We start from the raw sequence: 46,791 nt of genomic DNA on the forward strand, positions 1-46,791 counted from the left end.
CATCGACCGCCGCCCAGGTCGCGAGATAAGCCGGCAGGGCGACCATCAATCCTCCGGCGACCGTCGTCAGTGCCGGGAGCTTGGCGTTCAGCCGCTTGATGCCGACTGCGCTGAGGCACTGCAGGAAGGCTGACAACAGCACGCCGGCAATGCCATAGACCCCTTGCGGCCCCAGCTCTAGGGCTGAACCGAAGATGGCCCCAAGTCCGCCCAATCCCAGCACGTAGCCGGACAGTTTTCCGGCGGTAAGGCTGCGCTCGCCCAGCAGGGCCGCCGCCATCAGCGCCGTGAGCAGGGGCGACAGCCCGAACACCACCGAAATCCAGCCGGAAGGAATGAACTGGGAGGCCCAGTACACCGCCAGCATGGCACCATAAACCTGGATCGATGCGAGCAGGTAGGTGTGGACCGCTTTCCGGTGCCAGGGCATGCGGCGCCGCAGCATGAGCATGACCAGCAGTACGCACAGGGTGCCGATGGCCATGCGGCTGGTGACGCCGAACAGATAGCCCGGCCCTTCTCCGCTCCATTTGATGGCCAGCGGAGTCGTGGCCCAGAGCAGGATGACGCTCAGGTAAGCGACGGTAACGCTCATCTCACAGCTCCCGACGGAAAAAGAAAGAGGCCGCAGATTCGTGGGAACCTGCGGCCTCCGTTGCGAAAACGCCCGTGATCGGACGACTCTCTAGGGAACCCCGCAGGCAAGCGCCTCCCATCGCATCGGCTTGTGCCAAAGATGCGTAAGGTTCACGAAGTCGAAGGGTTTCAGCGAAAGTATCATGGGTCCGATTCTCGCCGTTGCTTACCGGTCAAGTCAAACGCACTGGCCAATGGGCTCAGGTCAGAACCTCCAGGATGAGGAACAGGACTGCGGTGAGGCCGAATCCGCAACCGATCACGCCGGGCACACTGGCCATCGGGCCGAGAATGCCGGCGGGCGGCAGCTTGAACCTGTTGCATTGCGGGCAGCGGGCCAGTGCCTTGTAGACGGCGTTGTATTCCAGCACCATGACTACGGCGAAAACCGCCAGGAACGCGACCAGCCCGAAGCCGCCGTGCGGATAATGGCCGGATGCCCCCATGAAAAACAGCATCGGCACCGAGAACATCGCGTTGCTGCGCGAGGCCACGCCCGCCGCCGCCAGCGCATCGGCCGCTTCCGGCAGCGGCTCGCCGCCCGCCGCCACGCCTTCCGCGGAGGCGATGACGATCTTCTGGTTGGGCCAGATCACCAGCCACACGTTCAGGAACATCAGCGTGCCGAGCAGGGCGCCGACGTAGATGTCGATCGACATGCCGCCGCCCCGCACCCCCATGATGGCAATGCCGGTCAGGAAGGTCGCCATCGCCCCCCAGCGGAACCACCACAGCGCCCTGGGTGCCAGCTTGCGCAGCACGTCCGATTTGGCGCCGGCGTCCGCTTCCTTCATGTATTCGGTCTGGACGAAATTGAAATAATAGAGCAGCCCGATCCAGGTGATACCGCCCAGAAAATGCCCCCAACGCAACAGCATTTCGATGCCGGCTTTGGTCGTGATGATTTCCATGTTTTCCTCCTCAAAGGTCGTTATTGGCGTTGTAGTATGTTGCGGCAGACGGTGGCCGCCGGGTATCCGGCGGAGCGGTCTACAGGATTTGTCAAGACCTGTATTCCCGTCACGCTCAAGGTACTGCAGGCGCCGCAAGCTGTGAAGCGTTTCTTGGAAGGCATGTCAGCCGGCGCGTATCCGTTCCTGGTCGAATCCCCCACGAGGAGAGAATCGTGAAAACCCTGTTCTTTTGTGCGGCAGCCGTGGCAACGACCGCTGCGGTTCATGCCGATCCGCGTCCCAGCTTCGACTGCACCAAAGCCCAAGGATCGATAGAACGAGCCATCTGTTCCGACGAGAATCTCGCAGCCCGTGACCGGAGCCTCGCCGAACGGTTCGCGCGGCTTGAAAAAGACCTGTCGCCGGAAAGTTTCGCGACGGTGCGAAACGCACAGCGTGACTGGGTGAGCTGGGTTCGAGCTTGGTGCGGCGGGAAAAAGTCCGCGGAGGACGCCTCCCTTCCGTCGGGCGTCGCCGACTGCCTGAACACCGAGTACGGGGAGCGGGAAGGCGTGCTCGCACTTCCCAGCCGAACCAGCGGGACTCTGAAACTGGAAGGACGGCTGATCTTCAGGAACAGGAAAGTGGCATCAACCGCGGAAGTCGAGGATGACGGCTATCCCTGGCTTACCGGAACGCCGGCCGACAAGGCGCAGGCCTTCAATCGCCACATCGAAAAGACTCTGGCCATCGCATCCCGCCTGTCCCGCTTCACTCCCGGTGACCTCAAGGCGATGGGCGAAGGAGTCGAGCACCTCGCGCGCACTTTCGAAGTTCACCATTTCGACGGCCATTTGATCAGTCTGGAGGTCATCCACACCAACGCGGGCCCGACCGGACATACCTGGATGTCCGAATATGCCCTCAACTGGGATCTCGATCGCGGCAGACCGCTCAAGCTCGACGACGTATTCCGGGTCGACCGGAAATTCTGGGAAACCGTCGTCGCGCAGGCGCGGAAATACCTCAAGGAAAATTCCGACACGGCCGACGTCGATGGCTGGCTCGATTCCGTATCGACCGAGGTGAAGGACGAGGCGAACTGGCTGTTCGATGATCGGGGTGTCGTCGTGTTGTTGGGACACGGGTCGCGTTCAGCTGCCGGTACCGCCGCCGAAGTGCCGGTAGGCTACGCCGAACTCAGGCCTTTTCTCAAAACCGACCGTCCATCGTGGGCCGGAACTACCGGCGAGTGACGGCCCGCGGGGCGGAGTCGGTCTCCCCTCCCTGCGGCCCGTTCGACGGCATCGAGGAGAGCGGAATCTTCTTCGGTCGGATTGCGCTATTGTCCAAGAACATTCGGCGTTTTACCCTTAAACTTCGACAGCCGGATGTCGGCCGTCGCCGCTCGCGGCATATGAATCCCGACCGGCAATCGGTCCGACCAACAAGTATTCAAGGTAACCACGGAGATTCCATGCTCAACGTAAAACAAATCTGCGCGGCCGTGACCGGTCTGCTTCTTTCCTCGGGTACTGTCTGGTCGGCGACTTGCGCCGACCTGGAAAAACAGGGGCTGACGTACGAAAACATGAAGTCGACGCTCAGCAGCGTGGTGTCGCTGGATAACGGCGGGCTGGGGTTCCCGATGTGGCTGACCCTGGTGGACGGCAGCGGCATCATCTGCAACGTGACCAATTCCTTGAGCGCGTCGCAGGACGTGACGGCCGACATCTGGCTGGGCAGCCGCAACATTTCCGCCCAGAAGGCCAATGCGGCCAATGCTTTCAGCACCGGTGACCTCGCCCTGTCGACCGCCAACCTCTACACCGCGACCCAGCCCAGCGGCAGCCTCTACGGCCTGCAGGCCAGCAATCCGATCGACCCGACCTTGTCCTACGGCGGCAGCGCCGTCAGGTTCGGCGCCAAGAACGATCCGCTGAAGGGCAAGCGCATCGGCGGCATCAACGTGTTTGGTGGGGGGCTTGCACTCTACAACTCCGCCAAGCAGAAGGTCGGTGCGATCGGCGTTTCGGGCGACACCTCCTGCACAGACCACGTCGTGGCCTGGAAAGTGCGCGAATTGCTGGCGGGCGGTGCCTTCGCCGTCAAGAACGTCCCGGCCGGCGTTTCCCCCGGCAACAATGACGCGATGATCCAGGACATCGTCAAGGACAACGGTGTCGGCAATCAGGCCAGTCTGAGCGGATTTGGCCATCCCACCTGCCTGCACAATCCAGGGCCGGGAGTCAACGCCGGATCGATCTACGGAGCGGTTCAATAATTCGGCGTCGAGAGCCGGTTGCTCCGTCCCCGAAAGACGCCGACGAACGTCGGCGTCTTTCGTTGTCGTCGATTATCCGGGAAACGCCCGAGTCCAAGGGGGGGAGATTGCGACGGTCAGTCGTGCCCGATTTCCATGGCGTCGGGCGAATGGAAAGCATCGCGGTCCCGGTGTGCTTCGGCCTTGAAAGTCCCCGGAGTTTCGCCGAACCGGCGCCGGAACAGTCGGTTGAAATAGGACAAATCGTTGAAGCCCGAAGTGAAAGCGACCTCGCCAATGCGAAGGTGCCGGTGCTTTGGGTCGCACAGAAGCCGCCGCGCCCGTTCCAGCCGCAGGCGGTTGACCATCTCAGTGAAGCTCTCGCCGGTTTCTGCAATCAGGTCATGCAGATACCGTTCGGAAATGTTCAAAGCCCGCGCCGCCGTGGTCACCGACAGTTTGGGGTGGTGATGATGGTCGTGCAGGTATCGTTTCAATGCCGCCAACCGGGCTGCGCGCAGCCCGTGAAGTTTTGCCTCGTGTTCGGCGTCGAGGGTTGGCCCCAACAGTAAGGCGAGCAGGTCCAGGACATGGTTTCCAGCCAGTTGGTTAAGCTGGGAATCTTCCGCCGGGGTGTTGCCCAGCATGATCAGGTACTGTGACAGCAATCGCAGGGGAGGCTGGTCCGCGTGGAGTGTGCCAATACATCGCTCCGCGTGGGGCGCCTTATGCAGCATTTCCTCCCGGGGGATGACCAGGTTCAGACTCTCGCAGTACCGGCCGGGCGCCGGAACGAGCGCGGCTTCGAAGGGTTGGCCGTATGAATGGCCGGTTGCGCTGAAACCATCCAGAACCGTTCTGCTCCTGTGGCGCGAGGTTTCGCTGCGTCCGTTCAGATTGATGTGGAAACAGAAGCCGTCGAAGCCATCCCATTCGATCCAGCGGCGTGACCGGGTAAAGGTCGCCGCGCTGAATGATACCCTGTAGGCGTCGATTTTCCCCAAAGGAAGCCATTCCACCCGCCCAAAAAAAGGACGTCGATCGACATGGGCGACATCGACCGCTCCCGGTCCGACGGAGGCCGTTTCACGCCAAAGATCGAAGCGATCGCGCTCCGGCAGTTGGTGGCTGGAAAAAACGAGTAGGCTGCCCACGTTGACTCCTGGATTTGCCGGCCCGGACCCGAAGAAGGATTATCCCGTCTGGATCAGTCAATTGTCCATTATAAATGTGCCAGTACCGCATGGTCTTCGCGCCGGAGATGCTGGTGAGGATTCTCGTTGCCGATCGTGTCCCGATGGTTGGTACAGGTGTGAGAGATGGGCGGGAAGTCATCGCTCCGGAGGGTGGTAACGATGGTCAGCCTGCGACTGCGGGGAGGTTGACGTTGGGACCGTCGCCGAGGGTTTCCGGGGGTCGTGTAGCCTCGTTGCATGTCCCATTCGTGGTTCTGTTCCAGCTGCCCGGGCCTGCTCGGCGGCGCGGCGCGGTCGTGCGCACCCCAGTTGCCGGCCACGCAGCCCCGTGCCCGTCGGATCGGGTGAACCGGTAATTCAAGGCGGATCGTCCGAATCAGCCGTGGGTGCCGGACTTCGACTCCATCTCGGCTGAAACCATCAGCGACCTGTACAAGGCCGAGTCGAGGCTGAGGCAAACTACGACCGTCGGCTCGCAGGCAACACCACGGAAGCCACTTGACTCAAACCCAACGGCCTCTCCAGAGGCTCGGGGCGGTTCAAGGGGCCTTTCCATAAGGCTCTGATTTCATGGAGCTGGTGACAGGATTCGAACCCGCGACCGGCTGATTACAAATCAGCTGCTCTACCGACTGAGCTACACCAGCATGGGAAGGGGGGCAATGCCCTGCAGGTGTCTCCGGGAGGGGACCTGCTATGGAAATTATAACGTCCGGTCGTGCGCCGGGAAACCGCGTGGTCATTTTCACCCGGGCGCGGCTGTCTTGTCCGGGTATTCGCACAGGTCGGCAATGGGGCACTGCGAACATTTGGGCTTGCGGGCGATGCAGGTGTAGCGGCCGTGCAGGATGAGGAGGTGGTGGGCGTCCTGCCGGAATTCGCGAGGGGTGTGTTTTTCCAGCGCTTTTTCCACCGCAAGCACGGTCTTGCCCGGCGCCAGCCCGGTGCGGTTGGCGACGCGGAAGATGTGGGTGTCGACCGCGATGGCGGGCTGGCCGAAGGCGGTGTTGAGTATCACGTTGGCGGTCTTGCGGCCCACGCCGGGCAGGGCTTCCAGCGCGTCGCGGTCGCGCGGCACTTCGCCGCGGTGGCGCTCGATCAGCAGTTCGCAGAGGCGGATGATGTTCTTGGCCTTGCTGTTGAACAGCCCGATGGTCTTGATGTATTCGCGCAGGCCTTCTTCCCGTAGGGCGAGGATGGCCTCCGGCGTATTGGCGACGGGGAAGAGCTTCGCGGTGGCCTTGTTGACGCTCTTGTCGGTGGCCTGGGCCGAGAGGACGACGGCGATCAGGAGTTCGAAGGGGGTGCCGTAGCGCAGTTCGGTGGTCGGCTCGGGGATGGCGGCGGCGAGGCGTTCGAAGATCCGCCGCCGCTTGTTCGCGTTCATGCTTTCCGGACGGCGGGCGTGAACGCCACGGGTTGGCCTGCCGCGGCCTGGGCCCGAACTTTTGCGCGGGCGTCGATCACGTTCTTCAAGGCGATGATGAGTCCAAGTCCGATGAAGGCGCCGGGCGGCAGAATGGCCAGCAGGAAGCCGTCGTAGTTCTCGATGATCCGCACGCTCCAATTCCGGGCGGTTTCGCCGAACATCAGTTCGGCCCGGTTCAGCAGGGCCCCGGTGCCGACGATTTCGCGGAAGGCGCCGAGCGCGACCAGTGCCGCGGTGAATCCCAATCCCATGAACAAGCCGTCCAGGACGGCGCGGTCGACCGCGTTCTTGGAGGCGAAGGCTTCGGCGCGGCCGATGATGGCGCAGTTGGTGACGATCAGCGGGATGAATATGCCGAGGATCTTGTACAGGTCGTGGAAGAACGCGTTCATCAGCAACTCGATGACGGTGACGTTGGCGGCGATGACCAGCACGAAGACCGGCAGGCGCACGTCCGGGGTTATGCGGTTGCGGATCAGTGAAACCACCCCGTTGGAGAACACCAGCGCGACGGTGGTGGCCAGCCCCAGCCCGAGACTGTTGACCACGGTGCTGCTGACGGCGAGCAGCGGGCACAGGCCGAGCAGGGCGACCAGCGCCTGATTGTTGTGCCAGAGGCCATCCAGGGCGATCTTGCGGTAGGGGCCGAGTTTCATGGGATCTCCTTCGGGGGTAGCGGGGCGAACACGAGGTCGCGGTTGTCGCGGAAGAATTGCAGCGTCTTGCGCACGGCTTGGACGACGGCGCGGGGCGTGATGGTGGCGCCGGTGAACTGGTCGAAGTCGCCGCCGTCCTTCTTCACGCCCCAGCGTGGTTCGGGCGGGTTCTGCAGCGACAGGCCGGCGAACCGTTGGATCCAGTCCGACTTGTGCTCGTCGATGGGATCGCCGAGGCCGGGGGTTTCCTTGTGGCTTAGCACCCGCACACCGGCCAGGCTGCCGTCGTAGTGGACTGCAACCAGCAGGCGGATGGCACCGTTGTAGCCGTCCGGAGCGATGGGCGAGAGCACGGCGGTGACGGGTTTGCCGGCTTTGCGGGCGCGGTAGACCGGCACCGGCTGGCGTGTGCCGAGCAGGGGGGCGGTGACTTCGATGGTGTCGGTCAGCGGATCATTGTCGAAGGAGTCCGGTGGTACCAGGACTTCGATGGAATGGAGCAGGGTAGCACGCTCGTTGGCCTCGATCAGTGGTTCGGTGTGGTGAAAGACCGTGGACACCAGGCCGGTGCCGGCGATCGAAAACACGCCGAGGAGGAAAGCGGCGGCGATGACGGGATTGCTCGTTAGGGACATGACGGAACCGGATCAATCGTTGGGGCAGAGCCGTTGCCGCCGAGGTACCCCCTCACCCCGGCCCTCTCCCAGGGGGAGAGGGAGAAAATGTACTGCGAGATTCTTATGGGCCTGGTTCATCCGGGATGCCCGTAAACCCGGGGGCGGGTGTAATGGTCAATGGTGGGGGCGGCGAGGTTGAGCAGCAGCACTCCGAAGGCCACCCCGTCCGGATAACCGCCCCAGGCACGGATCACGAAGACCAGGCTGCCGATCAGTGCACCGTAGATCAGCCGGCCTTTCGGGGTCGTGGAGGCGGTCACGGGGTCTGTCGCGATGAAGAAGGCGCCGAGCATGGTGGCACCACCGAGCAGATGGAACAGGGGGGTTGGATAGGTCTGGGGCTCGAGCAGGAAGAAGACCAGGCTCCAAGTGCCCAGCGCGGCCAGAAAGCCCGTTGGGATCTGCCAGGCGATCAGCCCGCGGCGCAGCAACCAGAGCCCGCCGGCGAGGTAGCCCAGGTTCACCCACTGCCAGCCTTTGCCGGCCAGCGCGCCGAACAGCGGACCCGACTGGATCTCGTCCGCCATTCGGCCCAGGCCGAGCTGGGTCTTGAGTGTATCCAGGGGCGTCGCCATCGTCACGGCGTCGAAGCTCGATCCGTCCGGCCCCGTGTGATGGACGATGGCATTCCAGGCATCGCTCAGACCCCAATGGGTACCGGTGATATCCACTGGGGGCAGCCAAGCCGTCATGGCCTTGGGGAAGGAGATGAGCAGCACGGCATAGCCGACCATGGCCGGATTGAACGGGTTGTAACCCAAGCCGCCGTAAAGCTGCTTGCCGATCACGATGGCGAACAGGGTGCCGAAAACGGTGACCCACCAAGGGGCGATGGGCGGTAACGATACCGCCAGGAGGGCTCCGGTGAGCGTCGCGCTCCAGTCGGACAGCCCGGCGCGGCTGTGCCGGGCACGCAGGCGCAGCATGGCGTATTCGGCGGTCAGGGCAGTGGTGACCGCCAGCGCGAGGTTAACCAGCACGCCCGGCCCGAACTGCCAGAGCTGGGCGGCGGTGCCGGGGATCATCGCCAAAAGCACCCATTGCATGATGCGGTGGGTACTGGCGGGGGGGGCGAGATGGGGCGCGGGAGCGGTAGGGAAGCGCATGGTTCAGTTCCGGGGCGGTTCCTGATGCGGGGCCGATTCATGGGATGTCCCATCCGTCACGGGCGTGGCATCGGGCAGGCGCTTGCGGGCCTTGGCGCGGGCGATGGCATCCTGGATTTCGGATGCGTCCGGTTTGGCCAGGGCCGCTTTCTTGCGCTGGGCGGCCTCTGCGCGTTCCTGTTTCTCGCGTTCCTTGCGGATCTGTCGTGCCTCGAAGCGTTCCCGGGCACGATCGGCCTTGACGCGGTCGCGCTGCTTGGCGACGAGTTCGCTCTTGGCGGCGCGGAAATACTGCACCAGTGGAATGTGGCTGGGACAGACGTAGTCGCAGCAGCCACACTCGATGCAATCGGTCACGTGGTATTCTTCGACCCGCCGCAGATTGTCCGCGCGGCTGTACCAGTAGAGCTGCTGAGGGAGCAGGTTGACCGGGCAGACCTCGGCGCAGGCGCCGCAGCGGATGCAGGGCAGTGCCTGTTTGGGGCCGGTGGTCTCGCCGCGGCCGGTCACCAGCACGCAGTTGGCGGCCTTGACCAGGGGCAGCGCATCGGAGGAAAGCGAGATTCCCATCATCGGCCCCCCCAGGATCAAACGTTCGGCCGCGCCGGAATAGCCGCCGCTGTAGCGGACCAGGTCGGCGATGGGGGTGCCGATGCGGGTCAGCCAGTTGCCAGGATTCCTGATGCCTTTGCCGGTGACGGTGACGATGCGCTCGATCAGCGGTTCGCCCCGGACCACCGCCCGATATACCGCTGCCGCCGTGCCCACGTTCTGGCATACGACGCCGGCATCGGCCGGGATGCCGCGGGTCGGCACTTCGCGTCCGGTGAGGATGCGGATGAGTTGCTTCTCGCCGCCGCTGGGATAGAGGGCCGGCACGGTGATGACGTCGATGTCCTGATATTCGCCGGTTTCCTGGATTTCCCGCAGCGCCCGGATCGCCTCCGGCATATCGTCCTCGATGCCGAGCAGGCAGCGTTCGACCCCCAATACCCGCATCAGGATGCGCGCGCCTTCCAGCACCTCGCGCGGGAAATGCCGGAGCAGGCTGTCGTCGCAGGTGATATAGGGTTCACATTCGGCGCCGTTGAGGATCAGGGTGTCGATCGCGCGGTGGCCGGGGTCGGTTTTCACTGCCGTCGGGAACGCCGCACCGCCCAGACCCACGATGCCGGCTTCGAAGATGATCCGGCGCAGCTCGTCCGGGGCGAGTCGCTGGTAATCGGGATGCGCCTCGGTTTCGAATGCCAGATCCTCGCCATCGGTATCGATCACGATGGCCAGGTCGGCGAGGCCGGAAGGGTGCGGGAGCGGGCGCGGCTCGATGGCGCTGACGACGCCCGAGCTGGAGGCGTGGATCGGCGGATTCATCGGTCCGTCGCCGCGGGCGATGACCTGCCCCTTGTGGACGTGGTCGCCGATTCTCACCACGCTTTGCGCGTTCTGCCCGCCGCGCTGCTGCAAGGGGAAGATCAGCCGCGGCGGAACCGGGGCCGTCGCCAGTGGAGCGAAGCTCGAATCCTCTTTGTGGGCGTCCAGGTGCAGACCGCCGTGGAATCGGTGCAGCGTGAACATCAGCGGGTTCCGTCGGGTTTGGGCCAGCGCCAGGTGCCGAGATTCTCCCGGACCGGCTCCATCGCTATGCAATCGACCGGGCAGGGCGCTATACACAATTCGCAGCCGGTGCATTCGGAGGCGATGACCGTGTGCATCAGCTTGGCCGCGCCGAGGATGGCATCCACCGGGCAGGCCTGGATGCAAAGGGTGCAGCCGATGCACTTGGTTTCGTCGATGACGGCGACGCTTTCCGGCTTCTCGGCGCCGTGTTCGTCGTTCAGCGGCTTGGGTTCGACCCCGAGCAGATCGGCCAGCGCCTGGACGCCGTCCTCGCCGCCGGGCGGGCACTGGTTGATGTCCGCCTCGCCCCGTGCGATGGCCTCGGCATAAGGGCGGCAGCCGGGGAAGCCGCATTGGCCGCACTGGGTCTGCGGTAGCAGGGCGTCGATCTTGTCGGCCAGCGGATCACCCTCCACCTTGAAGCGCCGCGAGGAATAGCCCAGCAGGGCGCCGAACAGGGTGAACAATACGCAGACCGCGAGAAACGCCAGCATCCTCATCCGCTCCCTTCAGCCTCTGACCAGGCCGGAGAAGCCCATGAAGGCGACGGAAATCAGGCCCGCGGTGACCAGTGCGATGGCACTGCCGCGGAACGGCGCCGGCACGTCCGCGGCATCGATCCGCTCGCGCAGGCCGGCGAACAGCACCAGCACCAGGGTGAAGCCGGCGGCGGCGCCGAAGCCGTAGAGGAAGGATTCGATGAAATCATGGCCCGCCTGGACATTGAGCAAGGCTACGCCGAGCACTGCACAGTTGGTGGTGATCAGCGGCAGAAAAATCCCCAGCACCTGGTATAGCAGCGGGCTGGTCTTTTTTACGACCATTTCGGTGAACTGGACCACCACCGCGATCACCACGATGAAGGCCAGGGTGCGCAGGTATTGCAGCCCCATCGGCTCCAGTAGGAAACGGTCGACCAGGTAACTGCTGACCGAAGACAGGGTCAGCACGAAGGTCGTCGCCAGTCCCATACCGATCGCCGTCTCCGATTTGCGGGACACGCCCATGAAGGGGCAAAGTCCCAGGAACTTCACCAGGACGAAGTTGTTCACCAGGGTCGTGCTGACGAGGATCAACAGATAGTCTTTCATCGGGAGGGATGAGGATACGACGGCAAGGGAACGCGAAATTATAAAGCCGACTGTAATACTCGGGAAATGGCCGTCAGCGCTTCTTCACGTGACGGATCATCCGCCGGCGCTTCCTGATTTGGCGCTCGGTCAGTTCGTTGCGGCGGCCCTGGAACGGGTTCTCGGCGCTCTTGAACACCAGCTTCAGCGGCACGCCTTGCAGCTTGAAGGCGTTGCGGAACTCGTTGCCGAGATAACGCCTGTAGGCGGCCGGCAAGTCCTCGGTCTGGTTGCCGTGGATCACGACGACCGGCGGGTTGTGGCCGCCCTGGTGAGCGTACTTGAGTTTGATGCGGCGTCCCCGGACCAGCGGAGGTGGGTGGGCGGTCAAACAGTCCTGCAGCACCTGGGTCAAGCGCGAGGCCGACAAGTCCAGCATGGCAGACTGGTAGATCGGCTTGACCGCATCCATCAGGACGCCCACGCCGGTGCCGTGCAGGGCCGAGATGAAATATTTCTTGGCGAATTCGAGAAACGGCAGCTTGACGTCGATCTGCCGCTTGACCTTTTCGCGCTGCTCCGGGTCCAGCCCATCCCATTTGTTGAAGCCGATCAGGAGCCCTCGGCCGATTTCCAGCACCATGCCGAGCAGGTTGGCGTCCTGGTCGGTGAGGCCCTCGCTGGCATCCACCAGGTAGATCACCACATGGGCCTTCTCGATGGCCTGGAAGCTCTTGATGACGCTGAATTTCTCCACCCCCTCGTTGACCCGGGCCCGGCGCCGGATGCCGGCGGTGTCGATCAGGGTGTAGCGCTCGCCGCGCCGCTCGAACGGGATGTAGATGCTGTCTCGGGTGGTGCCGGGCTGGTCGTAGACGACCACGCGCTCCTCGCCGAGGATGCGGTTGACCAGGGTGGATTTGCCGACGTTGGGTCGGCCCACCACGGCGATGCGGATGCCGCCTTCGGCTTCCGTCTCCCCGGTTTCCCCGGATTCCGGCAGCAGCGCTTCGACCCGCTCCAGCAGCGCATGCACACCGGTGCCGTGCGCGGCTGAAATGAGCAGAGGCTCGCCCAGTCCGAAGGCGTGGAACTCCGCACCGGCGATCAGCGCCTGGGTGCCGTCGATCTTGTTGGCGACCAGCAGCACCGGCTTGTTGATACGGCGGAGGCGATCGGCAATGAGTTCATCGCCGGCGGTCATGCCGGCATGGACGTCGACCAGGAACAGGATGACGTCGGCCTCGTCGAGAACGTGGTCCACCTGTTTCATGGCCTGGTCGTCGATGCCCTCGGCCGCTTCGATGATGCCGCCGGTGTCGACCACGAAATAATCGCGCTCGCCGCGCTGCACCCGGCCGTACTGGCGATCGCGAGTCAGGCCGGGGAAGTCGGCCACCAGGGCGTCACGGGTCCGGGTCAGATAATTGAAGAGGGTGGATTTGCCGACATTGGTGCGGCCGATCAGGGCAACGACGGGCAGCATGCTCAATCCACCGTAATCGCGGCCAGGGTGCCGTCGGTGGCGTAGACATAGACGATGTCGCCGTACACCACCGGAGGATACTCGATGGGGGCATCGGTGACCTGGACGCGTCCGACGATGCGTCCGTCCTCCTTGTTCAGCACGTGCAGATAGCCTTCGAAATCGCCGACCACCAGGTAGTCCTTCACCAGCGCCGGGGCGGTCAGCCGGCGTTGGTGCAGTTCGGTCTGCTTCCATTGGTCTTCGCCGTTGCGGATGGCGAGCTGCCAGAGATCGGCGTTGGCGTCGGTGACATACAGTTCCCTACGGTCGGCCGTCATGCCGGCGGGCGAGGAAATGCTCTCGCGCTTCCATTGCACTTCCCCGGTATTGAGTCCCAGCGAGGCAGTGCCGCCCTGGTAGCCGGATACGAACACCACGTCGTTTCGCACCACCGGCGTAGCGCTGAGATCGACCAGTCGTTCGATTTCGGAGCGGCCGTGTGGCAGGGACACGTTGGCCTCCCAGTCCAGCCGGCCCTCCTTGAGCTGGATGGCGCTCACCTTGCCGCCCCCGAAACCATCGATCACCAGGTCGCCGGCGATGATCGGAGCCCCCCGGCTGCGTATGGCCAGCGGCGGAGCATGGCGCTCGAAATACCAGAGGGTGGCGCCGGATTTCCGGTCCAGCCCGGTCAGATGGCCGTTCGTGCCGCGGACCACCACCACGTCGTCCGCGACGGCGGGAACGGAAAGGATTTCGCTGGCGAGGGTCGATTTCCAGACCAGGGCGCCGTCGGCCGCGTTCAGCACGATGACCGCTCCTTCCGCGGTGGCCAGGAACAATTCACCGTCGTCGAAGACGGGTCCAGCGGACAGATCCATTTCATGGTCGACCGACCACAGTTTCTCGCCCGTCAGGCGGTTGAACGCCTGGACCGTGCCATGCCGTTCCGCGGCGAACACGCGGCTGTCGTCCACGGCGGGGCCGAGATTGATGCCTTGGTCGTCGTAGCCATCACCGATCTCCGCCATCCAGAGCTTGTCCGCCTTCACCTGCGGCGTGATTTCGGCCAGCGGCGCGGGCGGCTCGGCGTTGTCCTTGCCGGTAAAGTAATCCTGGATGCCCTGGTAGGCATTCTGGATGGCATCCAGGCCGGCGCAGCCGGCAAGGGCGGCGAGCGAGGCGATGAGCAGGGCGCGGCGGATCATCGGGTGGCGGGGGTACCGAGATCGGTCAGCTTGAGTTCCAGCAGGGGTGAGGGCTGGCCGTCCCGACGCGCCTTCAGATAGGCGGCGCGGGCTTCTTCGGGGCGATTCATGGCGAGGTAAACGTCGCCTTTCAACTCCTCACGGAGTGCAGCGGATTCCGGGGTGCTGCCCGTCAGGCTTTCCGCCAGTCTCAGCGCCTCCTCGGTTTCGCCGAGGCCGAGCTGGATTTCGGCCAGCCGCAGTCGCGCGATCTGCAGGATTTTCTCGTCCTTGGTGGTCGCGATCAACTGTTGCAGCAGAGTCTTGGCGCCGGCCAGATCGCCCGCCTCCACTTTGAGCCGTACCAGGAACAGCTTGCCGTAAGTGGCATAAGCGGAGCCCGGGAACTGCTGGCCGATCCGTTCGCCCAGTTGGGCGGCGGCCTCGGTCTGCTTGTTCGCCACGGCATCGAGGAGCTGCTGGTACAGGGTTCCGCCAAGCAGAGCCTTTTCCTCCTGGGAACGTTTCCACGCGCCCCAGCCGACGATCACGGCGATGCCCAGCGCCACGCCCCAGACGATGGAATTGGCGTTGGCTTTCCACCAGCGCTTGAGCGCTTCGAGGCGCTCTTCTTCGGTCAGATAAACTTCCATGGCAACCTCTCGTTCAGATTGGGACACAGGATTGGATGAGCCGGACCAGGTCGGCCTGGGCGACGGTCTGCTGGGCATCGTCCGAGCGTAAGGGTTTCAGACTGATGCTGTCGTCGCGCATTTCGTCCTCGCCCAGGACGAGGGCGAAGGCCGCCGCGCTCTTGTCGGCGCGTTTGAACTGGTTCTTGAAGCTGCCGCCGCCGCAGTTGACCACCAGCCGCAGGCTGGGAAACGCATCCCTGAGCATTTCTGCCAGCACGGCGCCGCGCCGTTCCGCGGCCGTGCCCACCGTGATGAAATAGATGTGCGGGGCGTTTTCGGCGAAGGTCTCGCCGGTCAGCTCGATCAGGCGCTCCATCCCCAGGGCGAAGCCGATGGCACTGGAGTCACGGCCGCCGAGCTGGGCCACCAGGCCGTCATAGCGGCCGCCGGCGCAGACGGTGCCCTGGGTGCCCAGTTCGTCGGTCACCCATTCGAACACGGTGTTGCAGTAATAATCCAGGCCGCGCACCAGGCGGGGGTTGATCACATAAGGGATTTCGGCGGCATCGAGCAGCTCGGTCAGTCCCTCGAAGTGGGCCCGCGAGGCGCCGCCCAGATGGTCAGCGAGCACCGGCGCGCCGGCCAGCAGATCCTTCATCGCCGGATTCTTGCTGTCGAGGATGCGCAGCGGGTTGGTTTCCAGGCGCCGAGCGCTGTCTGCGTCCAGCGCGTCGTAATTCTCGCGCAGATAATCCACCAGGATCTGGCGGTAGGCCAGCCGTTCGTCGGGCGTGCCCAGGGAGTTCAGCTCCAGCCGCAGTTTGTGGGCCACCCCTAAGCGCTGCCAGAGCCGGCGGCTCAGGAAGATCAGCTCCGCGTCGATATCCGGTCCGGGCATGCCGAAGACCTCGACACCGACCTGGTGGAACTGCCGGTAACGCCCTTTCTGGGGGCGCTCGTGGCGGAACATGGGGCCGGCATACCACAGCCGATGAGTCTGATTGTGGAGCAGGCCATGTTCGAGGCAGGCGCGCAGACACCCTGCGGTGCCTTCGGGGCGCAGGGTCAGCGAGTCGCCGTTGCGGTCCTCGAAAACGTACATCTCCTTTTCGACGATGTCGGTGACTTCGCCGATGGAGCGCTTGAACAGCTCGGTCTTTTCGACGATGGGCAGACGGATCTCGCGGTAGCCGTAATTGGCCATGACGCTGCGGATCTGGTGTTCGACCTGTTGCCAGCGTGGTGTCATATCCGGCAGGATGTCGTGCATGCCGCGGATGGCTTGGATTTTTTCGCTCATGGAGTCGATCGGTCTAACGGTGGGCAAGCGCGGTCACGGTTGTGCGAACAGGCGCCGCGCCTGCACGGCTTCGCCCGAATCCGGGAAATCCAACCCGATCCGGTCGGCCAGCCGCCGGGCCTCGGCGGCATCGCCCAGGGCCAGTTCGGTCTGGACGCCGAGCCACAGGGTTTCCGGCGTATCTCCGGCGACGGCCTGGTAGCGCTGCAGGAAGGCGCGGGTGGACAGGTATTGTCGCGTTTCCAGGCTGACATGGGCCATTTCCAGTAGCGCTGGGGGGTAGCCGGGGTTCTTCTCCAGCGCCCGGCGCAGATACGGCTCGGCTTCCGCGGTCCGGCCCGCACGGCGCAGGCAGGTCCCGGCATTGGAGAGAGGAATCCAGGGCTGGGGGTACAGCGGCGTCGAATAGGCGACTTCGAATCGCGCCAGGGCATCCTCCGTGTGGCCGGTATGGCAGAGAAAACGGCCGTAGTTGTTGTAGGCGCTGTAATTCTCCGGGTTCAGCGTCAGGGCTTCGCGGAAGTGCAGGTCGGCCTCCCCGGTCCGGCCCAGCTTCTCGTACAGGATGGCCAGCGCATCGTGCGCGTCGCTGTTGGCGGGATCCAGCTCCACCGCATGCTTCAAGTCTTCCAGCGCCACCTCCAGTGCTCCCTGCGCCATGTAGCGGACGCCCTTCTGGACGTAGACGTCCGCGGTGCTGAGTTCGCCGTAGGGGTCGTTGGTCGCGTAGGGCCGCTGCTCCGGCGTGGCGCAGGCGGCAATGGCTCCCAGCAATGCTGTCAAGGCCAACCATCCTCTCATCGTCAATGCGCAAGATGCAGCCGGAACTGGCGCCGGCTGCGGTCGTTGACCTTGCCCACCAGTTGGCCGCAGGCGGCGTCGATGTCCCGCCCCCGGGTCTTGCGGGTGGTGGTGATGAGCCCCGCATCCTGCAGCGTCTGGGCGAAGCGGGCGATGGTCTCCGGGTGCGAGCAGCGATAGGCCGAGTTCGGGAAGGGGTTGAACGGGATCAGGTTGACCTTGGACGGTACGTGGCTCAGTAGCCGGACCAGGGCGCGGGCATGTTCGGGACGGTCGTTCACGCCGTCCAGCATCACGTATTCGAAAGTGACTTTGCGCCGGTTTTCCGTGCCGACATAACGTTTGCAGGCGGCCAGCAGCTCCCTGATCGGGTACTTGCGGTTGATCGGGACCAGTTCGTTGCGCAGCGTGTCGTCGGGAGCGTGCAGCGACACCGCCAGGCTGATGTCGCTGACCTCGGCCAGCCGGTCCAGTGCCGGCACGATGCCGGAAGTGCTGAGCGTGACCCGTCTTTTCGACAGGCCGTAGGCGAAGTCGTCCATCATCAGCCGGGTCGCGGCGACCACATTGCCGAAGTTGAGCAGCGGCTCACCCATGCCCATCAGCACCACGTTGCTGATGCGCTGTTCTTCGTCGAGCCGGTGCTGCGCCACCCAGAGTTGACCGATGATCTCGGCCGTGGTGAGGTTGCGGTTGAAGCCCTGGCGGGCGGTGGAGCAGAACGAGCATTCGAGCGAGCAGCCGACCTGCGAGGACACGCACAGGGTATTGCGACCCTCCTCGGGGATCAGCACGGTCTCGACCCGGTTGACGGCGTCCACCTGCAGCACCCATTTGCGGGTGCCATCGGCCGAGCGCTGCTCGAGGACGAGTTCGGGCGGGCGAATCTCGCTCACGGCTTCCAGCCGGCTGCGCAGCGTCTTGCTCAGATTGGTCATCAGGCCGATGTCGGTGACGCCGCGCTGATGGATCCATTGCAGCAGTTGCGATGCGCGGAACGGCTTTTCGCCGAGGCGGACGAAGAAGGCTTCCATGCCTTCCCGGTCCAGATCGAGCAGATTGACGCGGGTTTCCGTGTCAGCGGGTATGGGGGCAGAGTTCATCGCTCTCGAAAAAATAGGCGATCTCCTGGGCCGCCGTTTCCGGGCCGTCGGAGCCGTGCACCGCATTCTCGTCGATGCTGACGGCGAAGTCGGCGCGGATGGTTCCGGGAGCGGCGTCCCTGGGGTTGGTGGCGCCCATCAGCTCGCGGTTCTTGGCGATCGCGTTCTCGCCTTCCAGCACCTGAATCATGACCGGGCCGCTGATCATGAACGACACCAGGTCGTTGAAGAACGGGCGTTCTCGGTGTACGGCGTAGAACCCTTCGGCCTGCTCACGGGAGAGCTGGGCCATCTTCGCGGCCACGATCCTGAGGCCGGCTTTTTCGAAGCGGGAATATATCTCGCCGATGACGTTCTTGGCGACCGCGTCCGGCTTGATGATGGAAAGGGTGCGTTCTACCGCCATGGAGTCTCCTTGCATTCTAGAGTGGACTGAAACAGCGCGGGGGCGGATCCCCTCCATCCGTGGCGATACCGCCAGGATGGAAAAATTTTTGGATTCTAACGGATTTCCGTAAGGTTTTGGAGTGTCGCGCCGGGGCCGGAGCGACTTCACACCGCAAAGCTTTCGCCGCAGCCGCAGCTCGCGGTGGCCTTGGGGTTGTGGAAGCGGAAGGTTTCGTTCAGTCCTTCCCGTATGTAGTCGATCTCGACGCCATCGAGGTAGGTCAGGTCGGCGGTTTTGACCACGATCGTGACGCCGTGCTGTTCGAATACCGCGTCGTCAGCGGCGATTTCGTCGGCGTAATCCACGACGTAAGAATAACCCGAGCATCCGGCCTGTCGGACGCCCAATCGCAGTCCCAGCCCGTGTCCGCGGCGCCGGAGTTGCCTGGCTATCTGTGCGGCGGCATTTTCGGTCACTGTAACAGTCATGATGATGTCCTCAAAATTGTAAGTGAAATGTCAATAGGTCTGCCCTGTTTCGAGGATTCGACCGAGCGCGGTCAACAGTCGTTCCACCTCCGCTTCGGTGTTGTCCTTGCCGAGACTGATCCGTACCGCGCCGGTCGCCAGGGCCGGATCGACCCCCATGGCGAGCAGCACCGGGCTGGGTTCGCGTGCGCCGCCGGCGCAGGCTGAACCGCTGGAAACCGCGATGCCGTGCCGGTCCAGCAGCATGACGAGGGTCTCGCCGTCATAGCCCGCCACGGCGAACTGAAGGGTATTGGGCAGCCGTTCCGTGGTACGGGCGAAGACCGTTGCGCCGGGGAGTTTTTCGATGCCCTGCTCCAGGCGATCCCGTAGCCGGCGAAGCCACCGGCTGCGCTCTTGCAGTTCCGATGCGGCAAGCTCTGCGGCCTTGCCGAAACCGACGATGGCGGCCACGTTCTCGGTGCCGCCACGCAGCCCCTTTTCCTGTCCGCCGCCATGGATGAGCGGCGTCAAGGGGACCGAAGCGTCGGCAATCAGGGCGCCGGCTCCTTTGGGGCCGCCGATCTTGTGTCCCGACAGGGACATCAGGTGGACGCCGGTCCGGGCAAAGTTCAGCGGGATCTTTCCTGCTGCCTGGACCGCATCGCAATGGAGCCAGGCGCCCGTGGCCAAAGCGGCGACGCGGCCGACATCCTGGATCACGCCGGTTTCGTTGTTGGCCAGCATCACCGAGACGATGTCGGGCGGGTTTTTCGCGATCGCGTCGAGGGCGGCATCTTCGATCAGCCCCCGCGCGTCCACCGTCAGGGTTCGACAGTCCCACCCATGCCTCGCGAGGAGCCGCGCGGATTCGACGACAGAGGGGTGTTCGGTGGCGCCGATGCGGATGTGACCGGGTTTCAGGCTCCAGGCCAGTCCTTTGAGGGCGAGGTTGTTGGCTTCGCTGCCGCCGCTGGTGAACACGACCTGGCTGGCTGTCGCGCCGACCAGCGCGGCAACCTGGGCGCGGGCGGTTTCCACGGCGTCGCGGGCGATACGACCGGGGCGGTGCAGGCTGGAGGGATTGCCGTGGCAGGATTTCAGATAAGGCAGCATCGCCTCCAGCACCCGCCCGTCCAGCGGGGTGGTGGCGTTGTGATCGAAATAGATCATCCGGTCTTGGCCGGCTCCTGTCCCATGAGGAGTTCGACGCGCCGCTGGCTCTGGCGGTCCTGCCGTTCGGCAACCTGCCGCACCGGCTGACGGGTCAGCACTTCGCCCAGACTGATGGAGGCGAGGTATTCACGAATCTGTTCGCTCAGACCCATCCACAGGTCGTGAGTGAGGCAGGGCTGGTTGTTCTGGCAGTTGGCCTTGCCGCCACAGCGTGTGGAGTCGATCGGTTCGTCGACGGCGGCGATGATTTCGGCGATATTGATCTCGCTCGCACAACGGCTGAGCTGGTAGCCGCCGCCGGGACCGCGGACGCCTTCCACCATGCCGGCCCGGCGCAAGCGGGCGAACAGTTGTTCGAGATAGGATAAGGATATATTCTGCCGCTTGGCGATATCGGTCAGCGTGACCGGATTCGTTTCGCTGTGATACGCGAGATCCAGCATGGCGGTGACCGCATAGCGGCCCTTCGTCGTCAGTCGCACGACATTTTTCCTCCCCAGTTGACGAAATTTCAGGATTCAGCCGATTAAGCGACGTTGGCCAGATATGCCCGAGCGATTTAGTAAATTATTCTGTGGTTTTTCCGCGCTCAATTCAACCGATCCGGGTGTCGGCTCGAAAGTTTTTTTCCCGGGGGCGGTTCTGCGGTTCCGGCGCCGGGGCTTTTCGGCATGGACAGCCTCGGTCGTTAATTGGACAATCAGCGGCGGGGTTACAGAGTGAGGGGCGCAGGGTAAACGCAGATGGCCGATCATCACCACGCATCCGAGCTGGAGCACGGCACCGCCGGCAGGAAGGCGGCCGCCGTCGTGTTCATCGTCGGGATCACCGCCCTGATCGTTGCTCTGGATCGGTTGGGTGTGTTCGGTCCGGGCCACGAGGGCGGTGAGGAGCGCACGGAACAGACCGCGGAGCGGGCAGGCCGTCCTCCTGTGACGGAGCCTTCGGTGCGGCAGGACGAACAGGCGCCGCTGGCTGGCGAGGGGAGTGAAGCGCCGCTGCCCGTTTTCGTGACCGGCAACTATTCCGGCAGCGAAATCCGTACCGCCGGTTACAGCGAAGGCATGAGTTTTTCACTGGAGATGTCCCTGGACCAGCGCGGCCAGGCGGTCTACGGGAACTATTCCAACAGCGCCGGTGACGCGGGGAATCTCAAGGGCTCGGTGGAGGGGCAGGTCTTTTCCGGACGCACGGAGTCGCTGATGCTGCCCGGCAATTTCTGCGATTTCGAAGCCGAAGCCCGGCAAGGTGGCGTGATCATCCAGGGCGAGTTCCATTGCTCCACGGGGGATCGCTCCAGGTTCACTCTCAAGCGCCGTTAACTGGCGCCCGACTGCCGGCGCGGTGGGAACAGGCGCGGGTTGCGTGCCACGAAGCGCCGGACCAGCCGGTCGGCGATGAGCGAGTCGCCGTTCTTGACGTAGTGGTAGCCCATCCAGGCGGCCAGGAAGGCGCCTGCGGCGTCGACGATGAGGTCGGTCATGGTGTCGTGCGCCGATTTCTGCATGTTGAATCCGAAGCCCTGATCCATCAGGAATTCGAAGATCTCCCACAGGGCACCCACCGACATCGAGTAACAGAACGCCGTGATGGCGACATAGAACGGCGCCATTTTCACCCTATGGGTGCTGTGGAAGGCATAGATCAGCAGGAACCCCAGGAGTCCCATGACCAGCGCCGAAACACTGTGCAGCAGCAGATCCCACCACCAGAACCGTTCGTAGAACATCGCCACTTCACCCAACCCGAACGAGGCGTACAGGAACAGGCAGGTGACAAAGGTGAACTCCACGGGCAACTGGACCTGGAACTGGCGGGCGATCATGGCGGGCAAGAAGGTCAGGGCGAGCACCGCGAGCGAGGTGAAGGCAACCAGCCACTGGGTTTCGTAGAGGGCGCCGATGAAGACACCCAGGATCAGAGCCTGCAGGACCAGCGACAGCCAGATTTGCAGGCGCTCGGCCCAGTCTTCCGGCGCGAGCGCCACGCGCAGGCGCGACGGTTGACTACGGCGCCGGCGTAACGCTCCCATGGGTTCAGCGGGAAAGGATGTCCAAACCGGCGCCGTGCTCCGGCGTCGTCTCCGCTGTGTTACGGAGGGAGTCAAGGGCTGCAAAGTCGAACAGCCGGCTGTCGGCGAGCTGCGACGGAGCGACGTTCTGGAGTGCCGTGAACACGGTTTCGACCCGGCCGGGGTGGCGCTTCTCCCAGTCCTTGAGCATGGCTTTCATCGCCTGGCGCTGGAGGTTTTCCTGGGAGCCGCACAGATTGCAGGGGATGATGGGGAAGGCTCGGATCCTGGCGTATCTGGCGATGTCTTCCTCCTTGCAATAGGCCAGGGGGCGGATCACGATGTGGCGGCGGTCGTCGCTGAGCAGCTTGGGCGGCATGGCTTTCAAGGTGCCGCCGTAGAACAGGTTGAGGAAGAACGTTTCCAGTATGTCGTCGCGGTGGTGCCCCAGTGCGATCTTGGTGATGCCGTGGTCGGCGGCATAGCGGTACAGCAGGCCGCGCCGCAGGCGGGAACACAGCCCGCAGGTGGTCTTGCCCTCCGGGATGATGCTCTTGACGACGCTGTAGGTGTCCTGCTCGATGATATGGAAGGGAATGCCCTGCTCGGACAGGTAGTTCGGCAGGACGTCGGCGGGAAACCCCGGCTGTTTCTGGTCGAGGTTGACCGCGACGAGGTCGAAGTTCACCGGGGCGTTGATCCGTAGTTTCAGCAGGATGTCCAGCAGGGTGAAGGAGTCCTTGCCGCCGGACAGGCAGACCATTACCCGGTCCCCTTCCTGGATCATTCCATAGTCGGCGATGGCCTGCCCGGTGAGCCGCCGCAGCCGCTTCTGCAGTTTGTTGAACTCGTAGCGTTCCTTGGCGTAGAGAGGGGCTGCTGCGTTAGCCGGCATAGCGTTGGAAGATCAGGGTCGCATTGGTGCCCCCGAAACCGAAGCTGTTGGACATCACCGTGTCGAGGCGCGCGTCGTCGATTCGCTCGCGGGCGATGGGGACACCCGCCGCACCGGGGTCGAGGTTCCGTATGTTGGCCGAAGCGCAGATGAAGCCGTGTTCGAGCATCAGCAGGGAGTAAATCGCCTCGTGTACCCCGGCGGCGCCCAGGGCATGGCCGGTCAGGGACTTGGTGGAACTCACCGGCGGCACATCCTCGCCGAACACGGTCTTCATGGCCTCCAGTTCGCGGATGTCGCCGACCGGCGTGCTGGTGCCGTGGGCATTGACGTAGTCGACTTTCGCCCCGGACATGGTGGCCATCGCCTGCCGCATGCAGCGCACCGCGCCCTCGCCGGAGGGCTGGACCATGTCATAGCCATCGGAGGTGGCGCCATAACCCGTGAGTTCCGCATAGATCCGGGCGCCGCGCGCCTTGGCATGCTCCAGTTCCTCCATGACGAGGACCCCGCCGCCACCCGAGATGACGAAGCCGTCACGGTCGACGTCGTAGGGGCGGGAGGCGCATTCCGGCGTGTCGTTGTACTTGGCCGACAGAGCCCCCATCGCGTCGAACAGCACGCTCATGGTCCAATGGACTTCTTCGCCTCCCCCGGCGAACACGATGTCCTGTTTGCCCAACTGGATCTGTTCCGCGGCATTGCCGATGCAGTGGGCGCTGGTCGCGCAGGCCGAGCTGATTGAATAGTTGACGCCTTTGATCTGGAACGGCGTGGCGAGGCAGGCGGAGTTGGTGTTGGACATCGAGCGCGGCACCATGTACGGCCCGACTTTCTTCACGCCCTTTTCGCGGAAGGTGCTCCAAGCGGCCAGCATATTGGAGGTCGACGGTCCGCCGGACCCCATGATCAGGCCGGTGCGCGGATTGGAAACCTCGCCGGGTTCGAGTCCGGCATCGGCGATCGCTTCCTGCATGGCGAGATAGTTGAACGCGGCGCCGTCGCCCATGAAGCGGCGGATCTTGCGATCGATGAGCTCGTCGGGATTGAGCCGGATCGGGGCGTAGACCTGGCTGCGGAAACCGAGCTCGCCGTATTCCTCGGAACGGCAGACGCCGGAGCGTCCCAACCGCAGGGATTCGACCACCTCGCCTTTGTTGTTCCCGATGCTGGAAACGATGCCGATGCCGGTAACGACTACACGTCTCATAGCTGTGCTCCTTAGAAGTCGTCCGTGCTCGTGAAAAGACCGACGCGAAGGTCGTTGGCTTCATAAATGACCTTGCCGTCGCATTCCATTTCCGCGTCGGCGATGCCCATGACCAGTTTGCGCAGGATTACCCGTTTGAGGTTGATGCGGTAGGTCACGAGCCTGTTGTGAGGGAGGACCTGGCCGCGGAACTTGACCTCACCGACGCCGAGGGCGCGGCCACGCCCCTTGCCACCGATCCAGCCCAGGTAGAATCCGACCATCTGCCACATGGCGTCCAACCCCAGGCATCCTGGCATGACCGGGTCGGAGATGAAATGGCAATCGAAAAACCAAAGTTCGGGTTTGACGTCCAATTCGGCGACGATCATTCCCTTGTCGAAGGTGCCGCCCACCGAGTCGATGTGAGTGATCCGATCGAACATCAGCATGGGTGGGGCGGGCAGTTGGGCGTTGCCGGGTCCGAACATCTCGCCTCGGGCGCACTGCAGTAACTCGTCCCACGTATAGCTGTTGCGTCTTGACATCGACTTTTTCTTCTTATGGTTATGGTGGTCTGGGAGCAGCGAAATTTTTATATCATATCAAGAAAATACCGGTTTCAGGAATGGCAGTGGCGCTCGGACGTCCGGATCAGCGGTACAGGAGCACCGATTCCCGTTCCTCGATCCACGAGGTTTCGTCCGTGCGCGCCAGCGCGTCGAGATCGGCCGGCATCGCGGCAGGATCATCCACCCACAGCCGCAACAGTTCCGAGCCGTTGATCAGGTCGATGGCGAGGCGCTCGAATTCGTATTCGTAAGGGAACTCCCGCCAGATCGGATAATCCGGTCGCAGCTCGCGCAGGGCCTTGAGTGCCAGCGCCATCAGTCGCCAGGGGCGGAAGCGCTCATGATGGTAAGCGGCGGTTTCGGTATGGATCTGGAGGCCCGAGCACAGTCGGCCGGCATGTTTGTGGAAGGTCGGTTCGAACCAGCAGTCCCGCAGGATGCAGCCGTCGAGCCAGTGAGGCGCCAGGGAGCGCATGGTGCCCAGGAGCTTCCGCGCGTCGATGTCCGGCGCTCCGAACAGCTCCAGAGGGCGGGTGGTTCCCCGTCCTTCGGAGAGGGTGGTGCCTTCCAGCAGCACGGTTCCGGCGTAGCAGCGCGCCATCGAGAGATTGGGGGCGTTCGGGCTGGGGTTCACCCACGCATATTCGTCCGCCGGCCAGCCGTAGCCGGGAGGGGCGGCGGGCTTCCATCCTTCCATGGCGACCACTTCCAGGTCCAGGTCCAGGCGCAGCGTGCTCACGAACCACCGAGCGAGTTCGCCCATCGTCAGTCCGTGGCGCATGGGAAGCGGGCCCGCACCGACGAAGCTTTCCCATTCCTGCCGCAACCGCAGTCCCTCCACCGGCCGGCCGGCCGGATTGGGGCGGTCGAGTATCCAGACCGTCTTGCCATGGTCGGCGGCGGCCTCTAGGACGTAGCGCAAGGTGGTGATGAAGGTGTAGATGCGGCAGCCGAGATCTTGCAGGTCGACCAGTAGCACATCGAAGCTGTCCAGCATGATTCGAGTCGGCCGACGGGTTTCCCCGTAGAGGCTGAACACGGGGATGCCGTGGCAGGGGTCGAGAAAGTCCGGGGATTCGACCATGTTGTCCTGTTTGTCGCCGCGTAGGCCGTGTTGGGGGCCAAACGCCGCCGTCAGCTCGATGCCGCCGATCGCGGCGAGTGCATCCAGCGTATGGGTCAGGTCGCGGGTGACGGACGCGGGATGCGCCAACACGGCGATCCGGCGGCCTTTCAAAGGCGCGCGCAGCCCCGGGTCTTGCAGTAGGCGTTCGATGCCGAGCTTCATGCGATGTCCTGATTTTTCATTGGCTTTCCGGTGTCCATGCGGTGTGCAAGCGTGAGTGCGAAGCCGTCCGGATGGTGGAAGTCGGGCGTTTCCGCCGGATGGTGGAGGGCCCAATAGGAAAGACCGCTCCGACGGTCTTCGACGACGGCACACAACGCGATCCGCAAGCCGGTGTAAACGCCGAGGCCGGCGAGAAGTCCGACGTCCAGGGTCGCGCCCAGCTCGAGCCGGTTTCCGGTCTGCCGCCGGGTCACTGCGGGCTGCAGCCCTTCCCCGAATGCTTCGCCGGCGCGATAGCCGGAAAAAACGAATGCGGCCCATTCGCCAGAAGGCGAAAAATTGAGTTCGAGATACCGTGTGCCGTCTTCCGGTCTGAGGAATGCCTCGAAGCAGGTATGTTCCCACAGACCGCGGGTCCAGCGGCGGGGGGCGGGCGGAGGAAGGGAGAGTGCCGCCAGGTCGCCTTCGAGCACGAAGCGCAGTTCGAGGATTCCGTCGCGGGGCTGATTCACGCTGGCTCCGATGCGGTAGATCGGCGGACAGGAGCAAGCGCGATGGCAGATCAGTTCCGCCATGCCGTCGTAAGGAGCCTTCATCGGGCGGACGGCGTCAGTTTTCACCGGCAGGTCCCGTTGCGGTATCGTCTGGAACGAAACTCGGCGGCAGAGGCGGCCGGTCGCCGTGTTCCTGACGGCCTCGCATCAATAGCGTACGGATGCGTTCGGACAGCTCGTGCCGTGTTTTGGCCTTTTCGGCCTCGATTTTTTCCGCGGCCGCCCGGGCCGCCCGTTCCTGGTGAAGGCGCCAGACTTCGACGAGGGACTGGGAGGTCAAGGTCCCCAGAAACACGCCGATCGCGATTTGCAAAACCAGTTTCATCGCACTCGTTGGGAAGGGAATTCCGCGAGAATCGTTACCATCCCATTAATCCTACCGCGGGACAGCGCGTCGTGAATATTTTTTCGCACGCATCTGCGATGCTGGACGGTGTGGTGGTTTTCCCACAAAATAATCGTAGATGACGCATTTCACAGTCCGCCAGGCCTTGATGATCGATTTGCTGCCGCCGTGCTGGCCTCCGGACCGAGGCGATCGGGGCCGGAATCGGCAAGGGTTTTCATCCTGGCTCTCGAAATTTCCCGAGTTCGGCAAGCCGCGAATTTGAACGCTCAATACAAGGAAAGCATCGGAGAGGTGCCCGGCGGGGTTGTACGGCGCGCCCGTGCGGCCATGAAGCATCTGCTTTCGCTGCAGCGGTCTGCCGGGGACTGGGAAGGGGAGATGGTGTGGTGCACGATGATCCTCGCTCAGGCGGTCATCGTGCGCACGGTGGTCGGGCGCCCTTACGACGCTCGGGAGCGGGCTGCCATCATCAGACATTTCGAACTTTCCCAGCTTGCCGACGGTGCTTGGGGTATGCACCCGGAAAGCCGGGGCTATGTGTTTTTCACCGTCCTGGCCTATGTCGCCTTGCGTCTTTTGGGGCTGGGGCCGGAGACCTCCATGCTCGCCAGGGCAAGAGCATGGCTCCATGCGCAGCCGGAAGGCGTCAAGGCGGTTCCCACCTGGGGCAAGTTCTGGCTGATGCTGCTCGGGCTGTATGGACGGGAGGGCGTCAATGCCGTGCCACCGGAGCTGTTCCTGCTGCCGCGCTGGCTGCCTTTTCATCCGAGCCGGTTCTACTGCCATACCCGCCTCATTTATCTGGGCATCGCCTATCTTTCCGGGGTCGGGTTCAGCGCCCCCCTCTCGGACCCGCTGCGGGATGCGCTGAGGTCGGAGCTTTATGCCGAACCCTACGAATCTGTGGACTTCGGCGCATTCCGCCATACCGTTGCCAGGACCGATCTCTATGTGCCGATCAGCCGCGTCCTGAGGCTGGTTTACGATCTTCTGGCGCGTTACGAGCGTCGGCCTTGGAAGGCGCTGCGGCAGAGGGCGCTGGCCCTCTGCTTCGAGCAGATATTGCGGGAGCAGCGCTCCACGCGTTACCAGGGTATCTCCCCGGTCAGCGGTTTGTTGAACTGCCTGGCGATCTTCGCGCACGATCCGCGCCATCCCGATCTCGCACCCAGCCTCGAAGGTGTCGAAGCTTGGCGCTGGGAGGACGAAGCCGAAGGGCTGCGCTATGTGGGCGCGCGTTCCAACGCCTGGGACACGGCTTTCGCGGTGCAGGCACTGACCGAACTGCCGGAATTGGACGAGGAGGCGAAGCATGCGCTGAGCCGGGCTCACGCTTTTCTCGACCAGGCACAGATGACCGCGGAATTGGCCGATTACCGCGAAGCTTGGCGCGACCCCGCGCTGGGGGGATGGTGCTTTTCCGATGGCCGGCATTGCTGGCCGGTGAGCGATTGTGCCGCGGAGGCGATGAGCGCCCTGTTCGCTCTTTACGAGCGCGGGGATGTCCGGATCAGCGAGGCCCTGGGCGCCGATCGCTTGCGTCTGGGCGTGGAATTCATCCTGTCCCGCCAGAACGCGGATGGCGGTTTCGGCACCTACGAGCGGCGGCGGGGCGGGCGGTTGCTGGAGCTGGTCAACCCTTCCGAGATGTTCGGACAGTGCATGACCGAGCTGTCCTATGTGGAGTGTACGGCTTCTTCTCTTGGGGCATTGGCGCATTATTTGCGTCATTATCCGGACCTTCCGGGAGGAAAGATCACCGCGGCGATCCGGAAAGCGGAGAGGTTTCTGAGGAGCCGGCAGCTCGATGACGGCTCGTTTCCGGGCTTCTGGGGCATCAACTACACCTATGCCGTGTTCCATGTGGCCAAGGGTCTGCGGATGGCTGGTGTCGAGCCGGCGGACCCGGTTCTGCAAGCCGCTGCCGGCTGGCTGCTCGAGAAGCAGCGGTCCGATGGCGGCTGGGGCGAACACTATTCGAGCTGTCTCGAAGGGCGCTACGTAGAGAGCGGGCAGAGTCAGACCGTGATGACCGCCTGGGCGCTGCTCGCGCTCATGGAGGTTTATCCGGCCGCGCACGAGGCCGTCGGACGGGGCATTGCCTGGTTGTGCTCTCAACAGGGTGAGGACGGCGGCTGGCCCCGGCAAGGGGTGAATGGGGTGTTTTTTGGAGCAGCCATGCTGGACTACCGGCTCTACCCCGTTTATTTCCCGACCTGGGCGCTGGCGCGCTACGTCCGGCTGGAAGGCGCGAAAGCTTCGACGAGCGCTGGTTTGAACGACGCTGGTCCGGCCTGTGCCGGAGCCGAAGGACATCATGACACGGGTTATCGCAGATGAGTTCGATTGAATTGGGGGAGTGGGACGTTCTGATCGCCGGCGGCAGCGTTGCCGGTTCTGCGGCCGCAGCAGCTTTGTCGGGACTGGGCTTGCGGGTCCTGATCGTCGAGCCCGATCCAGATCCCGGCCGCAGACTGGCCGGCGAGCTGATCCACCCGCCCGGTATCGACGGGCTGCTCGAACTCGGACTGATCCATGACGATGTGCCGCAAGGAAGCGTGGTCAACGGCTTTGCGATCTTTCCCTTCAACGATGGCGAGGGCGCACCGGCGACACTGCTGCCATACGGCGAGATCCATGGGCGTCAGCGCTGTGGCCGGGTGATCGAACACACTCTGCTCAAGAGCCATCTGCTTGAAACGGTGCGTGGTTTCGAGCGGGTCTCCGTTTGGCTCGGCGCCAGGGTGACGGGGATGGAGCACGAAGACGGCAAGGGCTATGTCGCCACCGTAACTCATGAAGGAACCGAGACGCGGATGGAGGTCCGGTTGATCATTGGGGCCGACGGCCCGATGTCCCAGCTGCGGAAAATGGTTGGCATTTCGCACGAAACCCAGCGTTATTCCGGCATGATCGGTCTCGAGGTCGAGGATACCCATCTGCCGAACCCCGGCTACGGCAACATCTTTCTGAACCCGGCTGGCGTCTCCTATGCCTATGGCATCGGCGGCGGGCGGGCGCGGGTCATGTTCGAGGTGCTCAAGGGGGCGGATTCGAAGGAGTCCATCCGTGACCATCTGCGCCTCTTCCCCGCGCCCTTCCGGGGCGACATCGAGGCGGTGCTGGCACAGGGCAAGCCCTTGGCGGCGGCGAACTACTGCATCGTTCCGGAGGCAAGCGTCAAGGCCAACGTCGCGCTCGTCGGCGACGCGCGGGGATGCTGCCATCCGCTGACCGCTTCGGGCATTACGGCGGCGGTCAAGGACGCCTTCGTCATGCGGGATGCGCTCCAGGCGACCGGGCTGAATTTCGAGGCGGCGCTCAAACGCTATTCGGTCCAGTGCGGTCGTTTGCAGCTTACCCGCCGCACGCTGGCGGAAGAGCTGCGCGAGGCGTTTCTGGCCCAGACGCCGGAGGCCGAGCTGCTCAGCCAGTGCATCTTTTCCTATTGGCGTAACAGCCCGAAGGGGCGGCAAGCATCGATGGCCCTCTTGTCGACGCTCGACAGCAGCATTTTCTCGCTGGCTTCGCAGTATACCTTGGTGGGGCTCCAGGCGTTCCGTTTGCTGCCGCAGTGGCTAGGTGCCAAGATGGGGGGCGACTGGTTCCGTGGCGTGGCGCAACTGGTGTCCAAGAGCCTCAAATTCCAGCAGGATGCGCTGAATCAGGCGCTGCGGGCGAAATGATGCGGCGCGCGAGTCTACGCGGCGATCCGTGTAAACAGATCTGCCGGTGTTCGGAGTGCGGCCGCAAACTCCTGGTGGCGGTCGCAATGGCAGAGCCAGGCGCGGGTCGTTCCCGCCCGCAAAAAGCATCCGAAGGCTTGGTCGACCAGGCCTGATGCCTGTGCGGCGCCGACGCTCGCCTCGACGGGCGGCAGCGGCGCCGATTTGATCAGCACGAGGTCACGGGCGCCGATTCTCCCGGCGAGCCACACGGCCAGGCTGTCCGAGGTAACTGCCCATCCCGGTTTTACGGCGATGTCGTCGGGGTGGGGAAGCCATATCGCGGATTTCCCTTCCTCCAGGACCGTTCGCAGTGCCGCCGGGTTCCGGGCGGTTTCCAGGAGCGGCTCCAGTCCTTTCAGCATCAATCCGTACTGCGCCATCGCCAGAATGGCCATGGCGTGGGCGGCCTCATCGCTGAAACCCAGGCGTGCCTGGGTCCGGCGTACCGTGTCGGCGAACTCCCCGCCGCCGGGGACGATCGCCACTCCGGAACTTTTCAGGGTTCGCAGCCAGTCGGTCAGTCTCGGAGACCGGCCCAGGCTGCCGCCGAGCTTAACGACCCACATGGTCGCCGGTGCGGGCGATACGGAAACGCTCCAGCAGGTTCAGCAGTGCAGCGGCCTTGTCGAAACATTCCTGGTACTCCGAGGCGGCCGAAGAGTCCGCCACGATGCCGCCGCCGGCCCAGAACCGGACGGTGCCTTCCGACTGCACCAGGGTACGGATGGCGATGTTGGTATCCATGTTGCCGTCAAAGCCGACATAGCCGATGGCGCCGCAGTAGACGCCACGGCGGTGAGGCTCGAGTTCCTCGATGATTTCCATGGCGCGGATCTTTGGTGCCCCCGTGATCGAGCCGCCGGGGAAGCTGTCGCGCAGCAGGCCGATGGCGTCGTGGCCGCGCGCCAGCGTACCGGTGACGGTGCTCACCAGATGGTGGACGGTGGCGTAGCTCTCGATTTCGAACAGTTTGGGCACCCGTACCGAGCCGGGCTGGCAGTGTTTGCCCAGGTCATTGCGCAGCAGGTCCACGATCATCAGATTCTCCGCCCGGTCCTTTTCACTGTGCCGCAGGGTTTCCTCTTGGCGGCGATCCTCCAGCGGATCGGTGGAACGGGGTCGGGTGCCCTTGATGGGCTTGGTTTCCACCCTGCCGTCGAGTACCCGCAGGAAGCGTTCCGGAGATGAGCTGAGAACGCGTGCCTGCGGGCCGTTGATGAAGGCGCTGAAAGGTGCGGGGTTGGTCTGGCGCAGGGTCTGATACAGCGTCCAAGCGCTGCCCCGGCAGGGTGCGGCGAAGCGCTGCGCCAGGTTGACCTGATAGCAGTCGCCTTCACGGATGTAATGCTGGATGCGCTCGAAGGCGGCGACGTAGTCGCGCCGGTTCATGTTGGCCCGCACCGGTGCCAGTACGTCGAAGCCGGTACGCTGCCACCCCAACGTCTGGATCTGGCTGAACGACCGCACCAGATGCGGCCAGCGGGCGGCGGTGGCGGGCGAGCGGCCCTGGCTTACCAGCCAGCTGCGGCTTTGCAGATGATCCACGATGACTGCCCAGTCATAGATGCCGACGGCCATGTCCGCCATGTTCTCGGCGTCGACCGCACGTTCCGGCAGTTTCTCCAGGCGCCTGCCCAGGTCGTAGCCGAAATAGCCTACGGCGCCCCCGCTGAACGGCAGTTCGCCGACAGGATCGGCGCGGGTGCCCAATTCCCGCCGCAGAAGGGAGAAGGGATCTTCCGGCGATAGTGCGACCTCGCCCCCCCGCCGGCGGATCTCGCTGATGTGGCCACGGGTCACCAGCGTGGCGAGCGGGTCGGCGGCGATGATGTCGTAACGGCCATGTCTGCAGTGCGGAAAGCCGCTGTCGAGGAATACCGCCCAGCGCCGGTCCGCCCACGGTCCGAACAAGGCGGCGCTGTCTCGGAAATAGGGGAGTTCGGTGATCCGGGGGGTCATGCTTTTTCCAGGAACGGGCGCGCCAGGAGGGCTACGGCCGCCGCCGGCAGGCAGTCGGAAACCGGGAGCGCCGTGGTAACGGTTGGGCGGGGAAGGAGGTCGATCGCATCCACATAGGGCCGGCCCGAGCGTGCGGCGAGGACGCGGGCCAGGAACCGTCCTGCACCGGCTCCCACCAGCGGGCTCTCTGCCGGTAGCGTGTTTCGCGAAAACTGGCGCTCGATCGCCCGGGTGATGCGTGCCAGCTGGCGCTCTCTCAAACAAAGCGCCAGCTGTCGCCACTGCTCGGCGGTGCCGTCTTCGCGGTCGCGTCCCACGAGCCGCGCCAGGCGTCGTTCGCTGCCGGCGATGCTCTTTTCGCCGTCGTCCGCAGCGGGCATCTGGTCGGTGTGTTCTGCGAGTTCGCCGGTGAGGCGATAAATGTCGGCGGTGGTCGCAAAATGTTCCGCCATGAGGTTGACCCATTCTCCTTCGAAGGGAAGCTCGTCTGCCAGCGCCATGGCGGAGGTGCGCACGACGCCGGTGTAGATGAGTTCATCGTAGCGTAATCTGTCATAATCGGTATAGCCTCGCGCGCGGACCTCGCCGCCGCCCAGGACGACCAGGTCGGTCGTCGTGCTGCCGATGTCGACGAACAAGGCCGGCTCCCGCAGGCGATGAGCGATGAGCGATGCGCTCGCCAGCCAGTTGGCCGAGGCGACGTCGAGTGCATGGCGCGGTTGCACGGCGTCGGCGCGGAGGAAGCCGACGCGTCCGGCGAAGACCAGGATTCCTTCGGGGCCGAAACGCCGAAGCATCGTCGCGATCAGCGTCTGCACCCCGGTCGTCCGGTCTTCGAAATGATCGGTCAGCTCACCGGTCATCGTGACGGCGTGACGGCAGGATGAGTCGATGCCGAGTTCGTTCACGGCTTCGGACAGCGCACTTTCCAGTCTTTCCAGGCCCAGCCAAAGGGGGCAGGGGTATTGCCGGACGTCGGCGATGGCTCCGGTGTCCGTGAGGGCGACGGCTTTGAGGTGGGCTCCGCCGATGTCCCAGCCGACCAATTCAATGCGCATAGGGATGCTCCAGTTTCAGGACGACCGGCGTTCCCTTTCGAGTCCGGGGCGCGGGCAGACGGCCCGTCCGGAGGAGTTCGATCGTCATGGCGGCGGGATTTTCTCCGGTGGCGGCTTTCAGGCCGGCGTAAGACGTCGTGAGCCGGGGGTTGACTTCGAGGATGACCGGGCCGTCGGCCGTCCAGATCAGGTCTACTCCGGCATAACCCCAGAGTTCCGGCAGGGCGGCCGCCACGCCGCTGGCGAGTGTCTGCCAGAGACCGTCCGGATCGTCCAGGGCATCGACGGTGCAGCCGCGAAGGACGAAGCCGTCGCCGGTGTTGTCCACGTGCTGGCGGTTGCAGCTCAGCAATCGGGCGCGGCCGTGGGAAAACAGTGCGCTGAGACTCAAGGAATCGCCTTCGAGCATGGGCTGGATGACCCAGTGTCCCGGTCCCGGTGTGAATTCGCGGCCGGCCCGGACCAGCCGGGCGCCCTCGCAGCCGGCGCCGTCATCGGGTTTGATGACCATGGCGTCCGGAGCGGGCTCCGGTCGCGCCATCCAGAGCCGGGTTGGTACGACTGCCAGGTGGTGGCGTTCCAGCGCCTGGGTCGTGGCGAGTTTGCTTGCTGCGACCGCGACGGCGTGTGCGGGACTGGTCAGCAGCGCGGTCGCCGTGTGCTCCACTTGCCGGCACAGCCGTTCGAGCACGCCACCGGTTTCCGGAGCGATGGGCCAGACGGCGTCGCAGCGTGCGATGGCGTCCCGCCAGATCCGGTCGAAATCGTCAGCGGCCGCGACGGGTGTGACCATGACGCCGCACGGCAGGTGTTCCCAATCGAGGCGGTCGTCCCGGAGAATGAGCGGCCGGACTCCCGGCACCTCGAGCAGGTCCTGGAGCAGGGCGCGCAGCATGAGTTCGCCTTCGGCGGCAAGCCCCGGAGGCAGAGATTCATGTCGCAGGCCGCCGCCGGTGATGAATTCGAAAACCAGTACGTTCATCTGTCCGATTTCTGGAAAGAGGCGGACAAGGTCATTGAATCAGTGAAGATCATTCCCGTACTCGATCTCATGCAGGGGCGCGTCGTTCACGCCGTCAAAGGGCGGCGTGAGAATTACCGTCCGCTCAGCAGTCCCCTCTGTCCCGATGCCGATCCCCGCGCGGTGGTTGAAGCCTTCCGGAATCTGTACCGGTTCGATACCTTTTATATCGCCGATCTGGATGCTCTCATGGGTTTGGGGTGTCAGAACGAACTCATCGCAGCGTTGCGGACTGCGTTTCCGGATATCGTCTTTTGGCTGGATCGGGGGCTGCCCGAGGCGGGTGAGGCGGCGCTGGATGGCGTCGTCCCGGTCATCGGCAGCGAGTCGCTCCCGACGGTGGATCGGCTGCAGCGAATGACGACACGTGATTGGATATTGTCGCTGGATTTTTTCGACGGGACGCTGAAAGGCTGCTCCCGCCTCCTGGCGCAACCGCAATGTTGGCCGGAGAAGGTGATCGTCATGACTCTGAACCGGGTCGGCAGTTTCGACGGTCCCGATTTGGATCTCCTCGACCGCGTCCGGCGACTGACGCCGCACAGGGCGCTGATAGCGGCGGGAGGCGTGCGCGATGCCGGCGATCTGGAGGTTCTGGAGCGGAGGGGGATTCATGCTGTCCTGGTGGCCAGCGCCTTGCATTCCGGATCGCTCGAACTGAGTCGGCTCGGCAGTGTAAGGTCCTGAAAAAGGAAAAGCGCTCGAAACAGCGCTTTTCCCTTCCCCGTTGCGGGAGTGCCGCCTCGGCGGCGCTCCCGGCAGCACGCAATCAGTTGTGAGCCGCGAACGGATGAGCTTCGCTGCCCTTGCGAGCGACCACGTCGGCAGCTTTGGGCTCGCCGGCAACGGCGCGCTTGATGGCCAGCTTGGTTGCTTCGTAATTGTAATCCTGGATCTTCGCGTCGTCTTCGGCCAGCCAGTGGATGAACACGCCCACGCAGATGAACAGGTCGTCGGCTTCGTCGGCCGGAATGGTGCCGTCTTCCACGCAATCGGCAACGGCCATGGCGACACCGCGCTGCGCGGGTCCGAACATCTGGGTGGCCTGCTTGCCGTTCTTGATGGTGACCTTGTTGAACATGACGGTGTTCGGCTTGCACAGCAGGTTGGGGGCAACCACGGCCAGCAGGGAGGTGAAACCGTCTTTGTTGTTGGTCAGGGTATTGGCGAAAGCCGTCTCCGCTGCGCTGCCGCGGGGGCCCATGATCAGGTCGATGTGAGCGATTTCGTTGCCGCCGCCGCACAGTGCTTCGCCGACCAACAACTTGTTTACTTTACCCATCTGAATTTCCTCTTGTGAAAAAAACGAAAAAAACTTTTTTAATAAGGACATGGTTGTTCCCCCGGGAAAGGTTTTCGAGACCGAAGTTTCTCGCGGAGTGCCCGCATCGGCCCCACGTGTCCGAAGGTTTAACCCCGGCCCGTCCCGGTAAAAATCGCCTCCAGGCGCACGGCGAGCAGACCGGCGACCGTCAGGTCGGCAGTCGTTCCAGGGTTAATTCCGCGCGTCTTGAATTCGGCATCCACGTCCCGTAGAAGCCCCAAAACCGAATCAGGTCGCACGGCATAGGACAGCGTTTTCTCGAGGAGCACCATCTTCTCCGATACCCACGGGGAGTAGCGGGGCCCGAATTTGCGTTCGATGTGGCTATCCGGTATGCGAGCAAGCATGCCGGAAAACGCAGCCACCGCCGCCCAGCCTTCATTGTCCCATCGGGACAGCGCACTATGATAGCGTGGAATCATGAAATCAAAAACATCCGTATAGTCGCAGGTGTATTGAAGGGCAATGCGGTCCCGGCCGGCGGCGAGCCGCATCGCGTCGAGCAGCGGGATGTTCGGGGGGGTGCGCACGTCATGCGCGGGGGCTTCGCTGAGGCCGCCGGGTTGGGCCAGGCAGATGGCCCGGTAGACCCATTCGGCGTCTTCGACGGTACTGGCATGCAGGATTCGGCTCAGGCTCTGCCGCAGCGTTTCTCCGCTCCGCCGTGTTTGGGCCGCCGCGATCAGCGGCGCGGCCAGCAGGACGATGCCCAGGTTGGTGTTGCACGCCACGACGTGGCGGGTGGCCGCGACCGCCCGGTAAATGCGTTCGCCCAGGCAGGTTTCCGTCCGGCACAGCTCCGGCGCGCTGGCCGAAGCGCTCCGCCGGAAATGTGCCGCGGTCATGCCGTGGCCTTCGGAGTGCACGCTGACGTTGCCGGGTTTGAATGCCTGCAGTTCGGTTTCGCAGGCCCAGCGGTAGGCGGCTTCGAGTGCTTCGGCGGAGACGCTCATGTGGCGGTGCAGCGCGCGGACTCCGGGCGTCGGCAGCGGCCGAGGAAATCGTCTGCCAGCAGCTCGGCGATGACGACGTCGCTGACGCCCTGCAGCCCCTTCCACGCCGGTACGCTGTTGACTTCCAGCACCGTGTAACGTCCGTGCTGGTCGCGGATGATGTCGACGCCGGCGTAGGCCATGTCCAGCGTTTTGACGGCGTCTTCGGCCAGCCGGCACAGGAGGATGTCGTCGAGCCGGGCGGGTTCGCAGCGTGCGCCTTGCGCCACGTTGTTCAGCCAGGTCACGCCGCAGCGGCGCATGGCAGCCACCGTACGCCCACGGATGACGAAGACGCGCCAGTCATGGGGGGCGTCATCGTCGCTGCAGACGTAACGCTGGAGGTAATAGATCCCGTTGGTCGGGGTCAGGTTGACCAGGTCTTCCGGGCAGTCGTGGCGTTGCAGGCCGGCGCCTTGGGAGCCGAACAGCGGCTTGGAGACGAGGCGGTGGCCGGCCGCCAGTTCGCGGCGGGCGATTTCCATGGCGGTTTCGCGATCGCCGAGGACCCAGGTCGGTGGCGTGGGAATTCCGGCCCGCTGCAGCAGGAAGCTGGTCATGCCTTTGTCCACGGTGCGCTCGATGGCCCGGGCATCGTTGTAGACGGGGATGCCGAGGAGGGCGAGGCCGTGCAGGATGTCGAGATAGAAGGTTACCTGTTCCAGCGAGCCGCCGGGGATGCCCCGTACGAACACGCCCTCGGGCAGCCGTCCGGAAAACCCCGGCAGGTGGAGAGGCAGCGCCGGGTCTTCCAGGTCGAGGCGGCAGCCGGTCAGTGAAACATACGTGCAGCCGAAACCGCGCACGGCGAACGCCTGTCTCAGCCGCGCCCCGTGCCAGCCGGGGTCGTCCGTGACGATAGCGATGTGCCCCGATTCAGCCACCGAACGATCGCTCCAGGAGTTCCACGTCCACTTCCCCGGCATGGAAGCTGCGGCCGGAGTCCACGGTCGTGACGATGACGCTGGCAGGGCTGAACAGCATGGCGTCGACCTTGAAGAAGTCGTATTTGTATTCCTTGAACACTTCGGCGAAAGGTTTGCCGTAGTCACGCGACACCGAACTCGGCAGCTCGTTGGCGAGGGTCTCGGCGGCTTCGTCGCTACCCTTGACGAACAGATGGACGCGACCGCCGAACAGGATGGCGTCGTTGGTTCTGCCCATGGCTTTGATGAAGTTCGGGTGCGGTGGTGGGACCGGGGCGCAGCCGGTGCCGTCGATGATGTTCTCCAGAGGGAAGTGCAGGGCATGTGCCTTGTGCAGGGCGACTTCGAGCACCCGCGCTACCACCTGCATGCCCCCGGCCAGACTGCTGGTGGGCGTCAGGATCACGGTCAGGTGGGAGGGGTCCAGCTTGCAGGCGCGGGCAATCTTGTCGGTCACTTCGACGGGTGGAACCTTGTCGACTTCCATGACGATCGCCGTTTCGGTGTGTTTGTCGCGGTAATTCAGTTCCTTGTACAGTTCTTCCACGGGCTCTTCGTTGCCGTCCTTGATCTTGGTGGCCATGGCGCGCGCCGGTCCCGAGCCGAGTGCATAAAAGCCGTCCTTCCCTTCTCCGTGCGAAAGGCTCCAGCCGGCGTACTGGCTGCCCAGGCAGGCGATCACCGGGTTGGAGGTGTGGACGTTGACCGTCAGCGGCCATTTGGTGAAGGTGTCGGTGTGGGTGAGGGTGATGCGTCCGAGTCCCCCCATGCAGATTTCGCCGATGAGGCGGCCGGCTTCCAGGCTGCCCGGAACCTTGATGCCGGCGTCGATGACGGTGCAACCGTTGGGCAGGCGGTCGATCTGGAGGCGCAGCTTGTCGGCATAAGTGATCAGATACTTGACGATGGGCTGGCTGTGAGCATTGACGCTGACGCGATTCTGCATGATGGTCCTCTTCAAAACAGGGGGGTTACGGGTCTTCATGTGGGTTGGGTTTCGGCCATGCGGTTGCCCGCCGTGCTCATCGTCCGGAGCACGGCGGTCTTCCGGGCAGAGAGGCTTGAAAGCACTTCGCTTTCGTCCATTCCTTCGGCCGTGATCGTACACAGCGGTGCGCCTTTTGGGATGCGGCATCCTGGGCCGGGCCGGTCCCTGCACCACGCCGGCCATTCTAGTGTCCCCGGTATCTCTACGTCATGAGGGGCATAGACGATTTGGAACGCACGGGTCGGGAAGGGGGGGAGGGCGAAGTCGGGCAGTCCTTCGAGGCAGGTGCGGATATGAAGTTCGATCAGACCGGACGGGAATTCATCGTCGTAAAGTGCCAGGGTGGCGCTGGGGCGCGGATTGAGTTCGAGGACGCGGATTCCGTCGTCTTCGTCCGTCATGAAATCGAGGCTGTTCAGGCCGCGCAGCCGCAGGGCCGGGACGAGCCGGGCCACGATGCCGCGCACGGCCTCGCGTTGAGACTCGCTGAGCGATGTCCGGTTGATCGCTCCGGCGAACCGGAACGGCCGGCGCGGATCGGCTGCTGAGGTCCAAAGGGTGTTGAAGCCGACGATTCTCGATACCGTACCGTCGGCCAGAAACAGGGCCGACCTGGGGGGTGTTTCGAGGCGACGCTGGAAGTACCGGTCCGGTCTTGAGATTCCCATCTCGCCGGGCAAATTGATGGCGCCTCCACCTTCGCTGCCGCCATGCTTGACCAGCCAGCCACGAACGTCGCGGGGGGCTTCGAAGCGCGTTTCCGGAAAGGGTATGTCCAGGCCGGAAAGCAGCGCAAAGAACAGATTGGGCGTCTTGGTGATGCGCATGGTTTCCGCGGCATTGCCGCAGAGGATGCGCCCGCGGGCGAGGTGTTCGATCACGCCGGGCAGCGAATCCAGACCGCCGCCATAAAGTGCGACGTCGGTGGGTTCCATCCGGTCGATGGCGGAGCGCAGGACGGCGGCGTCGAAGCCGTTCCTGTCGAGCGGCACGACCCGATAGTCCCGGCAGTGTTCCCGCGTGTCCAAGTCACCGAATCCGTCGATCACGAAAGGCGTCCATCCGGCCCGCTGCAGTGAACGGGCGAGCGAGGAGGCGGATGCCGCGACTACCAGGGCGGAGCCGGTTTCCCGCATGGATGCGCTAGGCTTGCAGGGAGGCCGGCTCGGGGGCCGCTATCGCAAGCGTCACATCGGCCCCCCTGTTGCGCGGCCGAGCGATTCTGAAATCCAGGTGCGCTGCGATGTTCCGATTGGCGGCCGCCGCTGCCAATCGCCGCGCCTCCGGTTCCGAAGCGACGAGACAGAATCCCGTGGGTCCCCAGGAACTTTGGCCTATGCCGACAGCGCCTTGCGTCGCCAGCCAGTCGAGGGCGGCGGCGACGCCGGGGCTGGTGAAGCGCCCCCCTTGCGCGGGGGCGAAATAATCGCCTACGGATCGCTGGATCTCGGCGATGCCTGCGCCGAAGGTTTCGAGCCGCTGTTCCGCCAGGGCAGGCAGGGTCTGCATCAGGATCAGATGACTCAGGCGGGCGGCATCTTGCTCCGGGAACGGTGGCAAGGTCTGGAAGGCGTCGATTTCCTGCTTGCCGTGAAGTCCCTGCCCGCGCGAGTCGAACACCAGGATGAAGCGCCAGTCCTCCGGCACCGGCAGTCGGGCGACCACCGGCGGACTGAGGGTCTCCGGGCCGCGCCCGCCGTCGACGATGAGTCCACCTTGTTCGAACGACGCCAGGCCGATGCCCGATCGCGCGCCCCTTTCGATGAGTGGAGCGAGATCCCGGGGCGTGAGCGGCAGCCCATAGGCACGGATGATCGCGCTGCCCAGGGCAAGAGCCATCTGCGTGCCAGAGCCCAGGCCCACATGCTCGGGAATCGCCGATTCGATTTCGACCGTGGCCGAGCCTGGCAGGCTCAAAGCGGCTTCGATCTTTTCCAGGATGGCCAGCGCCTTTTCCGCCGAGGGGCCGGCGGCGCGCGGTTCCCGACTCGGCCACAGACTCAGGCGCGTCGCTATATCGTCGATCGCGACGCCGATACTGCCGAATCGGCGCCCGAACGTGCCGGAGATGTCGATGAACCCGAGATGCAGACGGGCGGGGGCGTGGACACGGACGCGTGGAGACGGTTTCGGCATGGCGTTGGGGTGGTGCAGAGCGGGGTCGGCCAGGGGCGGTCGGTGCCGCAAAAAGCCGTTAGCGTAGAGGAACAGGGCCGTTTTGTCGATCGTGCGCGCCGTGGGGCGCCAAGTTGAAAAACAGGGCCGGATTCCCTATTCTTGCCAGCCACGCGGATGGCTGGCTGGTTCCCGCGTGGCGTGGGCTCGGAACCGCTTCAGACGCTCCATTCGAAAACCATATCTCTATATAGGAAAGGCATGACCGACAAGACCTCGGCCAAGGTCTGGGAGAACGTTCCCAGCCCGTTCTGTGGTATCGCTTCCGACGACCTGAGAATCGAGGTTTGCGGTTCGAGCGTGCGGGTGCTGGCCAATGGGGATGCCGTCACGGTTCCCGGTTTCGAACGCCCCGTGACCGATACCGCTCCCCGTATCGCTGGCGAACCGGCCTCCCTGGAGGATGCGGTTCGGCGGGCGGCGGAGATCCTGAAGGAAGCCAGGCTGCCGGTATTCAGCGGTTTCGGTACCGATGTCAACGACACCCGCGCCGCACTCGCGCTGATCGACAAGGTTCGCGGCATCTTCGATCAGGCCCGCGCTGCCGGCGGCGTCCGCAATCTGCTGGCACTGGCCGATTCCGGCTGGATCGCGACGACGCTGGCTGAGGTGAAGAATCGCGTTGAGGTGCTCCTGGTTTTCGGCAGTGATGTCGAGGCCGCGTTTCCACGTTTTTTCGAACGTTTCGTCTGGAACCGGGAGACCTTGTTCGGGCAGGATCCTGCCCGGCGGGAAGTGATCTGTGTCGGCCGGGCGCCCAGCGGCGATGCGGCGGTGTCTCCGGACGGGCGGCGCCCGCAGGTGGTCGAATGCGATCCCCGGCATCTGCCAGAGCTCGCCGCTGCGCTGTCGGCCCTGGCGCGGGGAGCATCGCTCCAGGCCGAAACGGTGGGTGGCATACCGGTCGTGGTGTTGCGGGGGATCGTGGAGCGGTTGAGGCGGTCGAGCTACAGCGTGGTGACCTGGGTGGCCGGTCAGCTCGATTTTGCACATGCCGATCTGACGGTGCAACAGGTTTGCCAGATGGTGGCCCTTCTCAACAAGGAAACCCGCGCGGCGGTTCTGCCTTTGGGAGGGCAGGACGGTGACCGGACCGCCAGCCAGGTCTGCGCCTGGCTGACCGGTTATCCGACGCGGGTGAGCTTCGCCCGCGGCTTCCCCGAATACGACCCCTATCTCAATGACGCCTCACGCCTGCTAAAGGACGGCGAAGCCGATGCGCTGGTTTGGGTGTCCAGCCTGTCGCCGGCGCCGCCGCCAGCGGCCGAGGTGCCGACGGTGGTGATCGGGCGCTCCGGCATGCAGTTCGACGAGGAGCCGGAGGTATACATTCCCGTCGGTGTTCCGGGTATCGACCATGCCGGTCACATGTACCGCTGTGACAACGTCGTGGCCATGCCGCTCTATGCGCTGCGCGATTGTGGGCTGACGACTGCCGCCGCCGTGCTGGCTGCGATCGAGCAGTCGCTCTGACGCCTGCTTCCTTGGGAGATTCGAAATCATGCTGATCAAGCTTACGGGCGGTACCGTTTACGATCCGGCGAACGGCATCGACGGCCAGGTGCGTAACCTTTTCATCCGCGACGGCAGGATCGTCCATTCGCTGAACGGCGCCACGCCGGATCAGGAGTACGATCTGCGCGGCAAGGTGGTGATGGCCGGTGCCATCGACATGCATACCCACATCGGCGGCGGCAAGGTGACCATCGCCCGCAACCTGCTGCCGGAAGATCATCGTGCCGATCCCGAGCCGCGCCGGGGGCTGATGCGGGCCGGCTGCGGCCATGCCGCACCTTCGACCCTGACCACCGGCTACCGCTATGCCGAGATGGGCTACACGGCGGGGTTCGAGCCCGCGGTGCTGCCCATCAATGCGCGTCAGGCCCACATGGAGATGGCGGACGTGCCGCTGTTGGACGTCGGCGGCTATGTCATGCTGGGCAGCGACGATTTCTTCCTGCGGCTCTTGTCCGCGGGCAGCGATCAGAAGCTCATCAACGACTATGTCGCCTGGACGATACGCTCCGCCAAGGCGATCGGGATCAAGGTGGTCAATCCCGGCGGTATCAGTGCCTTCAAGTTCAACCAGCGCATGCTCGATCTGGATGAAAAGCATGTGTACTACGGTGTGACGCCTCGGCAGATTCTGAAGTCGCTGGCGCGCGCCGTACATGAGTTGGGGGTGCCGCATCCGCTGCACGTCCATGGCTGCAACCTGGGAGTGCCGGGTAACGTCGAGACCACGCTGAACACCATCAGCGGCATCGAAGGTCTACCGATGCACCTGACCCACATCCAGTTCCACAGCTACGGCGTCGAGGGTGACCGCAAGTTCTCCTCCGGTGCAGCCCGCATCGCCGAGGCCATCAACGCCAACAAGAACATCACGATCGACGTCGGCCAGATCCTGTTCGGCCAGACCGTCACGGCTTCGGGCGATTCGATGCGGCAGCATGCGAACGCCGGCCACGCGCATCCCGACAAATGGGTGTGCATGGACATCGAATGCGATGCCGGCTGCGGGGTGGTGCCGTTCAAGTACCGCGACAAGAACTTCGTCAATGCGCTGCAGTGGTGTATCGGTCTGGAAACCTTCCTGCTGATCGACGATCCCTGGCGTGTCTTCCTGACAACCGACCATCCCAACGGCGCGCCGTTCACTACCTATCCGCACCTGATCCGGCTGCTGATGGACAAGAGCTTCCGCAATGACATGCTGGCCACGATCAATCCGGAAGCGGCAGCGCTGAGCACCCTGGGTTCGATCGACCGTGAATACTCTTTATATGAGATCGCCATCATGACCCGGGCCGGCGCGGCGCGGTTGCTCGGACTGACCGACCGAGGCCACCTGGGGGCGGGAGCCGCGGCGGACATCACCGTCTACACCGATCAGGCCGACAAGGAAAAGATGTTCACCCGGCCGGATTACGTGTTCAAGGACGGCGAACTGGTCGTGCGCAACGGCGAGGTCGTCAAGGTCGTCTGGGGCAATCTGCACACCGTCCAGCCGGAATTCGACAACGGCATCGAAGCGCGGTTGCGCGATTACTTCGACCGCTACCACACCATGAAGCTCGATAATTTCGTCATCAACGATTGGGAAATCGAGGGCGATGGCCGCAGCAAGATCCTCGTCCATCCCTGCCATCAGGGGACACGGTCATGATCATCAACGGCGTACACATCGACGAGACGTTCGCGGAGGCGTTCCCGATGCGCGCCACGCGCGTGATCGTCACGGCCCAGAACCTCAAATGGGCCCATCACGCTGCCCAGGCCATGACAGGCTTCGCGACATCGGTCATCGCCTGCGGCTGCGAAGCCGGTATCGAGCGGGAACTCGATCCCGCCGAAACGCCGGATGGACGTCCCGGCGTATCGGCGCTGCTGTTCGCCATGGGCGGCAAGGGGCTGGCGAAGCAACTGGAGACACGGGCCGGGCAATGCGTGCTGACCTCGCCTACCTCCGCGCTGTTCGCAGGGATCGTCGAAGGCGAGCAAATCCCCCTGGGGAAGAATCTGCGCTATTTCGGTGACGGCTTCCAGATTTCCAAGCGGATCGGCGGCAAGCGCTATTGGCGCATACCGGTCATGGACGGAGAGTTCCTCTGCCAGGAGACCACCGGGATGATCAAGGCGGTCGGCGGCGGCAATTTTCTCATCCTGGCCGAATCGCAGCCCCAGGCGCTGGCCGCGTGCGAGGCGGCGATCGAGGCGATGCGCAGGATTCCCAACGTCATCATGCCGTTCCCCGGCGGCGTCGTCCGTTCGGGTTCCAAGGTCGGCTCGAAGTACAAGACCCTGCCGGCGTCTACCAATGACGCATTCTGTCCGACCTTGAAAGGGCAAACGCGGACCGAGCTTTCGCCGGAAATCGAGTCGGTGATGGAAATCGTGATCGATGGCTTGAGCGATGCCGACATCGCCAAGGCGATGCGCGCCGGCATCGAGGCGGCTTGCGGACTGGGTGCGGCCAACGGCATCCGGCGCATCAGCGCCGGCAACTACGGAGGCAAGCTCGGCCCATTCCTCTTCCACCTCCGCGAAATCATGGCTTGAACGCCGTCAGGCAGCGGCCAACAAGGAATCGATTATGACTGCACTGAGTTTTACGCTGAAGTCGCCGCTACGGCAGCGGCTGGACGCATCTCCGCTCGTTCCGGATCGGCTGTTGGGCAAATCACCCAAAGAGATCGCCACGCTGGACCTGCAGTACGGCAACCGCCGGATCGCCGCGGCAGATCTGTTCGACATTGCAGGGGACGATGCGGAGTCGGTCCGCATTTCCGGCTCACCGAAGCTCGATTTCGCTGGCAGGGGGATGACACGAGGTTCGCTCATCATAGACGGCGACGCCGGGGCTTACGTCGGTATGCATATGAAGGGGGGGCGTCTGTGTGTGTCCGGTTCGGCTGGTCTGTACGCAGCGTGCGAACTCAAGGGGGGTATCGTCGAGATTTGCGGAAATGCCGGGGATCTGCTCGGGAGCGCTCTTCCTGGCAACAAAAAAGGTATGTCGGAAGGCGTCGTGATCGTTCGTGGCGATGCCGGAGACCGTGTTGGCGATCACATGCGCCGCGGTTCGATTTTGATCGAAGGTAATGCCGGGATGTATCTCGGCGCACGAATGACGGCCGGCACGATCGCGGTACGGGGGCGCATCGGTGCCTGTGCCGGTTATGCCATGAAGCGTGGGACCCTGTTGGTGTATGGTTCTCCTGTGTCCATCGGCGCCACCTTCAACGACTGTGGTTTACATACCCTAGGTTTCCTGCCTTTGCTCCTCAAAGGCTATCAGGGCTTGAATACCTGCTTCTCGGAGACTCGGGCGTGCCGGTCCCGGGTGCGTCGACTGGTCGGAGACCTCTCGGTCCAAGGCAAGGGTGAAATCCTGCTGGTCGCTTGACCCTCGTGTCCGGCGTACGCCGGCTACGATCACGGTCTGTCCCAAGCCCGCTTGTTGATCTGGACTCCTTCCCAGAACGAGCGCAGCGGAGCCTCCCGTTCCGCGCCGTCCATTCTCTTTTTCATCCAAGTGCCCGGCTCATGAGGCTGAGCCTGCGTCAAAATGCCGCAGATTTTTCTTGACAGCCTCGGGTTGGGTGATAGACTGCGACCCACCAAGGGGCCGGCCAGCCCGTGGGCGCGGCTCTGAGGGGCGGCAAGGATGCATGAACCAAGCAGGGAGGTGAGAAGCGATTCACCGGTGCAATACGCCGGTGTTCACATCGATATAACAGTTGGAGGTAAAAATGGCAGCAACAACCATTGGTGGTGCAGCTGCGGCGGAAGCGCCGCTGCTGGACAAGAAGTGGCTCACGTTCGCACTGGCGATTTACACCGTGTTCTACCTGTGGGTGCGGTGGTACGAAGGTGTCTATGGCTGGTCCGCCGGACTGGACTCGTTCGCGCCGGAGTTCGAGACCTACTGGATGAATTTCCTGTACACCGAGATCGTCCTGGAGATCGTGACGGCTTCGATCCTGTGGGGCTATCTCTGGAAGACCCGCGACCGCAACCTGGCCGCGCTGACCCCGCGTGAAGAGCTGCGCCGCAACTTCACCCACCTGACCTGGCTGGTGGCCTACGCCTGGGCCATCTACTGGGGCGCATCCTACTTCACCGAGCAGGACGGCACCTGGCATCAGACGATCGTGCGCGACACCGACTTCACGCCGTCGCACATCATCG

General features: G+C 64.0%; 48 protein-coding genes and 1 tRNA gene (1 of these 49 cut by a window edge). 11 read left to right on the plus strand and 38 right to left on the minus strand.

Features of this window, described 5'->3' with window-relative positions; all coding sequences use genetic code 11:
• Nucleotides 1-595 carry the 5' portion of a DMT family transporter gene (locus H156_RS0108450; protein ID WP_017365736.1) on the minus strand. The gene continues 287 nt to the left of window position 1, outside the view, so 595 of the gene's 882 nt are visible here — the first part of the coding sequence; it begins with the start codon at nt 593-595; the stop codon falls past the left edge of the window.
• A gap of 241 nt (nt 596-836) precedes the next feature.
• The gene (locus H156_RS0108455) at nt 837-1,547 is read right to left on the minus strand and encodes a urate hydroxylase PuuD (RefSeq protein ID WP_010962156.1); all 711 of its coding nucleotides are present in this window, start codon (nt 1,545-1,547) and stop codon (nt 837-839) included.
• 215 nt (nt 1,548-1,762) lie between these two features.
• Between H156_RS0108455 and H156_RS0108465 the strand changes: the two genes are divergently transcribed.
• Together H156_RS0108465 and H156_RS15995 are read left to right on the plus strand one after the other, a co-directional pair.
• Nucleotides 1,763-2,785, plus strand: a complete 1,023-nt coding sequence (locus tag H156_RS0108465) for a lysozyme inhibitor LprI family protein (protein WP_017365735.1) — start codon at nt 1,763-1,765, stop codon at nt 2,783-2,785.
• 221 nt (nt 2,786-3,006) lie between these two features.
• A complete protein-coding gene (locus tag H156_RS15995; RefSeq protein WP_017365734.1) occupies nt 3,007-3,813 on the plus strand; it encodes a GlcG/HbpS family heme-binding protein in 807 nt (268 codons plus the stop codon).
• A 116-nt stretch (nt 3,814-3,929) separates the two neighbouring features.
• Here the strand turns inward: H156_RS15995 and H156_RS0108475 are convergent, their stop codons facing one another.
• The 19 genes from H156_RS0108475 to iscR form a co-directional block, all read right to left on the minus strand.
• The gene (locus tag H156_RS0108475; RefSeq protein WP_017365733.1) at nt 3,930-4,946 is read right to left on the minus strand and encodes an AraC family transcriptional regulator; all 1,017 of its coding nucleotides are present in this window, start codon (nt 4,944-4,946) and stop codon (nt 3,930-3,932) included.
• A gap of 613 nt (nt 4,947-5,559) precedes the next feature.
• A tRNA-Thr gene (locus H156_RS0108485) sits at nt 5,560-5,635 on the minus strand.
• Nucleotides 5,636-5,733: 98 nt separating this feature from the next.
• Nucleotides 5,734-6,375, minus strand: a complete 642-nt coding sequence (nth, locus tag H156_RS0108490) for an endonuclease III (protein WP_010962094.1) — start codon at nt 6,373-6,375, stop codon at nt 5,734-5,736.
• Complete coding sequence (locus tag H156_RS0108495) at nt 6,372-7,073, minus strand: electron transport complex subunit E (RefSeq protein WP_010962093.1); 702 nt, start codon at nt 7,071-7,073, stop codon at nt 6,372-6,374. Before H156_RS0108495 ends, nth begins: the two co-directional genes overlap by 4 nt.
• Entirely contained in the window at nt 7,070-7,708 is a 639-nt protein-coding gene (gene rsxG / locus H156_RS0108500; protein WP_010962092.1) for an electron transport complex subunit RsxG, read from the minus strand. Before rsxG ends, H156_RS0108495 begins: the two co-directional genes overlap by 4 nt.
• A 116-nt stretch (nt 7,709-7,824) precedes the next feature.
• Nucleotides 7,825-8,856: an electron transport complex subunit RsxD gene (rsxD, locus tag H156_RS0108505; protein WP_017365732.1), complete on the minus strand. Its 1,032-nt coding sequence runs from the start codon at nt 8,854-8,856 to the stop codon at nt 7,825-7,827.
• Nucleotides 8,857-8,859: 3 nt separating this feature from the next.
• Nucleotides 8,860-10,431, minus strand: coding sequence for an electron transport complex subunit RsxC (gene rsxC, locus H156_RS0108510; RefSeq protein WP_017365731.1), 1,572 nt, complete (start codon nt 10,429-10,431; stop codon nt 8,860-8,862).
• Nucleotides 10,431-10,967 carry an electron transport complex subunit RsxB gene (gene rsxB, locus H156_RS0108515; RefSeq protein ID WP_010962089.1) on the minus strand — a complete coding sequence of 179 codons (537 nt, stop codon included), beginning with the start codon at nt 10,965-10,967 and terminating at the stop codon, nt 10,431-10,433. Before rsxB ends, rsxC begins: the two co-directional genes overlap by 1 nt.
• A 15-nt stretch (nt 10,968-10,982) precedes the next feature.
• Complete coding sequence (rsxA, locus tag H156_RS0108520; protein ID WP_010962088.1) at nt 10,983-11,564, minus strand: electron transport complex subunit RsxA; 582 nt, start codon at nt 11,562-11,564, stop codon at nt 10,983-10,985.
• A 73-nt stretch (nt 11,565-11,637) separates the two neighbouring features.
• Nucleotides 11,638-13,029 (minus strand): ribosome biogenesis GTPase Der, encoded by a 1,392-nt coding sequence (gene der, locus H156_RS0108525; protein WP_017365730.1) that lies wholly within the window; start codon nt 13,027-13,029, stop codon nt 11,638-11,640.
• Between the two features lie 2 nt (nt 13,030-13,031).
• Nucleotides 13,032-14,219: an outer membrane protein assembly factor BamB gene (gene bamB, locus H156_RS0108530; protein ID WP_010962086.1), complete on the minus strand. Its 1,188-nt coding sequence runs from the start codon at nt 14,217-14,219 to the stop codon at nt 13,032-13,034.
• The gene (locus H156_RS0108535; protein WP_017365729.1) at nt 14,216-14,851 is read right to left on the minus strand and encodes a YfgM family protein; all 636 of its coding nucleotides are present in this window, start codon (nt 14,849-14,851) and stop codon (nt 14,216-14,218) included. The genes bamB and H156_RS0108535 overlap by 4 nt, the downstream gene beginning before the upstream one ends.
• A gap of 13 nt (nt 14,852-14,864) precedes the next feature.
• Nucleotides 14,865-16,133 (minus strand): histidine--tRNA ligase, encoded by a 1,269-nt coding sequence (gene hisS, locus H156_RS0108540; RefSeq protein ID WP_010962084.1) that lies wholly within the window; start codon nt 16,131-16,133, stop codon nt 14,865-14,867.
• Between the two features lie 33 nt (nt 16,134-16,166).
• Complete coding sequence (pilW, locus tag H156_RS0108545) at nt 16,167-16,916, minus strand: type IV pilus biogenesis/stability protein PilW (RefSeq protein WP_238536882.1); 750 nt, start codon at nt 16,914-16,916, stop codon at nt 16,167-16,169.
• Nucleotides 16,917-16,936: 20 nt separating this feature from the next.
• Nucleotides 16,937-18,037, minus strand: coding sequence for a dual-specificity RNA methyltransferase RlmN (gene rlmN / locus H156_RS0108550; RefSeq protein WP_017365727.1), 1,101 nt, complete (start codon nt 18,035-18,037; stop codon nt 16,937-16,939).
• Nucleotides 18,012-18,443 (minus strand): nucleoside-diphosphate kinase, encoded by a 432-nt coding sequence (gene ndk, locus H156_RS0108555; RefSeq protein WP_017365726.1) that lies wholly within the window; start codon nt 18,441-18,443, stop codon nt 18,012-18,014. The genes rlmN and ndk overlap by 26 nt, the downstream gene beginning before the upstream one ends.
• Before the next feature lie 146 nt (nt 18,444-18,589).
• Nucleotides 18,590-18,913: a HesB/IscA family protein gene (locus H156_RS0108560; protein ID WP_017365725.1), complete on the minus strand. Its 324-nt coding sequence runs from the start codon at nt 18,911-18,913 to the stop codon at nt 18,590-18,592.
• A 30-nt stretch (nt 18,914-18,943) separates the two neighbouring features.
• Nucleotides 18,944-20,065 (minus strand): cysteine desulfurase family protein, encoded by a 1,122-nt coding sequence (locus H156_RS0108565; RefSeq protein ID WP_017365724.1) that lies wholly within the window; start codon nt 20,063-20,065, stop codon nt 18,944-18,946.
• Nucleotides 20,062-20,550: a Fe-S cluster assembly transcriptional regulator IscR gene (gene iscR / locus H156_RS0108570; protein WP_010962078.1), complete on the minus strand. Its 489-nt coding sequence runs from the start codon at nt 20,548-20,550 to the stop codon at nt 20,062-20,064. The genes H156_RS0108565 and iscR overlap by 4 nt, the downstream gene beginning before the upstream one ends.
• Before the next feature lie 261 nt (nt 20,551-20,811).
• Between iscR and H156_RS0108575 the strand changes: the two genes are divergently transcribed.
• Nucleotides 20,812-21,390, plus strand: coding sequence for a hypothetical protein (locus H156_RS0108575; RefSeq protein WP_017365723.1), 579 nt, complete (start codon nt 20,812-20,814; stop codon nt 21,388-21,390).
• Here H156_RS0108575 and H156_RS0108580 read toward each other — a convergent pair.
• The 7 genes from H156_RS0108580 to H156_RS0108610 form a co-directional block, all read right to left on the minus strand.
• A complete protein-coding gene (locus H156_RS0108580; protein ID WP_010962076.1) occupies nt 21,387-22,100 on the minus strand; it encodes a DUF2238 domain-containing protein in 714 nt (237 codons plus the stop codon). The genes H156_RS0108575 and H156_RS0108580 overlap by 4 nt on opposite strands.
• Nucleotides 22,101-22,104: 4 nt before the next feature.
• Nucleotides 22,105-22,974, minus strand: a complete 870-nt coding sequence (gene ttcA, locus H156_RS0108585) for a tRNA 2-thiocytidine(32) synthetase TtcA (protein WP_010962075.1) — start codon at nt 22,972-22,974, stop codon at nt 22,105-22,107.
• Nucleotides 22,964-24,184: a beta-ketoacyl-ACP synthase I gene (gene fabB / locus H156_RS0108590; protein ID WP_010962074.1), complete on the minus strand. Its 1,221-nt coding sequence runs from the start codon at nt 24,182-24,184 to the stop codon at nt 22,964-22,966. The genes ttcA and fabB overlap by 11 nt, the downstream gene beginning before the upstream one ends.
• Nucleotides 24,185-24,195: 11 nt before the next feature.
• On the minus strand, nt 24,196-24,711 hold the full coding sequence (gene fabA, locus H156_RS0108595; protein ID WP_017365721.1) for a 3-hydroxyacyl-[acyl-carrier-protein] dehydratase FabA: 516 nt from the start codon (nt 24,709-24,711) through the stop codon (nt 24,196-24,198).
• A 106-nt stretch (nt 24,712-24,817) separates the two neighbouring features.
• Nucleotides 24,818-26,023, minus strand: coding sequence for an exo-beta-N-acetylmuramidase NamZ family protein (locus H156_RS0108600; RefSeq protein ID WP_017365720.1), 1,206 nt, complete (start codon nt 26,021-26,023; stop codon nt 24,818-24,820).
• On the minus strand, nt 26,020-26,643 hold the full coding sequence (locus H156_RS0108605) for a DOMON-like domain-containing protein (protein ID WP_238536881.1): 624 nt from the start codon (nt 26,641-26,643) through the stop codon (nt 26,020-26,022). The genes H156_RS0108600 and H156_RS0108605 overlap by 4 nt, the downstream gene beginning before the upstream one ends.
• Nucleotides 26,633-26,902, minus strand: a complete 270-nt coding sequence (locus tag H156_RS0108610) for a hypothetical protein (RefSeq protein WP_010962070.1) — start codon at nt 26,900-26,902, stop codon at nt 26,633-26,635. Before H156_RS0108610 ends, H156_RS0108605 begins: the two co-directional genes overlap by 11 nt.
• A 351-nt stretch (nt 26,903-27,253) precedes the next feature.
• Between H156_RS0108610 and H156_RS0108620 the strand changes: the two genes are divergently transcribed.
• Nucleotides 27,254-29,266, plus strand: coding sequence for a 2,3-oxidosqualene cyclase (locus H156_RS0108620; protein WP_154656699.1), 2,013 nt, complete (start codon nt 27,254-27,256; stop codon nt 29,264-29,266).
• Nucleotides 29,263-30,612, plus strand: coding sequence for a squalene monooxygenase (locus H156_RS0108625; protein ID WP_010962067.1), 1,350 nt, complete (start codon nt 29,263-29,265; stop codon nt 30,610-30,612). Before H156_RS0108620 ends, H156_RS0108625 begins: the two co-directional genes overlap by 4 nt.
• 14 nt (nt 30,613-30,626) lie before the next feature.
• On the opposite strand, the gene H156_RS0108630 is transcribed toward H156_RS0108625, so the two are convergent.
• The 4 genes from H156_RS0108630 to H156_RS0108645 are packed head-to-tail and all read right to left on the minus strand — an operon-like array spanning nt 30,627 to nt 34,653.
• Nucleotides 30,627-31,220, minus strand: a complete 594-nt coding sequence (locus tag H156_RS0108630; protein ID WP_017365717.1) for an amino acid kinase family protein — start codon at nt 31,218-31,220, stop codon at nt 30,627-30,629.
• The gene (pabB, locus tag H156_RS0108635; protein ID WP_017365716.1) at nt 31,207-32,613 is read right to left on the minus strand and encodes an aminodeoxychorismate synthase component I; all 1,407 of its coding nucleotides are present in this window, start codon (nt 32,611-32,613) and stop codon (nt 31,207-31,209) included. Before pabB ends, H156_RS0108630 begins: the two co-directional genes overlap by 14 nt.
• Nucleotides 32,610-33,671: a hydantoinase/oxoprolinase family protein gene (locus H156_RS0108640; RefSeq protein ID WP_017365715.1), complete on the minus strand. Its 1,062-nt coding sequence runs from the start codon at nt 33,669-33,671 to the stop codon at nt 32,610-32,612. Before H156_RS0108640 ends, pabB begins: the two co-directional genes overlap by 4 nt.
• Nucleotides 33,661-34,653, minus strand: a complete 993-nt coding sequence (locus H156_RS0108645; protein WP_017365714.1) for an ATP-grasp domain-containing protein — start codon at nt 34,651-34,653, stop codon at nt 33,661-33,663. Before H156_RS0108645 ends, H156_RS0108640 begins: the two co-directional genes overlap by 11 nt.
• Here H156_RS0108645 and H156_RS0108650 point away from each other — a divergent pair.
• Complete coding sequence (locus tag H156_RS0108650) at nt 34,606-35,379, plus strand: HisA/HisF-related TIM barrel protein (protein WP_017365713.1); 774 nt, start codon at nt 34,606-34,608, stop codon at nt 35,377-35,379. The two genes, H156_RS0108645 and H156_RS0108650, sit on opposite strands and share 48 nt — an antisense overlap.
• An 82-nt stretch (nt 35,380-35,461) precedes the next feature.
• Here H156_RS0108650 and fae read toward each other — a convergent pair whose 3' ends face one another.
• From fae to H156_RS0108680, 6 genes are all read right to left on the minus strand, one after another.
• Nucleotides 35,462-35,974, minus strand: coding sequence for a formaldehyde-activating enzyme (gene fae / locus H156_RS0108655; RefSeq protein WP_010962061.1), 513 nt, complete (start codon nt 35,972-35,974; stop codon nt 35,462-35,464).
• 128 nt (nt 35,975-36,102) lie between these two features.
• Entirely contained in the window at nt 36,103-36,969 is an 867-nt protein-coding gene (locus H156_RS0108660) for a triphosphoribosyl-dephospho-CoA synthase (protein WP_017365712.1), read from the minus strand.
• Nucleotides 36,966-37,892 (minus strand): ATP-grasp domain-containing protein, encoded by a 927-nt coding sequence (locus H156_RS0108665; RefSeq protein WP_017365711.1) that lies wholly within the window; start codon nt 37,890-37,892, stop codon nt 36,966-36,968. Before H156_RS0108665 ends, H156_RS0108660 begins: the two co-directional genes overlap by 4 nt.
• Nucleotides 37,885-38,880, minus strand: coding sequence for a methenyltetrahydromethanopterin cyclohydrolase (gene mch / locus H156_RS0108670; RefSeq protein WP_010962058.1), 996 nt, complete (start codon nt 38,878-38,880; stop codon nt 37,885-37,887). The genes H156_RS0108665 and mch overlap by 8 nt, the downstream gene beginning before the upstream one ends.
• 35 nt (nt 38,881-38,915) lie before the next feature.
• The gene (locus H156_RS0108675) at nt 38,916-40,058 is read right to left on the minus strand and encodes an ATP-grasp domain-containing protein (protein WP_017365709.1); all 1,143 of its coding nucleotides are present in this window, start codon (nt 40,056-40,058) and stop codon (nt 38,916-38,918) included.
• A 7-nt stretch (nt 40,059-40,065) separates the two neighbouring features.
• Nucleotides 40,066-41,058, minus strand: coding sequence for a beta-ribofuranosylaminobenzene 5'-phosphate synthase family protein (locus H156_RS0108680; RefSeq protein WP_228370225.1), 993 nt, complete (start codon nt 41,056-41,058; stop codon nt 40,066-40,068).
• A gap of 240 nt (nt 41,059-41,298) precedes the next feature.
• Here H156_RS0108680 and H156_RS0108685 point away from each other — a divergent pair, with 240 nt between their 5' ends.
• The 5 genes from H156_RS0108685 to H156_RS0108710 all read left to right on the plus strand — a co-directional run.
• Nucleotides 41,299-42,570, plus strand: coding sequence for a formylmethanofuran dehydrogenase subunit B (locus tag H156_RS0108685; protein WP_017365708.1), 1,272 nt, complete (start codon nt 41,299-41,301; stop codon nt 42,568-42,570).
• A gap of 28 nt (nt 42,571-42,598) precedes the next feature.
• Nucleotides 42,599-44,266 (plus strand): formylmethanofuran dehydrogenase subunit A, encoded by a 1,668-nt coding sequence (locus tag H156_RS0108690; protein WP_010962054.1) that lies wholly within the window; start codon nt 42,599-42,601, stop codon nt 44,264-44,266.
• Nucleotides 44,263-45,159, plus strand: a complete 897-nt coding sequence (gene fhcD / locus H156_RS0108695; protein ID WP_010962053.1) for a formylmethanofuran--tetrahydromethanopterin N-formyltransferase — start codon at nt 44,263-44,265, stop codon at nt 45,157-45,159. The genes H156_RS0108690 and fhcD overlap by 4 nt, the downstream gene beginning before the upstream one ends.
• A gap of 34 nt (nt 45,160-45,193) precedes the next feature.
• Entirely contained in the window at nt 45,194-46,006 is an 813-nt protein-coding gene (locus tag H156_RS0108700) for a formylmethanofuran dehydrogenase subunit C (protein WP_010962052.1), read from the plus strand.
• Nucleotides 46,007-46,352: 346 nt separating this feature from the next.
• A partial coding sequence (locus tag H156_RS0108710; RefSeq protein ID WP_026597603.1) for a methane monooxygenase/ammonia monooxygenase subunit C occupies nt 46,353-46,791 on the plus strand: 439 nt, incomplete at its 3' end.

The organism is Methylococcus capsulatus str. Texas = ATCC 19069, assembly GCF_000424685.1.
GTDB classification, from domain to species: Bacteria; Pseudomonadota; Gammaproteobacteria; order Methylococcales; family Methylococcaceae; genus Methylococcus; species Methylococcus capsulatus.

Coding starts and splice junctions, on each gene's coding strand:
- H156_RS0108455 (WP_010962156.1), bottom strand. CDS start 1,547: ATGGAAATCATCACGACCAAAGCCGGCATCGAAATGCTGTTGCGTTGG.
- H156_RS15995 (WP_017365734.1), top strand. CDS start 3,007: ATGCTCAACGTAAAACAAATCTGCGCGGCCGTGACCGGTCTGCTTCTT.
- nth (WP_010962094.1), bottom strand. CDS start 6,375: ATGAACGCGAACAAGCGGCGGCGGATCTTCGAACGCCTCGCCGCCGCC.
- H156_RS0108495 (WP_010962093.1), bottom strand. CDS start 7,073: ATGAAACTCGGCCCCTACCGCAAGATCGCCCTGGATGGCCTCTGGCAC.
- rsxG (WP_010962092.1), bottom strand. CDS start 7,708: ATGTCCCTAACGAGCAATCCCGTCATCGCCGCCGCTTTCCTCCTCGGC.
- rsxD (WP_017365732.1), bottom strand. CDS start 8,856: ATGCGCTTCCCTACCGCTCCCGCGCCCCATCTCGCCCCCCCCGCCAGT.
- rsxC (WP_017365731.1), bottom strand. CDS start 10,431: ATGTTCACGCTGCACCGATTCCACGGCGGTCTGCACCTGGACGCCCAC.
- rsxB (WP_010962089.1), bottom strand. CDS start 10,967: ATGCTGGCGTTTCTCGCGGTCTGCGTATTGTTCACCCTGTTCGGCGCC.
- rsxA (WP_010962088.1), bottom strand. CDS start 11,564: ATGAAAGACTATCTGTTGATCCTCGTCAGCACGACCCTGGTGAACAAC.
- der (WP_017365730.1), bottom strand. CDS start 13,029: ATGCTGCCCGTCGTTGCCCTGATCGGCCGCACCAATGTCGGCAAATCC.
- bamB (WP_010962086.1), bottom strand. CDS start 14,219: ATGATCCGCCGCGCCCTGCTCATCGCCTCGCTCGCCGCCCTTGCCGGC.
- H156_RS0108535 (WP_017365729.1), bottom strand. CDS start 14,851: ATGGAAGTTTATCTGACCGAAGAAGAGCGCCTCGAAGCGCTCAAGCGC.
- hisS (WP_010962084.1), bottom strand. CDS start 16,133: ATGAGCGAAAAAATCCAAGCCATCCGCGGCATGCACGACATCCTGCCG.
- rlmN (WP_017365727.1), bottom strand. CDS start 18,037: ATGAACTCTGCCCCCATACCCGCTGACACGGAAACCCGCGTCAATCTG.
- ndk (WP_017365726.1), bottom strand. CDS start 18,443: ATGGCGGTAGAACGCACCCTTTCCATCATCAAGCCGGACGCGGTCGCC.
- H156_RS0108560 (WP_017365725.1), bottom strand. CDS start 18,913: ATGACTGTTACAGTGACCGAAAATGCCGCCGCACAGATAGCCAGGCAA.
- H156_RS0108565 (WP_017365724.1), bottom strand. CDS start 20,065: ATGATCTATTTCGATCACAACGCCACCACCCCGCTGGACGGGCGGGTG.
- H156_RS0108575 (WP_017365723.1), top strand. CDS start 20,812: ATGGCCGATCATCACCACGCATCCGAGCTGGAGCACGGCACCGCCGGC.
- H156_RS0108580 (WP_010962076.1), bottom strand. CDS start 22,100: ATGGGAGCGTTACGCCGGCGCCGTAGTCAACCGTCGCGCCTGCGCGTG.
- ttcA (WP_010962075.1), bottom strand. CDS start 22,974: ATGCCGGCTAACGCAGCAGCCCCTCTCTACGCCAAGGAACGCTACGAG.
- fabB (WP_010962074.1), bottom strand. CDS start 24,184: ATGAGACGTGTAGTCGTTACCGGCATCGGCATCGTTTCCAGCATCGGG.
- fabA (WP_017365721.1), bottom strand. CDS start 24,711: ATGTCAAGACGCAACAGCTATACGTGGGACGAGTTACTGCAGTGCGCC.
- H156_RS0108600 (WP_017365720.1), bottom strand. CDS start 26,023: ATGAAGCTCGGCATCGAACGCCTACTGCAAGACCCGGGGCTGCGCGCG.
- H156_RS0108610 (WP_010962070.1), bottom strand. CDS start 26,902: ATGAAACTGGTTTTGCAAATCGCGATCGGCGTGTTTCTGGGGACCTTG.
- H156_RS0108620 (WP_154656699.1), top strand. CDS start 27,254: ATGAAGCATCTGCTTTCGCTGCAGCGGTCTGCCGGGGACTGGGAAGGG.
- H156_RS0108625 (WP_010962067.1), top strand. CDS start 29,263: ATGAGTTCGATTGAATTGGGGGAGTGGGACGTTCTGATCGCCGGCGGC.
- H156_RS0108630 (WP_017365717.1), bottom strand. CDS start 31,220: ATGTGGGTCGTTAAGCTCGGCGGCAGCCTGGGCCGGTCTCCGAGACTG.
- pabB (WP_017365716.1), bottom strand. CDS start 32,613: ATGACCCCCCGGATCACCGAACTCCCCTATTTCCGAGACAGCGCCGCC.
- H156_RS0108640 (WP_017365715.1), bottom strand. CDS start 33,671: ATGCGCATTGAATTGGTCGGCTGGGACATCGGCGGAGCCCACCTCAAA.
- H156_RS0108650 (WP_017365713.1), top strand. CDS start 34,606: ATGTCGCAGGCCGCCGCCGGTGATGAATTCGAAAACCAGTACGTTCAT.
- H156_RS0108645 (WP_017365714.1), bottom strand. CDS start 34,653: ATGAACGTACTGGTTTTCGAATTCATCACCGGCGGCGGCCTGCGACAT.
- fae (WP_010962061.1), bottom strand. CDS start 35,974: ATGGGTAAAGTAAACAAGTTGTTGGTCGGCGAAGCACTGTGCGGCGGC.
- H156_RS0108660 (WP_017365712.1), bottom strand. CDS start 36,969: ATGAGCGTCTCCGCCGAAGCACTCGAAGCCGCCTACCGCTGGGCCTGC.
- mch (WP_010962058.1), bottom strand. CDS start 38,880: ATGCAGAATCGCGTCAGCGTCAATGCTCACAGCCAGCCCATCGTCAAG.
- H156_RS0108675 (WP_017365709.1), bottom strand. CDS start 40,058: ATGCGGGAAACCGGCTCCGCCCTGGTAGTCGCGGCATCCGCCTCCTCG.
- H156_RS0108680 (WP_228370225.1), bottom strand. CDS start 41,058: ATGCCGAAACCGTCTCCACGCGTCCGTGTCCACGCCCCCGCCCGTCTG.
- H156_RS0108685 (WP_017365708.1), top strand. CDS start 41,299: ATGACCGACAAGACCTCGGCCAAGGTCTGGGAGAACGTTCCCAGCCCG.
- H156_RS0108690 (WP_010962054.1), top strand. CDS start 42,599: ATGCTGATCAAGCTTACGGGCGGTACCGTTTACGATCCGGCGAACGGC.
- fhcD (WP_010962053.1), top strand. CDS start 44,263: ATGATCATCAACGGCGTACACATCGACGAGACGTTCGCGGAGGCGTTC.
- H156_RS0108700 (WP_010962052.1), top strand. CDS start 45,194: ATGACTGCACTGAGTTTTACGCTGAAGTCGCCGCTACGGCAGCGGCTG.